The organism is uncultured Algimonas sp. (genome assembly GCF_947498175.1).
Lineage (GTDB): Bacteria > Pseudomonadota > Alphaproteobacteria > Caulobacterales > Maricaulaceae > Litorimonas.
The window spans coordinates 54,960-111,212 of record NZ_CANMJB010000003.1 but is presented as its reverse complement, the minus strand read 5'-3'; the positions used below and the strand labels follow the sequence as shown (position 1 = coordinate 111,212).

The window sequence follows — 56,253 nt, the reverse complement described above, 5'->3', positions numbered from 1 at the left end:
GCCGTCTGCTCACGGCGACGCAGGAAGGCTACATACTGCGCGTCGATCCCGACACCGAGACCGTGTCCGTTCTGGCGGAAACGAACGGCGTTCCCTTGGGATTGGAGATGGACCCGGCCACGAACCGGTTGATCGTGGCGGACGCCTATCGCGGATTGCTGTCGGTCGGAATGGACGGATCGGTCGAGACATTGACGGACAGCGTTGACGGGACGCCGATCCTCTACGCCGACGATCTGGACATTGCGGATGACGGCACGATCTATTTTTCCGACGCCTCCACCAAGTTCGGCGCGCAAGATGCCGGGTCGACCCTGGATGCGAGCCTGCTCGAAATCATGGAGTCCGCCGGGACGGGCCGCCTGCTTGCCTACGATCCGGCCACGCGAGAAACCCGTATGGTCGCGGACGGTTTCGTCTTCGCCAACGGCGTCGCCATGGCCCTGGACGGAGACGTGATGATGCTCGAAACGGGCCGCTACCGCCTGCTGAAGATCGACCCGGACGGCGGCGCTCGAACCGTCCTGATCGACAACCTTCCCGGTTTCCCGGACAATATCAATCGCGGCCCGGACGGCACTTACCTCATCGGCATCGTCAGCCCGCGCTCCGAGTGGCTGGACGCCAATGCGGGCAATGTCCTGATGCGCAAGATCGCCATGCGTCTGCCGGAATCCCTGCGGCCCAGCGCGCAGCCCTATGGATTGATCCTCCAGGTCGATGCGGATGGCGACGTCCTGCGCAGCTGGCACGATCTGGACGGACGATATCCCACCACGACCGGCGCCGTCGTCGTGGGCGACCGTATGTATGTCACCTCCCTGCTGTCGCCGACCCTCGGCTACCGCCCCTACCCTTAGAAGGACCCCGCATGTCTGATCGCTTCTACGAACTCGTCGTCTATGGCAGCACCGGCTATACGGGCCGCCTCGTCGCCGAATATCTGCACGCCGAATATGGCGACGATCTGCGCTGGGCGATGGCGGGCCGGTCCCAAGACAAGCTGGAAACCGTGCGGGCCGAGATGGGCCTGCCGGACAGTGTCGACCTCATCGTCGCGGACTCATCCGATCCCGACAGCCTCGCTGCGATGTGCGAGCGGACGCAAGCTGTCATCACCACGGTCGGCCCCTACCAGCTCTACGGCGAACCGCTGGTCAAGGCCTGCGTCGCGGCCGGGACGGACTATGTCGATCTGTCGGGCGAGCCGGCCTGGATGCGCGACATGATCGACCGCTACGACGACGCGGCCAAAGCGAGCGGGGCGCGCATCGTGCATAGTTGCGGTTTCGATTCCATCCCCTTCGACATGGGCGTCTATCTGTTGCAGCGCAAAGCCAAGGCGAAGCGGGGCGAGCCGTTTTCGCGCGTGCGCGGCCGCGTGCGCAAGATGGAAGGCAAGTTTTCCGGCGGCACGGCCGCCTCGCTCGGCCATACGCTGGTGCGCGCGAAGGAAGAGCCGCACATCCTCGACTGGCTGAAGGATCCGTTTTCGCTATCAGACGGCTTCACCGGACCGAAACAGCCGACCGGGCACAAACCCATGGAAGAACCGGACCTCGGCAGCTGGTCCGCGCCTTTCATCATGGCCGCGATCAACACCAAGAACATCCACCGCTCCAACGCGCTGATGAACCACGCTTACGGCGAAGATTTCACCTATGACGAAATGATGTTCACCGGCCCGGGCGATCAAGGCAGACAGACCGCCGAAATGGTCGCGTCGCAGGATCCCTTCGGCAAGACCCCGCCGAAACCGGGCGAAGGCCCGACCCAGGAAGAACGCGACAACGGCTTCTACGAGATCGCCTTCTATGGCGGAGACGGAAACGACGCCATGACCGCCGTCGTGACGGGCGACAAGGATCCGGGCTACGGCTCGACCTCGAAGATGATCGCCGAAGCCGCCCTCTGCCTCACGCGCGACGTGGACCGCGACGTCACGCCCGGCGGCGTCTACACGCCAGCGCCGGCGTTCGGCAACGCCCTGATCGAGCGGCTGGAGGCCCATGCGGGGCTGACGTTCCGCATGGAGGGATGATGCGCTGATGCGCCTCCTTCGAACGGCCTTGTCGAGTCTGGTCGTTCTTGGCGGCCTCCATCTTTTTTGAAACGCTGCTGCCGGGTCCCCGCGCGGTGCGGCACAGTTGGAAGACTGCCTGCTCGAATTCTGCGAGGCGCTCATGGGTGGCCCGGTCATGCTGCGATCCTGTCTGACATCCGACAGGGCCGAGCCGGAGCGTCAGGCATTGGCCAACAACATTCGCTCGAGCATGGAATCGTTTGCATCCCAGCCGCCCGGCCTGTGCGGGCCTGTCTGGAACCGGCATGCGGCCAAGGCGAAGGCCCGCCTCGACGACACACACGCCTGTGGCAGCACACTTGCGGCGCAGAGCGGACCGTTGGCGCGCGAACTGCTACGGCGATGTTCCTGGGACCAGCACCTGCTGGGCCTCACCTCCGACGGTCTTTCGATCGAAGCATCGTCATGCGCCCCGGGCGCCGCCCGCATTCCGGTCCTGCAGACCGCCGTTGTGCGCATGGAGAATGCGAGCTGGCTCGACCGGCTGAGCCGCGAGCAGATCGTGCGGTTCTACAGGTCCGACAAGACGCGCGAGGCGATCTACGTTCTCGTTCAGCATGCGGAAATGTTCCAAACGACGCAGCGATCCGTTCTCGATGCGCTCCTCGCCGCGCATGAAGCGGAGCCGGATCTGGGCCAGCCGATTGCGGCGCTTCACGACAGATTGCAGATCGCAAGCGATGGAACGCAGACCTACGGCACGCATACACACTGTCCTGCACCGGGTCCGGCCGTGCCGGGTTTTCCGATCGATCATCGCCCTGTCGCCGGGTTTCCGACGCGTGAAAGCCTGGGGCTTGCAGCGCTAGATGACTTTCTCGCCAAAAGATGCCGACCCTCCGAACAGGACGGGGAATAGCCGGAATCGATCAAGAAGCGACGCTGACCGTGTCGGGCAGGCCGTCGCGGATGATGGCGGCAACGCGCTTGGCGAGGATGCGGCGCGATGTGCTGCGCCGAACGGTCAGGTTGATGCGCCGCGCCGCGCCTTCGTCCTCCAGGGTGCGGTCCTGCAGGCCCAGCTCGTCCGACAGGCCGCCCATGGCGAGGGCCGGGACAAGCGTCACGCCCTGGCCTTGCGCGACGAGGTTGATGAGTGTCTCCAGCGAAGTGGCGCGCAAGGAGGCGGGCCGGGCGGGCGTGTCGCAGATGGCCAGGGCCTGATCGCGGAAACAGTGGCCTTCGGTCAGCAGCAGCACGTCGTCGCGGTCCACGTCGGCCATGCGCAGATGCGCGAGCGAGGACAGGTCGTGCCCGTCCGGGAAGACCAGGCGGAACGGCTCCGTATAGAGCGGGATGGCTTCGAGTGCGTCGGATTCGGGCGGCGTGGCCAGGATTGCGGCGTCGATCTCCCCGGCTTCCAGATCCTGCACCAACCGTTCCGTGATGTCCTCTCGGTAGATGACGGACAGCTCCGGCAGCGCGTCGCGCAGCCGCGCCACGAAACGCGGGATCAGATAGGGCGCGACCGTCGGGATCAGGCCCAGCCGGAATTCACCGGCGAACGGATCCTGCGCGGCTTGGGCGATCTGGCGGATTTCCCCGGCCGCGCGCAGGGCCAGCCGCGCCTGCTGCGCCACGGCGCGGCCCGCTTCGGTTGCGCGCGCGCCGCCGCGGCCCCGCTCGAACAGCAGGACGCCCAGCTCCTCTTCCAGTTTCTTGATCTGTCCCGACAGGGTCGGCTGGGACACGTGGCAACGCTCGGCGGCCTGTCCGAAATGGCCGGTCTCGGTGACGGCGAGGACATATTCCAGATCGCGCAGATTCATGGCCCGCCTATCGGGCCCGCCGCCGGGGCTTGCAAGGACCGCCGTCACACTGCGCCGCCGTCACGGAAAATCTTCAAAGGCCGACGACCCACCCCTCTTCGCGCATGACGGCCCGGCGCTCGGCCCCGGCGAGGCCGGGCGCGCTTAGCGCGTCCCGCATCCGGCCGCTGTCGTTCCATAGCTGGAAGTCGCGCAGGACGGCTTCGACCTGGCGGCGGTCCTTCACGTCCGGCCCGTCCGGCACGCAGTGCGCGGACGGGTAGATCTCGGCCATCACCACCGGGGCGGCGAGCGCATCGGCAAACCCGGTTTCGAACGGCCAAACGGCGATCCGGTCCGCATGGCGTCGCCGCAATCCTTCCAGCCGGGCGATGCCCAGCAGGGCCTGGCTGCCGACGCTGCCCGTATAGGCCAGCTTGAATACAGGCGAGGCGCTTGGCAGGCGGCGTTCCGCAGCGCGCAGATAGCCGAACGCGTACGGCCAATCGCCTTTCGTTCCATCGGGATAGCGCTTCGCGGAGAGCCCCTGCGGAAGGTCGCGTCCGACATGGCCCCAGAACGGGCCATCCGCGGAGCCGAGCACGCGATTGGCTCGGGCGGCGACCGCAAACCGGTTGGAGCGGTTGTCCGGTCCGTCCTCGACCCTGTCGTGCAACCATGCCCAGACGCCGTCCCAGCCGCTCAGGCCCAAGCCAGCGGCGAAACCGGCCGGATAGCCGAAAGCGAAGTCCCAGCCGATCAGAAGGCGCTCGCGCCGTATCCGCGAGGCTTCCATGACGGTTTCGACCGCAATCATGGCGGCGTCGCGCGTCGCCGGATTGAGGGTCAGGCCGTGACTGTCGGCGATCCAGATCGAATCCGCGCCAGTCTTGGGCGAATTGGCGGCCGACCAGTCCACGACGACGATGCGGTCGAACAAGGTTGCCGATGGAGAATCGGTCACAATTCCGCCCTTCCTAAATCGCCGTCGATGATTATCCTGACGCATGAACGGAGTTATCGCATGACCACGAACCCCTATCTACGCAATGCCGCAATCGCGGTCTTGGCGGCGTTCGCCCTGTCGGCCTGCGCGACGGCGCAGAACAATCCGACGGCGACGGACGATATCCGCACGGCGCAGGACCGCGCGCAAACGGACGCGCGAACCTATGAGCAATCCGAGATGGTCGCGGCGATCTCGACCCATCTGGGCGTCACGAGCGAGTCGGCGGCCACGGCCATCGAGCGGCTGTTCCGCGACCGCGGCAAGCCCGTCGGCTACATCACCGGGGAGGAAGGCGGCGGTGCCCTGACCATCGGCGCGCGCTTCGGCAAGGGCACGCTGTGGATGAAGGACGGGACCAGCCGCGAGATCTACTGGCAGGGTCCGACGATCGGGTTCGATGTAGGCGGCGAGGCCAGCAAGGTCTTCACGCTGGTCTATGACCTGCAGGACGTCGACGACATCTATCGCCGCTTTCCGGGCGTGGATGGGTCGGCCTTCCTGATCGGCGGCATGGCCGTGAACTATCAGAGCACGAACGGCATCACGCTGGCCCCCGTGCGGACCGGTGTCGGCGTGCGCCTTGGCGCCAATGTCGGCTACACGCGCTATACGAAAAAGCGCGCTTTGCCGTTCTAGCCGGTCCCGACCGCCTCTTCGAGGGTCGCGAAGCCGTCTGCGGCCAACCGCGCAGAGAGGTCTTCGCAGATCTCGCCCACGAGCTGCGGCCCGTGGAAGACCAGCGCGCTGTAGAGCTGGACCGCCTTCGCCCCGGCGCGGATCTTGGCATAGGCCTGGGCGCCGGAGCCGACCCCGCCGACGCCGATCAGGTTGATCCGGCCTTCGGTCGCATCGAAGAACTGGCCCAGCAGCCGGGTGGATTTCCCGAACAGGGGCTGGCCGGACAGGCCGCCCGCCTCGTCCTTCCACCGCGCGCCGATGCTGTCGGGCCGGTCGATGGTCGTGTTGGACACGATGATGGCGTCCAGCGCGTAGGTGCGGACCTGTTCGACCACGCGCGGCACGGCTCCCTCGTCCAGATCGGGCGCCACCTTCAGGAAGACGGGATAGTTAGGGCCGCCCGCGGCCAAGCCGCTCCGGGTCTGGGCGATCCGTTCCAGCAATTCGTCCATTTCGTCCGCGCCCTGCAGCTTGCGCAGGCCGGGCGTGTTGGGCGAGCTGATATTGATGGTGAAATAGTCGCACAGACCCCAGAGGCGCGTCAGCCCATCCACGTAATCGGCGATACGGTCGGGGCTGTCCTTGTTGGCTCCCAGATTGGCGCCGACGATGCCCGGCCGGTCCTGGCGGGCGCGCAAGCGACGGGCGAACGGGTCCAGCCCGTCATTGTTGAACCCCATCCGGTTGATGACGGCGTCGTGCTCGGACAGGCGGAACAGGCGCGGACGGGCGTTCCCGGCTTGTGCGCGCGGCGTGACTGTGCCGCACTCCACGAAGCCGAACCCGCTGGCCAGCATGGCGTCCGGCACGTCGGCATTCTTGTCGAACCCCGCCGCCAACCCCACCGGGTTGGGCAGATCGAGCCCACCGATGCGTGTTCGAAGCTCGGGCCGGTCGATGGCCGGGCCTTGGGGCCCGAACCCGGCCCGCAACAGCCTGACGGTGGTCGTATGGGCGGTTTCGGCCGGAAGACGGCGCAAAAAGGCTGTGCCGGTCTTGTAGAGCAGGCTCATGGAAAATTGTCCGATCCGGTCGTTGCGGCGATCGACCGGACCGATAGCGCCGCCACGCCTCGATGGCCAGGCCCGAGCCCAAGCCGTTTGGCATGATGCACCGATAGAGGTAGGAGAAGGCATGAGCCTGTCTCCGACAATACACAAAGGTTTTATCGGGATCGTGGCCGCAGGGTTGGTTACGGGAGCCTGTGCGGCATCGGACATCTCCCCCAAGGTTCTTTCCACACCCGCCGCAGTTGCCGAATATCTGAAAAGCAGTGAAGTCTCTCCCTTCGACTGCCTGGACGAGGAAGCCCGCTATTTCTTCGTCAACAGCCTCGTCTTCGGTGATCGCGGCCTGACAAGTTATGCTTACATCTACCTGTCGGATCTGAACCCGGAGGAGAGGCAAGCCTTGCTCGGCCTATTCGACGCGGAAGCCGATCCGGCGCGTCCCCATTGCCCCGTGCGCGAAAATGACCTGTCTCCGCCGAGCGAGCTGGCCGCCCGGCTCGTCTCGTTGCAAAAGACGGAGGCGGGCGATTTCGATGAAACCTCCCAGGATCGCGTGCGCGCGCGATTGGATTCGCATCTACCTCGCGAGCAATGGGAGGCTCTGTTGGGCGCAGCCGGGCCTTGGGCCATCCGGACGCTCATGCTCGAAGCCGGCCAGGCGGGCTACGGTCCGGAGACATTGGAGGGGCTGTTCCGCCGATTGGAGTCACGAGAACAGGCGCGTCCGGAAGATGCCCGCCGGCTGCACCGAGCCTATATCGACCGCCGTGACCTAGCCGCGGCGGAGCGCTTCTCCCAAGCTCGGCCACATTATGAACTCATCACGCCGAGCTGGCCGGAGCGGGTCGATCTGAAGCCCGGAGAACGACGTGTCCTGACCTTGGCGCGGGACGGGACGTTGCGGGAACGGGCCGTCGATTTGACCGATTACGGCCTATTGGTGTTGAGCAGCCCGTCCTGCGGCTTCTGCCATCGAGCCCGCGCCGCCATCACGCGGGACGACGCGTTGTTCGCGGCGATGTCACGGTCGTCCCTTTGGGTGTCCCCGCCATCGGAACTGCCCAGCGACGCTCCGCAAAGACGCTGGTCGGACGAGGAGCCCGAACTGGCGCATCATATCGCCTATGCGCGCGAGGACTGGCCCGAAGTCGAACTCTGGGCGACGCCGACTTTTCTGTTTCTGGAAGACGGAAAGGTCGTCGGCCGTCTGACGGGATGGCCGGAGGACGAAGCCATGTCCCGCTTGGCGGCTTTGCGCGGCCATCTATTGGACTGACGAAAGAAGCCGGGGCGTCACCCTATGGCGGACACGTCGTATCGTCCATCGGACCCAGGCCGTAAAATCCAGTGCCGCCGCAAAGCGGACCGAGGCAAGGAGCCGTAGAGATGCGGGAAAAGAGCTCCACCGCGCGACGACTCCCAGCATAACTCAGAACCATTCAGAGCTGTCCTGTCGATCTCGGCCAGAACGATCTGCGCGGCAGTCGCATAATGCCTGTCTAGCGTTCCCTGGAGCTGGCCGATTGTCGAAAAGTGGATGAAGCCGTCCGTCTGGTCGAGCACGCTGCCGTGCGTCAGACCATCACACTGGAAAGTCGCCCAATCCGCTGGGCTGAAGATCTTGTAGATGAAGGCAGGTTCCGATGGCGTGGGTGTCGGGTCAATCGGCATGTGGCCTCATGGCGAATGCACAGTGTCGGGGCAATAGGCGGCGGCGGACGCACAGATATTGCTCATCGCCCCTGCCGACCGACCCAAGACGAGAGGAAGGACTCGCTGGCCGATCGGATATCGTCTCCGGTCCACCGGTCTTGAGATGATCTGGAGGGACAGGCATGGGCGGAATTGGCGGACGCAACTGGATGAAGATGAGAGGGGCGGCCATCGCAGCGGGTTTGGCGCCTGCGCTGTTGCCCGGCATCGCCACGGCGCAGGACGCCGTCGTCGTGGTTGAGGCGGCCAATTCGACGCAATTCGTCTTCAATACGCTGCTGTTCCTGATCGGCGGCTTTCTCGTCATGTGGATGGCGGCGGGCTTCGCCATGTTGGAAGCCGGATTCGTGCGGACCAAGAACGTCTCCATGCAGTGCCTGAAGAACATTTCGCTCTATTCGGTGGCTGGGCTGGTCTTCTGGGCGATCGGCTACAACGTCATGTACGGCGTGGGCGAAGGCGGCTTCATGGGCGCACCCTTGCCTTACGCGTTCACCGACGACGATCTGGCGACGGGCTATTCGGCCTATTCAGACTGGTTCTTCCAGATGGTGTTCTGCGCCACGACGGCTTCGATCGTGTCGGGAACGGTCGCCGAACGGATCAAGTTCTGGCCGTTCATGATCTTTGTGGTCGTGCTGACGGGGCTCATCTATCCGATCGTCGGGGCGTGGGAATGGGGCGGCGGGATGCTGAATTCAGACGATTTCGTCGCCTTTGCGGGCTCGGAGTTTTCCGATTTCGCCGGGTCCACGCTGGTTCACAGCACGGGGGGCTGGGCGGCCTTGATGGGGGCGTGGATCCTCGGCCCGCGCCTGGGCAAATATGTCGGCGGCCGGACCGTGCCCATCGTGGGCAGTTCCATTCCGCTCGCCACGCTCGGCATGTTCATCCTGTGGCTCGGCTGGTTCGGCTTCAACGGTGCGTCCCAATTGGCCATGGGCACGATCAGTGACGCTGACGACGTCGCGCGCATCTTCGTCAACACCAATACGGCCGCCGCCGCCGGGGTCGTGGCCGCCGTGCTCTATACCCAGCTGCGCTACGGCAAGGTGGACGTCACGTTGGCCATCAACGGCGCGCTGGCCGGCCTCGTCGCCATCACGGCTGGCCCGCTTGACCCCAGCGTGCCGCAGAGCATCCTGATCGGCGCGGTCGGATCCTTGCTGGCTTGCCTCACCGTGCCGCTGCTCGACAGGCTGAAGATCGACGACGTTGTCGGCGCCATTCCGGTGCATCTGGTTGCGGGCATCTTCGGCACGCTGGTCGTGGCCTGGACCACGCCGGAGATCGCATTCCTGGCACAGCTGATCGGCGTGCTGACGGTCGGCCTGTTCGTCAGCCTCGTCTCCGCCGTAGTCTGGTTCGCCCTGAAAGCCACGATCGGCCTGCGCGTGTCGGAAGAGGACGAGATCATCGGCCTCGACCAAGCCGAAATCGGCGTTCCCGCCTATCCGGAGTTCGTCACGCCCTAGCGCGAAGCTGTTTCCCTCTGCTTTCCCCCTGCGACGCCTGGTCGGCCTCGCACACCTCTCCCCGTCCTGCCTGTGGCAGCGACGGGGGTTTTTTTGCAAAGGCGGTCCGCGTTGACAGCGTCGTCCGAGCCCGCAAAGGCTCGCGGATGAAAAGACTGAACGACAAGACCGCCATCATCACCGGCGCGGCGCGCGGGATTGGCGAAGGGATCGCCCGGGCCTTTGCGGCCGAAGGGGCGCGGGTCGTCCTGACCGACATCGACGAGGAGGGCGGCGAAGCGCTCGCGCGGGAGCTGGAGGCCGGTTTCATGCGTCTCGACGTCAGCGACGAAGCGGATTGGACCGCGCTGGCCGCCGCCTATCCGCAGATCGACATCCTAGTCAACAATGCCGGGATCACCGGATTCGAAGACGGTCCCGTGCCGCACGATCCGGAACATGCCTCGCTGGACGATTGGCGCGCGGTCCACGGCGTGAATACGGACGGCACGTTCCTGGGTTGCCGCTACGCCATCCGGGCGATGCGCGGGAAGGGCACAGGCGCGATCGTCAACATTTCGTCGCGCTCCGGCCTGGTCGGCATTCCCGCCGCCGCCGCCTACGCCGCGTCCAAGGCGGCGATCCGCAACCACACTAAGACGGTGGCGCTCTATTGCGCACAGCAAGGTCTGGATATCCGCTGCAACTCCGTCCATCCGGCCGCGATCCTGACCCCGATGTGGGAGCCGATGCTGGGTCCGGAAGACCAGAGCGACGAAGCGCGAGAAGCGGCCATGGCCGCGCTCGTCAGGGAGACGCCGATGCAGCGGTTCGGGACCGTCGAGGAAGTCGCAGCGCTGGTGGTGCTGCTGTCTTCCGACGAAGCCCGCTACATGACGGGCGCGGAGATGACGATCGATGGCGGATTGCTGGCCGGATCGGCGGCCACGCCGGAATAGTCCGGCGCTGCCGGCGAAAATTTTCCCTCACCCCGCTTGACGGCATAGGGATATCTTCCTAACGACCTTAACCTATGTTCTCCCATACCGATATCTGGAATGCGCTCGACCGGTTGGCGGGCGCGCTGTCCACCAGTCCGTCGGGTCTGGCGCGCCGGGCCGGGCTCGATCCCACCACCTTCAACAAGTCCAAGCGCTGCTCGCCGTCCGGCAAGAACCGTTGGCCGTCCACGGAAAGCCTGTCCAAAGTCCTCGGCACGGTGGAGATGACGTTCGAGGATTTCGCCCGCTTCGCCGACCAGTCCCATGCGCGCGGGCCCAGCGTGCCGCTGATCGGCCATGCCCAGGCCGGCGATAGCGGCTTCTTCGACGATAGCGGCTTTCCCATCGGCGGGGGTTGGGAAGATGTGCGCATTCCGGGCGTCAAGGACCCGGGCACCTATTGCCTGCAGATCGCGGGCGACAGCATGGCGCCCGTCATGCGCGCGGGCGACCGCGTCGTCGTCAGCCCGAACGAGCCCGTCCGCCGCGGCGACCGCGTGGTCGTCAAGACGATCGAGGGCGAGGTCATGGCCAAGGAACTGTTCCGCATGAGCGAAACGCAGATCGAACTGGTCTCCGTCAATCCGGAATATGACGACCGGGTGCTGCCGCGACGGCAAGTGGCGTGGATCGCGCGGATCGTCTGGATCGGGACGTGATCGACGGGAAATACCCGCCCCGAGCGGGTGTTTTCGCTGTGAGCACCCTTACAGATCGGTTCGAGGGCAATGCGCCCGCAACCACCCCGCCAGATCGTCCGTCACCGCATCCACCCAATCCGCCTGGCGCGCCGTGCCCGACGTGCGGTTGACCGACACGCCCCGGCCCCAATCCGCCTCCTCGCCGACCAGCACGGTCGTCATGCCCATCTGTTTCGGCACTTCCAGATTGCGCGGCGTATCCTCGAAGAAGATCGCCGTCGCCGGATCGACGTCGAACACGTCGAGGAAGGTCTCGTAGGCCGGGCGCTTGGGCTTGGGGATGTAATGCGCGTCCTCGATGGCGAACCCGCCTTCGAACAGATCCAGCAGGTCCAGATGGCCGGCCACGTTGCGGATGTGTCCGCGCGAGCCATTGGTGAAGATCAAACGCCGACCCGGCAGCGCGGCTATGGCGTGCCGCAAGGGCGGATTGGGTGCCAAGACCGACAGATCGACATCGTGGACGTAGTCCAGGAACTCGGCCGGATCCATGCCGTGAATGTCCATCATCCCCGACAGGGTCGCGCCGTAATCGTGAAAATATTCTTCCTGCAGCTGACGCGCCTGATCGGGCTGCAGCGCCAGATAGCGGGAGATGTAAGCCGTCATCTTCTCCCCGATATCGGCGAAGAAGCTCACATTCGCGCGGTAGAGCGTGTTGTCGAGATCGAAGATCCAGGTGCGGATGCCGGAGAGGTCGATGATCGGTTCGCCGCCCCCCGGCCTTGCCCGAACGGCGTCTGTCTGGGTCAACGCCGCAGCCCGCCGGGACGCCGTTCCGCGAAATCCGCATCCGTCAGGCGGACGCGGGCCCGGCCCTCTTCAGTGGGAAGCGGACGGAAGGATGCGACCGTGTAGCCCCGGTCCACGCACATATCGTTGCCCGGCGCATCGAAGCGGGATTCGGCGATGCAGAACTGCGCCGGGGTCGTGGCGACGGTGCGCAGCCACAGATCGGTATCGCCGTCGCTTTCCTGCAGGGCGAAGAAATGCGCGTCGGTGCCGATCAGGGAAATATCGAGCGGTTCGACACAGCTGTTCGGCGCCGTCCGCCACCATCCGCGCGAGCGCCACGCATCGTCCTCGCGCGTGGCCACGGCGGCCCAGACGGGGGCGGAGCTCTGATTGCAGATTTCCAGCCCGACCGTGGCCTGGGCGCGCTTGGCGGCGTCGACCAGGGCGCGCATCAGCGGCTCGCCGGTGACGGTTGCCGCGAGCCCATTATCGTCGCGGAAGGTGCGCAACAGGCGCGAGGTCCGGCGTCCCGCCACACCGTCGACGCGGCTGACGGCGTAGCCGGCGTCGCGCAACAGGCGCTGCTGGGCCGCGACCACGGCCCTTTCGCGGCCATAGTCGAGCGGTTCGACCAGCGTCGTGACGGGCTCGCCGGGCCGGACGGCGAAATAATCGCGCTCCGTCCGGTTGGCCAGGCGGCAATCCTGCGTCGCCGGGGCGGCGAAATCGGCCACATCGTCCACGCAAAGCGGGGTCGTGCCCTTCCACTCGCGGACGCCGCCCTGATAGGCGTCGATGCTTTCGGCGAACAGGAAGCGCGGCCCCATGACCGGCGTGGTCAGAGCGATGCAGCCGCCGGGCAGGATTTCGTTCCACCCCTTGGCCGTCATGCCCGCCCCGCGCGTGAACGCGCTGGCCGTGCGCAGAACGTAGGAGGTCTCGTTGCAGATCCGCCATTCCGTCGTCTGTCCGATAAGGGTGGGGTCGGGCGGCACGACCGTGATGTCGGACACCCCGTCGGTTTCCGCATTCCCTTGGGCGGCGGCGAAGGTCGCGGCCGCAAGCGCGACCCCGATACCGGACAGAAGGCGGATCAACGGCTCACGCATGGACCGAGCCTTACGCATGGATCAGCGTTCCCGCGCCTTCGTCGGTGAACAGTTCGACCAGCAGACCGTGCGCCTTGCGCCCGTCGAGGATGACGACGGCTTCGACGCCGTCCGTGACGGCGTCCATGGCCGTCTGCAGTTTCGGAATCATGCCGCCTTGCGCGGTGCCGTCGGCGATCAGAGCCTCCACGTCGACGCGCGACAGATCGGTCAGCAAGCGCTTGCGGGTGTCCAGCACGCCCTCGACATCGGTCATCAGCATCAGGCGTGTCGCCCCCAAGGCCGCCGCCAGCGTTCCGGCGGCCGTGTCGGCGTTGATGTTGAAGCCGTCTCCGGCGGCGTCCGCCGAAATGGGCGAGACGACGGGGATGAAGCCCGCATCCGTGAGGGTCGTGAGCACCTTTATGTCCGTCGCGACCGGGACGCCGGTGAAGCCCAGCCCTTCGCCCTTGGGCGCGGCCGTGATCAGATTGGCATCGCGGCCGGACAGGCCGACGGCCAATCCCCGTTTCTGGCCGCCGGCGCAATTGATGGCCGAGACGATCGCCTTGTTGATGGCGCCGGACAGCACCATCTCGGCGACGCCGACCGTTTCCATGTCGGAGACGCGCAACCCGTCCTTGAATTTCGTTTCGATATCGAGACGGCGCAGCATGGAGCCGATCTGCGGCCCGCCGCCATGCACCACGACGGGACGAACCCCGACCTGGCGGAGCAGGACGATGTCGCGGGCGAACTCGGCCGTCAGCTCCGGCGTGCCCATGGCGTGTCCGCCGAATTTCACCACGATGGTGGCGTCGGCATGACGCTGGATGAAGGGCAGGGCGCGCGACAGGGTGGCAGCGGAGGTCCAGCCGCCTTCGCCGGGACGGCGGGAAGCGTCGCTCATATCCAGACTATCCGTGGGAGCATCCATGGACGGCGTTATAGGGCGTCTTCGGACAGCGCCAAGTCGGCAATTTCAGCCCGCAGCTCCGGCAGGCCGGTGCCTTTTTCCGAACTGGTCACCGCCACGACCGGATAGGCGGCCGGGCGTTTGGCCAGCGCGGCCTGGGTCGCGCTCAGGACGCGCTCGCGCTGGCCCTTTTTGAGCTTGTCGATCTTGGTCAGCACGACCTGGTAGGTCACGGCCGTTTCGTCCAGCATGTCCATGAGGTCCAGATCGACGGGTTTCAGCCCGTGACGGCTGTCGACCAGCAGGAAGACGCGCCGCAGGGTCGCGCGGCCGCGCAGGAAGTCCCGCGTCAGCCGCGTCCAGGCCGCGACCTTGTGCTTGGGCGCCTTGGCGAAGCCGTAGCCCGGCAAGTCGACGATGAAAAGACGGTCCTGGGCGTTGAAATAGTTCAGCTCCTGCGTCCGGCCGGGCGTGTTGGACGCCCGCGCCAGACCCCCGTGCCCGGTCAGCGCATTGATCAGCGTCGACTTGCCGACATTTGATCGTCCGGCGAAGCAGACTTCCGGCGGACCCATGGGCGGCAACGTGTCCAGCGACACGGCCGATTTCACGAAATCGACGGGCCGCGCGAAAAGCAGACGCCCCGCCTCGATGCGGGAGGCGTCGACTTGCGGGTCTGACGGGCCGGGCTCCACCTCCTCAGATCCTCTTACTCGGCCGCATCCACAGGATCGGGCTTGCCGGTGATCTTGCGGAAGAAAGCGTCGATCGGCGTATCGACATTGTTGCGCTTGGTGACGAACCATTGCTGCATGAAGGACAGGACATTGTTCCAGCACCAGTACAGCAGCAGGCCGGCGGGGAAGCTGGCCAGGATGAACATGAACAGCCACGGCATGAACTTGAAGATCTTGGCCTGCATCGGATCGCCCGTCGGCGGGGTCAGCATGTACATCAGGCTCATCGACGCGCCGTAGAGGACCGCCAGCGGGCCCAGCGCGATGAAGGCCAGCAGCCCGCCGGGCCGCGGATCGTTGGGCAGGAAGCCGAAGCCGTTGAGGATCGAGACCGACTCCGGTGCCGACAGATCGTCGATATAGCCGATGAACGGCGCGTGGCGCAGGTCGATGTCGATGAACACGGCCTTGTAGAGCGCGAAGAAGACGAAGATGGTCGGGATGATCGGCAGGCAGCCGGCGGCCGGATTGACGCCTTCCTTCTTGTAGAGCCCCATCATTTCCTTTTGCAGCTTCATGCGGTCGTCCTTGTACCGCTCCTGCAGCTTCTTGGTCTGGGGCATGACCTTCTTCATCTTGGCCTGGCTCGCATACTGCTTGTTGAACAGCGGGAACATGAGCAGCTTGATGATGAAGGTCAGGGCCAGGATGCCGAGCCCGAAATTGCCAAGCGCATTGCCGAGCCAGGACAGCAGCCACATGATCGGCCGCACCAGCAGGCCCATCATGCCCCAGTCGATGGCGCGGCTCATCCCGACGATGCCGAGCTCGTCCTCATAGGCTTCCAGCACGGGCCGTTCCTTCGCCCCGGCATAGAGGTAGGCGGTGGAGTTCAGCGTGGCGCCGGGCGTCAGGGTCATCGCTTCGGTCGTGTAGGCCGAATCCCAGACCGCGTTGCCGTCGATCTGGCGGTGCGTGTAGTCGACGGTCGTCGTGCCGTCCTGAGGGGCGATGGCGGCATGCAGCCAATAGCGGTCCGTGATGCCTGCCCATCCGGCTGCGCCCGAATTGGACCAGTCTTCCTTGGCGGCCTTCTTGTAGGTGAAGTCGTGATAGCTGTCGTCCTGGACGGAAACCGGGCCTTCCTGGATGATGAAGAAGTTCAGCAGGCCTTCGGGCAGGTTGACCTGCCGCGCGACGCCGCGCCGGTTCAGCGTGACGGGCTGCGCGCCGTTATTGGTCAGGACGTCGTCGGCGGTGATCAGGAAATGGTCGTCCACGGTGAGCGTGCGGGTGATATCCACGCCGCCGACGGTTGTGCGCAGCACGACCGGGCTGTCGGGGCTGAGCGTCGTGCCGGACACGACGGCCCAGGGCGTGTTCAGCCCGAGCGTGTCGCCGGTCATGCCGGGCATGACCCAGTTGTCGGCCACCAGGCCGGACCGCACACTGCCTTCCGGGGACAGGAGCTCCACCTGGCCGTCGGCCGGATCGAGCGTCTTGTCATAGTCGTTAAGCGTGACGTCGTCGAGGCGCGCCCCCGTCGTCAGCAGGCTGCCGCGAATGCCGGGCGCGTCGATCCGGATCCGCTGGCCTGTCGCGACCAGGACCTCGCGCGGCTGAGGGGCTGGCGCGACCGTTTCGGCCACGGGCCGTTCGTTGGCCAGCCGCTCCATCTCGCGTTCGGCGTCCGCCTTGGCGGCCTGTTGCGTCGGCAGGACGAACAGGAACCAGTAGGCCATGAACACCACGGCGGACAGGGCCATGGCGGTGATGAATCTGCGCTGGTCGTCCATAGGGTCTTCGCTCAGATGAGAAACAAGGGGTCGTGACGCATGAAGGGCGCTACGGCTTTCGCGCGGGGCTTTGCCCCGGACCGGGTAGGGATTGCAAGGCCCGTCGCGCGTCGGACAGCAAACGATCCCAGTCGCAGGCCGGCGTCCGGTCGCGCGCAATCAGCACGTAATCATGGCCGGGGCGTCCCAGTTCGGGCAGAAGCGCCTTCGCGATCTCGCGCAGGCGGCGCTTGGCGCGGTTGCGGGTGACGGCATTGCCGATGCGTTTCGTGGCCGTCACGCCGTAGCGGACCGCGCCGTGCGCCGGATTGGCGCGGACTTGGACGACGACCGCGCCGCGCGCCGCGTAATCGCCGTCCCGCACATGCAAAAACTCGGAACGCTTCCTCAGCGTTCCGAGCTTTGCGGGATCGGATATGGTCATGGGCTTGCGCCCGAAGGTCAGCCTAGGCCGACAGGCACTTGCGGCCTTTGGCCCGGCGGCGCGCCAGGACCTTGCGGCCGTTCTTCGTCGCCATGCGGGCGCGGAAGCCGTGACGGCGGGCGCGAACGAGATTGGACGGCTGGAATGTACGTTTCATCGGACTACTCTAAGGATCAGGGACATGTCCGCGCAGTTCGCGCCGGGCCTGTCGAAATTACAGACGCGGGCATTATGAGCGCGGCCTGGGGAAGTCAAGCGGCGGCTTCAGGGACGGCCGGCCATGCCCGTGACCGCTCTCGAAACGCTCGCCAAATCCTCTCGCGGATGTGAAGGGACGTGTAAGGCGCACCCGCCGGGAACGCGCTAGCGGGCCGGGCAGTCAGTTCGAGGATTTTTTTCATGTTACGTTCCACCCTGATCGCGGCGTCGCTTGCGCTCATGCCGTTCACGGCGCCCGCAAACCCAGGATCGCCCTTCAAGGAGGTCTCCATGACCGAGGCGCCGTCACGACTGTCGCCCGTCTCGCAAGCCTATGCGGCGGTGCTGTCCCGGCACATGAGCCCGGGGCCGGACGGGGTGGCCCTGTTCGACTACGCCGCCGTGAAGGACGGCGGAGATCATGCTCACGTCAAGGCCTTCATCGCCGAACAGGCCGCGCGCACACCCTCCGCCATGAGCGCGCCGGAGGCGACCGCCTATTGGGCCAACCTCTACAACGCCGTGACGCTGGATGTGGTGCTGGACGATTATCCGGTCAAGTCGATCCGCTCGCTCGGGCCGTTCACGACCGGCCCGTGGAAGCGCGATGTCGTCACGGTGGAGGGCGAAAGTCTCAGCCTCGACAATATCGAACACGACATTCTGCGCGTGGATTACGCCACGCCCTACATCCACTACATGGTCAATTGCGCCTCGATCGGCTGTCCGAACCTGCGCGGCGAATTGTGGACCGCGGAGGGTCTGGAAGGCGATCAGCGCGCCGCCGCCGCCGCCTTCGTCAATGCCGACCGCGGCGTGCGGATCCGCGACGACGGCCGGATCGCCGTCTCCAAGATCTATCGATGGTTCTCGGAAGATTTCGGCGATACGGAAGCCGGTCTGCGCGCCCATCTGGCCGAACATGCCACAGGCGAACGGCTGCAAGCCCTGACGTCCGGCGCCAGCTTCAAGGGAAGCCATTACGACTGGACCCTCAACCGACCGAAATAGCGGGCCGGACGAGGCCTACGGAACGAAGATCGATGACAGAAACTCCCCTGACCGATGCGCCGCCGGCAGCGCCCAAACCCTTGTGGAAGCGCCTGCTGCCGCTCGGGATCATCGCTGCGGCCTTGGCCGCTTTCTTCGCGCTGGGGGGTCCCGGCTACGTCTCCATCGACGGCCTGCGGGACAATCGCGAGGCCCTGAGCGCGCTGGTCGCGGACAACTTCCTGCTCGTCTGGCTCGGTTTCATCGCCCTGTATGCCGTGCTGGTCGGGATCAGCTTTCCCGGGGCGAGCTTCCTGTCCATCTTCGGCGGCTTCCTGTTCGGCACCTGGGTCGGCGGCCTGGGCGTGGTGGTCGGCGCGACGCTCGGGGCGACCGCCATCTTCCTGGCCGCCCGCTATGCCTTCGGCGACGCCCTGGCCCGCAAGGCCGGACCCTACATGCAGAAGTTCGAGGCCGGGCTGAAGAAGAACGAACTGTCCTACCTATTCATCCTGCGCCTGATCCCGGCCTTCCCCTTCTTCATCGTCAACATCGTGCCCGCCCTGTTCGACGTGCACTGGCGCAACTACGTCCTTTCCACCTTTTTCGGCATCATTCCGGGATCTCTGGTCTATGCCAGTGTCGGCGCGGGCGTCGGCGCGATCTTCGACGCCGGCGAGGACGTGGAGCTTTCCGGCCTGATGCTCCAGCCGCAGATCATTCTGCCGATCCTCGGACTGATCGCGCTCTCCCTCCTTCCCATTCTCTACAAGACGATCAAAGGCGCGCCTGCGGGCGCGGCATAAAATCATGTCCAAAACAGTCCACACGGTCGATCTTTGCGTCATCGGCGCCGGATCGGCCGGTCTGTCCGTCGCCTACGGCGCCTCCCATCTCGGCCGCTCGGTCGTCTTGTTCGAACGCGAAGACATGGGCGGCGACTGCCTCAATACGGGCTGCGTGCCGTCCAAGGCGCTGATCAAGGCGGCGAAGGTCGCGCACGGCCGCCGCCACGGGTCCGAATACGGCATCGCGCCGAGCGAGCCCGGCATCGACTTCGAGGCGGTCAAGGCGCACATCCAGGGCGTGATCGACCAGATCGCCCCGGTCGATTCGGTCGAGCGCTATACGGGTTTCGGCGTCACCGTCATCAAGGAGGACGCCCGTTTCGCGGACGACCGGACCATCGTGTCGGACGGTCATGAAGTCCGGGCCAAGCGCATCGTCGTGGCCGCCGGGTCGCGCGCGGCCATCGTTCCGATCCCGGGGCTCGACACGGTCGACTATCTGACGAACGAATCCATCTTCCAGGTCGATCGCCTGCCGGATCACCTGATGATCGTCGGTTCCGGGCCCATCGGTCTGGAACTGGGGCAGAGCTTCCGGCGTCTGGGGTCCGAGGTGACGATCATCGACATCGCCGAACCCCTTGCCCGCAACGATCCGGATCACGCCAAGGGTCTGATCGAGCGGCTCAAGGCCGAAGGCGTCGCCTTCCGCGCGCCCGCCAGGACCGAACGCATCAGCCAGGCTTCCGGCGGCACGATCACGGTCGAGTTCGAGAACGGCGACCCGATCACCGGGTCGCATCTGCTCATGGCGGCCGGGCGCGCGCCCAACGTCGAAGGGCTGGACCTGGAAAAGGGCGGCGTGGCCTATGACCGCCACGGGATAGGCACGGACGACGCGCTGCGGACGTCGAACAGGCGCGTCTATGCCGCCGGCGACATTGCGGCGGGCAAGGGCGGCCTGACCCACGCGGCGGGTTTCCACGCGTCCGCGCTGATCAAGAACCTCTATTTCCTGCCGCCGGGCCTGGGCGGATTGTTCGCCAAGGCGACCACCGACCGCATGCCCGCCGTGATCTACACCCAGCCCGAACTCGGCACGATCGGCGCCAGCCACCGCGATGCCGCCAGGACGCTGCACTTCGCGTTCGACGAAAACGACCGCGCCATCGCCGAGCGGGACACGGACGGCGGCGTGAAGCTCTATTTGGACGCCAAGGGCAAGCTGATCGGCGCATCGGTCCTCGGCAGCCATGCGGGAGAGATCATCAACACGATCAGCCTGGCCATGGCGGGCGACCTCAAGCTCAGCCAGATCGCCGGCATGATCTCGCCCTATCCGACCCGCACCGAAGCGGTGAAACGCGCCGCCTCCTCGTACTTCACCGACGCCGTCTTCGGCCCCAAGGCCAAGGCCCTGTCGGGCTTCTGGACGAAATTTCAATAGACGCTGCATCCGCCATAAAACTTTAATGTTCGAACGGCTTGCCCGCGCTATAAGGCGGGGATGTCGAGCGCGCGTCCAGCCCTGTCCTACGCCTTCGCCCGTCAGCACGGGGTGATCGCCGTGCCGGACGAGGCGGGCGCGGTGACGTTGGCGCACAAATCGTCCACGCCGCGCGATGCGCTGATCGAGGCGCGCCGCGTGATCGGCCATCCGGTGCGGCGCGAAACCCTCAGCCCCGAAGCGTTCGAACAGCGCCTGTCCGGCCTCTACGCGCAAGCCGATCTGGCGGGCGCGTCCGAAGACGCGCTCGGCGCGCCCCAGGACCTCTCGGCGCTCGCGGACGGGCTGCCGCGCACGTCGGACCTGCTGGACAGCTCCGACGACGCGCCGATCATCCGCCTCATCAACGGCATCCTGCAGGAAGCGATCCGCTCGCGCGCGTCGGACATCCATATCGAACCCTATGAGGAACGGCTGGCCGTGCGGTTCCGCATCGACGGCCAACTGTCCGAAGCCCTGTCCCTGCCGGTGCGCCTCGCGCCCGCCCTGACATCCCGGGTCAAGGTCATGAGCCGTCTCGACATCGCCCAGAAACGCATTCCGCAGGACGGCCGCTTTTCGCTCAATCTCGGTGAACGCGCGATCGATCTGCGCGTCTCGACCCTGCCGTCGCGCCACGGCGAACGGGTTGTGATGAGGATCCTGGAAAAGGACAATCAGCGCATGGCGCTGGAAGAACTCGGCATGGACCCGGACGTGCAGCAGGCGTTCGCCGCCGCGCTGGCCCGGCCCAACGGCATCATCCTCGTCACGGGACCGACCGGGTCGGGCAAGACGACCTCGCTCTACGCCGCCCTGTCACGCCTCAATGACGGGTCGCGCAACATCCTAACGGTCGAGGACCCGGTCGAATACGCGCTGGACGGAATCGGCCAGACGCAGGTCAACAACGCGGTGGGCATGAGCTTCGCGGCCGGCCTGCGCGCCATCCTGCGCCAAGACCCGGACGTGGTCATGGTCGGCGAGATCCGCGATCCCGAAACGGCCGAAATCGCGGTGCAGGCCTCGCTGACGGGACACCTCGTGCTCTCCACGGTCCACACCAATTCCGCCCTCGCCTCGGTTGCGCGGCTGCGCGACATGGGGGTGGAGCCGTTCCTGCTATCCTCCACCCTGACCGCGCTGGTCGCGCAGCGGCTGGTGCGCCGCCTCTGCGACAGCTGCAAGGAAAGCTATACGCCCAGCGCGGCGGAACTGGCCGAGCTGGGCCTGACAGGGAGCGGATACACGTTCTACAAGCCGGTCGGGTGCCCGCACTGTTCCGGCGTGGGTTATTCGGGCCGTCTGGGCCTCTACGAGATCGTGCCGATGGACGAGACGCTGCGCGCCATGATCCACGAAGGCGCGACCGAAGGCGACATGGCCGCCCATGCGTTCGCGACGCGCCGGACGCTGCTGGCCGACGGGGCGGAAACGGTCGCCGCCGGGCAGACGAGTTCCGACGAGGTGCTGCGCGTCTGCCGCCGGGACGAGGTCTGAGCCTTGGAAGCCTTCGACTACAACGCCCTCGACGCCAGCGGAACCCGCCGCAAGGGGACGCTGATGGCGGCATCGGCGCGGGCGGCGCGGGACCAGTTGCGGTCGCGTCGGCTGACCCCGGTCGAGATCAGGCCCTCGCGCACCAAACGCGCCGCCAACGATGCGCAGGCGCCCTCCAAAGGGTCGCGCATCAAGCGCAGCCACATCACCCGCGCCGCGCGGCAGCTCGCCATCCTGATTTCCGCCTCCACCCCGGTGGAGGAAGCGCTGCGCATCACCGCATTGCAGTTCGAGAAGTCGCGCATGCGCGGCGTCTTGCTGGATGCGCGTGCCCGCGTGGTGGAAGGGGCGCGCTTGAGCGAAGCGCTGGCCGCCCACCCGGCCGTGTTCGACGCGCTGACCACGGCCATGGTGGCGGCGGGCGAGACGGCCGGGCAGCTCGGCCCGGTGCTGGAACGCCGCGCCGACGATCTGGAAGCCGCCGACGCGGTGCGGCGCAAGGTGCTGGGCGCGACCGTCTATCCGCTATTGCTGCTCGCGATCGCGCTGATCGTCACGGTCATCCTGCTGACGCTGGTCGTGCCCAAGGTGGCCGAGCAGTTCACCGTGCTGGGCGAGGAATTGCCGCCTCTGACCCGCGCGACAATCGCGGCGTCCGAATTCCTGCAATCCAACTGGTGGGCCGTGTTGATCGTCATCGGCGGGACCTGGCTGCTGTTTTCGCTATGGAAGCGGTCGGTGGGCGGCCGGCGCCGGTGGGATGCGACGAAACTGCGCCTGCCCGTCATCGGGCGCATCATCCGCAATCTGGAAGCCGCGCGCTTTTCGCGCACCATTGCCGGGCTGATCTCGGCCGGGACGCCTGCGCTCGCCGCCATGGAAACGGCGCGCCACACGCTGCGCAACACGGTCATGCGCGCGGCCGTGGGCGATGCGACCGCGCGCGTGCGCGAAGGCGCGCCCGTCAGCGCCGCGCTGAAACAGACCGGGGTCTTTCCGCCGATCGTCGTGCAGATGGTGCTGGGCGGCGAAGCGTCGGGGCAGACCGGCGCCATGTTCGCCAAATCGGCCGACTATCTGGAATCGGAATTCGATGCGGCGACGCAGGTCTTTCTCAGCTTGCTGGAACCGCTCATCATCATCGTGCTGGGCGGGATCGTGCTGCTGATCGCCGCCGCCATCTTCCTGCCCATCCTGCAGCTCAACACGCTGTCCTTCTAGGAGTGTTTCACGTGAAACAGAACGAGAACACCGACGACCGCCCCCGCACGGGCGAAGACGGCTTCACCCTGACCGAAGTCCTCGTCACCATGGCCATCATCGGCCTGCTGGCGACCGGTGTGGTGCTGGCCGTGCTGCCGCGGCTGGGCGATGCGTCCGTCACCAAGGCGCAAGCCGACATCGCGTCCTACGAAACCGCGCTGGAGTTCTTCCGGCTGGACCATTTCCGCTATCCGGACGAACAGGCCGGATTGGCCGCGCTGGTCGAAGCGCCGCCCGGCGTGGACGCCGCCAAATATCCTCCCGAAGGCTATATCCAGAGATTGCGCGACGATCCTTGGGGCAATCCCTACATCTACCGCAATCCGGGCGAATTCGGTCCGATCGACATTCTGAGCTACGGCGCCGACGGTGTGGAAGGCGGGGAAGGGGCCGATGCCGATATCGGAAACTGGCAATAGGCGCACCCGCGAAGCCGGGTTCAGCCTCGTCGAGTTGCTGGCGGTCCTGGCGATCCTGTCGCTGATGGTGGGCGCGGTCGTGATGAACCTGCCGCAGCCCCGGGCCGACGCCGACAGGGCGTCGGAGACCCTGACGGTGCGGTTGAACGCTTTCCTGGACGAGGGCGCCATCGCCGGGGAAATGCGTGCGCTCGGCGTCGATGCCGACGGGTTGGTCCTGTTCCGACATGACGGACTGGCCTGGCAGCGCGCCGAAACGATGCCCTGGCCCGAAAACCTGTCGGTCCGGATCGACGTCGCGGGTGAACCGCTGACCCCGGGCGAGGCGGCGGAACCGGCCCTGCTGTTCGAACCTTACGGCCTGGTGCCCGATTTCGCTTTGACGCTGCGCGGGTCTGAGGCGCGCTATGTGCTGAGCGCCGATGAGCGCGGACGTGTCCAGCGTGTGGCGGACCGATGAGGGCGCGGGCGGCGGATGAAGGTTTCACCCTGGTCGAAGTGCTGGTCAGCCTGGCCATCTTCAGCCTGGCCATCGTCGGGCTGAACCGGGCGGCGACGCTGGCCGTGTCCGGCACGGCCGACCTGCAGGTGAAGACCCATGCCGGCTTCGTCGCCGACAATGCCGTCGTGCTGTCGCGACTGGACCCGGTGGAGACCGGAACCGAGCGGTCCGAAGCGGAGTCCGGCGGCCTGGACTTCGACGTGGTCGTCGAGACAGCCGCCACGCAGCAGGCGGATTTCTACGAAGTCGTCGTGCGCGTCAGCCGACGCGACGGAGACCGCGTCTTGACGCAACGCCGGGCCTTCCGCTACGATCCGCCCGATCGTCCCGCCGCACCGGGCTCCACGCCGGACCCCGCATCCGATCCTGCGCCCGATCCTGCGCCCGACCCCGCCCCCGATCCGACACCGCCGTCGGACGGAGCGGACGAATGACCGCGCGCGACGCCGGGTTCACGCTCGTGGAGGTGCTCGTCTCCATGTTCGTCTTCTCGCTGATCAGCGTGGGCGCGCTGATCGCGCTCACCGCGACGCTGGATGCGCGCGAGCGGTCCGAAGCGCGGATCGAGCAGGTCGAACAGCTCGCCGCCGCCCGCCGGATCATGGCGGACGATTTCGCCCATATGGTGCGGCGGCAGAACCGGGACGGGCTGGGCGGAATTGTGAACGAATCCATGAGTGCTGCGCTGACGGATGGGTTCGAGCTGACGCGTCGGGGTCGCCCAAACCCGGAGGGTATATATCCGAGAGGAGACTTGTTGCGGGTCGGATGGCGGGTCGAAGAGGGGCGATTGATCCGCGCGTTTCTACCTCATGAAAATCCGGCCTTCGTCGAACCGCCATTGGATCGGACTGTGTTGGACGACGTCGAAGCAATGAAAGTCATGCCCATGATTGGCCAAACTTCATTCAATAGCATCATGATTCCATTAGATCGCGCAGAAGCGGTCTCCATCGACCTGGTTCATGCAGACGGCACCACGACGCGCCATGTGTTCGAGATCCCCGATGTGTAGCCGCTCTGCTCCACCTAGCCGCGAAGACGGCACCGTCCTGCTGAGCACCTTGCTGGTGCTCAGCCTGATGAGCGCGGTCGCGCTGGCGTTGCTTGCGACCTTGCGGAGTTCCGTCACGCGCACGGCGGAACTGGACGCCGCCGCGCAGGCCGACCTCTATGCGCGCGGGGCGGCGGATTTCGTGCGGAGCCAGATCGACGCGGTTTCGCAGGTGGACGGTGCGGCGCTCGGCGCCCGGCTGGCCGTGACGGAGCCGGTCATCCTGCCGTTCGAAAACGGTTTGATTTCCGTGGCCGTGTCGGACGGCAGCCATTGCTTCCGCCTGTCGGGGCTGGTCGATAGTTCCGGGGTGGGATCGGATACGGCGCGGCAGCAATTCGAAGCCCTCATGCTGGCCCTCGGGACGGATCCGGTACAAGCAGCCCGCGTGGCGGGGGCGGCCGTGGACTGGATCGACGCGGACAGCCAGCTCAGCGCGAATGGCGCGGAAGACGGGATCTACATGTCCCGCACGGACCTGCCGCACCGCACGGCCAACGTGCCGATGCAGTCCGTGACCGAACTCCGGGCATTGGAAGGCATGGGCGAGATCCTGTTCCGCACCCTCCTGCCGCATGTCTGCATCGGCGAGGACGGCGTGCCGACCCGGTTCAACATCGACACGGCCGAACCCCGGCATGCACCGGTCCTGGCGGTCATTCTGGGCGGCGGTCGCGAGGCGGAACGCGTCGCACTGGAATTGATCCAGTCGCGCCCGTCCGGCGGCTACGGCTCCCGGGACGCGCTGAATGCGGCGCCCGTCCTGGACGGTTACGAAAACAAGGCAGCGCGGTTGGGCGACATCGTCTACACGCCGCAGCGCATCGTCGCGGAAACGACCGTGCGCTTCGGCCCGGTCGAACGGGCGCAGCTTCTGGCCTATGAAGGGCTGGACAAGCCGCCGCCCCGTCTCACATACCGCGCCTGGGGCCGGGAAGAGTTTCCGTCCCTCATCCGGGCGGACCAGCCCGCCGAGGAGCCGCCGCGGTGACCGAAACGCTGCTCATATTGCCCGGCACGACCGGAGGCGAAGCCATTCTGGCGCGCCGCGAACGCGGGACGGTCGAGACGGTGCGCGGCGGTGTCGATGCGCTTTCGCCCCCCACGGCCGTCCCCGACATCGTCGTCCTGCCGGGCCAGCATGTGCGCGCCTTCGTGACCGATATTCCGGACAAGGTGCGCGGGGCGGACCGCCTCAACGTGGCGCGCTTCGCCCATGAAGACCGGATCGCCACGGACCTGCAGGACCTGCACGTCGTTCTGGGGCCGGACAGTCCGGCCCCGACCCTGATGGTGGCCGACACCGTCATGACCCGCCTGCTCGACCGCTTCGACGCGCCGCAGATCGTCGCCGATTTCGATGCGCTGGCCGGTCTGGGTCCCGATCCCGTCCGCCTGCTCGACCGCGTGGTGACGCCGGGCCTGGACGGCGATGCGGTCGATGCCGACTGGTCGGAGACCGGCGGCCGGGTGCATGACGACGGGACGGTCGCGCGCGCCATCTTCGCGCGCCTCGACGATGGCGGCGCGCTGAACCTGCGCAGCGGGCGCCATCGCCGCCGCATCCGCATCCAGGCCGGATCCTGGGCGCGCGTCGCGGCCGCCGCGCTGGTCTGCGGCCTGTTCGGCTTCGGGCTGTCGCTGGCGGAAGCCCGCGCCACGGCGGCGCAGGCGGACCGGCTGCAGGAAACCGCGCGCGCCCTCTACACGCAGGCGACCGGCCAGCCCGCGCCGCCCGACCTGGCTCGCGCCGTGCGCGCCGCCCAACCGTCCCAGAGCGATCCGACGGCGTTCCTGGACCTGTCCGATCGCCTGTTTGGCGCCTTGGCCGCCCATCCGGACATTTCGGTCGAACGGCTGTCCTTCGACACGCAGGAAAACAGCCTTCGCCTGCGCCTGGTTTATCCGGGGTTCGAGGCGGCCGGAGCGCTGGAACAAACGGTCGCGACGATGGGGGCGGATTTCGTCACGGGCGGCGTGCGCGAACAGAACGGCCGTTTCGTCGGCGATGCCGCGTTCAGCCTGGGAGACCCGTCATGATGTCCGGTCTGCCGAATTGGTGGATGGCGCGCGAGCCGCGCGAACAGCTGCTGCTGGGCATTCTGGCCGGCCTCGCCGCGGTCTTCCTGCTGGTTTTCATCCTGATCCTGCCGGTCCAAGCGGCCGGCACGTCCGCGCGGGCGGATTTCGACCGGGCGAAATCGGATCTGGCGCTGGTCTCCCGTCTTCCGCAGACGGGCAGTGGCTCCGCCTCGCGCGCCCCCTTCGACCGCGCCGCACTCGTGGCGGTGGCGAATGCGCAATCGGTCAAGCTCACCCAGGTGCAGCCGAGCGGCGACGGCGCTTTTTCGGTCTGGATCGACGATGCGGAAACGCGGCGGCTCTACGGGTTTTTCGAAACGCTGTTGGGCGACTATGCGGCGACGCTGGAGCGGGTCGTGGTCAGCGCGGACGCGAACGGGCGGCTGTCGGCGCAATTCACGGTGCGGTGAGCGTTTCCGATATCCGGCCTGGGGCCCGCATACAGCGAACCGCCGCGAGCGAGAGTGAGCGAACGCGCGCTTTGCACGCTCTGCCCGGCGGCAGTGACGCAAATGCCACGACAGCCCCTTCGCCAGCGGCTACGGAGCGGATGTTCCCGTCAGTTTACGCGTATTTCTCGCCCAGATAGACCCGGCGCACATCCTTGTTGGCGCGGATTTCTTCGGGGGTGCCTTCGAACAGGGCTTCGCCCTGGAACAGGATGCTCGCCCGGTCCACGATATCGAGCGTTTCGCGCACCCGGTGGTCGGTGATGAGGATGCCGATCCCGCGCTGCTTCAGATACAGAACCAGTTCGGAAATGTCGGCGATGGCGATCGGATCGATGCCGGTGAACGGCTCGTCCAGCAGGATGAAGGAGGGGCGGGACGCCAGCGCGCGGGCGATCTCGACCCGGCGGCGCTCCCCGCCGGACAGGGCCAGCGCGGGCGATTTGCGGATATGGCCGATATTGAGTTCGTCGAGCAGCGCATCGACATTGTCGTCCCACTTGCTCTTGTCGCGTTCGGTCAGTTGCACCACCGCCTTGATGTTCTCCTCGACCGACAGGCCGCGGAAGATGCTCTGCTCCTGCGGCAGATAGCCGACGCCCAGGCGCGCGCGCTGATACATGGGCAGGCCGGTAATGTCCTGTCCGTCCAGGGTGATGGTGCCGCGATCGGCCTCGATCAGGCCCATGATCATGTAGAAGCTGGTCGTCTTGCCCGCCCCGTTCGGGCCCATCAGGGCGACGACCTCGCCGCGTTGCACGGTCAGGGTGATGTCCTTGACCACGACGCGGCCGCGATAAGCCTTGCCGATGCTGTTGGCGGCCAGGCCGGTGGCGGGCACGCGGACCGGCTGCGCCGGTTCGTGCGGCAAGGTCCGGTCGGTCGGGTGCGGGCTGATGTCCATCGGGGCGCTGTCCAAACTGTCTGTCATGCCAGAGCGACGCCGGGCTAGCTGCCCGCGGCCTCCGCTTCGGACCCGGCCGGCGTTCCGGTCTCGGCTCCGGCCTGCGACGTGTCGCGGATCAGGATGGCGACGCGCTCCTGGGTCGGGCAGCGCCGTCCCTGGCAATCGGTGACGACCCGGGCTTTCTGCGTATTCAATTCGTAGATCAGGCGCGTGCCGCGCACGACGCTGTCTTCCTGCGTCAGGATGACGTCGCCCGTGACGACGAACGTGTCGTCGGCTGCCGTGTAGACGCCCTGGTTGCCGCGCACTTCCTGTTCCGGGGTGATGTAGAAGAAGTTGCCGGTCGCGATGACCCGGTCGATATCGTCGGCGACCGTGCCGACCGACGGGCCTGCGCTCGCGCCGCCGTCCTGGCGGCTATGAATGACGATTTCGTCGGCCAGGATGCGCACGTCGCCCTGTCGCACGTCCGCCTGCCCGGTCAGCGTGATGACGCCGTCGACCGATTCCACATCGTCGGCATAGAGCAGCGTGTCGCCGCCGGCCCGGGCGAACTGCGCGTTCGCCGTCTGCGCCCCGCCGATCAGGATCACGAAGAGGCCTGCCAGCGCGCGTTTCATCCGATTGTCCATAAGTCCCACCCTGTTGGCGTTCCGGCCTATTCGCTTCCCGGAATGACGATCCGGGTGCGGCCGTCCGGCCCGCAATCGCGGCCCTGGCACTGGCCGGAAAACCGAACCGTCTCCGTCACTGTGTCATAGACGAGGCGATTGGTCGAGACCGTGTTGCCGTCCGGCTGGACGACTCTGACATCGCCCGTCACGGTCAGGGTGGACGTATCGCGCTCATACACGCCGGTGTCGCCGCGCACGTCGTTCTCGTCCGAGACGTAGCGGAAATCCCCCGTGGCGATGATGTCGCGCACCGCGCCCAACTGGATCGACCCGGCGGCGGCATTCGTCGCCTTGTCGCGCAGGATCTTCATTTCGTTCGAATAGATGGTGGAATCGTCCTGTTCGACCACGACGCTTCCCAGCAGGTCCGTCGTGCCGCCATTGTAGGTCGCCGTGTCGGCCTTGACCGCGATGGGGCCGTCCCCGTCGAAGCCGAAGATCGGGCGGGGCGCGTCCGCTTCGTCTTCGGGCGCGGCGCGAAGGCCCGTCGCCGCCTCGTCGTCGCGGTTGATGATCCCGTCCATGCCGTCCTTGAACACGAAGGTGCGGTAATTGTCGGTGATTTCGTAGGCTTGGCCGCCGACCACGCCGAAATTGCCCGTGCAACGGATCGGCGCGTCGCCGACGATGCGTTTCTCGCGCGGATAGATGCGGGCGTGAGCCGTGACGCAGCGATAGCCGTCATCCGTCTCCAACACGACGTTCTGCCGCTCCGTCTGCGGCAGGCTCATGTCGGCGCGCAGATCCAGGATCTTGTTGATGTCGTCATATGTGCCCAGATCGGCCTGGACGGAGCTGCTTTCCGCCCCTTCCGCCCGGATGAATTCCAGCACGGGCTCGGCCAGGGCGACTTCCGTGCGGTTCTCCAGATCGCGGGTCGCCGTCTCGGACGTCAGGTAGAAAGGCAGGCTGTCCGACGTGCGCCCGCTATAGCGCGGTTTGATCATGTGGACCGACGTGTCGGGATCGTCCTTGATCACCATCTCCCCGCCTTGCGTGGCGAAATAATAGGCCAGCAGCGCGACCAGCGCGGCGGATGCCCCGATCAGCATGCGCCGGATGAAGATGATGCGTTCCGTATGCTTGCGCGCCGCCGCCAGGGTCAGGGTCCGCTTGGGCTCCCACAGGCCCAGCGCATCGCCATGGGCGCGCGAACGGCCCATCGCGCCAGGCGATGCCGCCGGATTGGTCTGCAGGGGCATATCGGTCATCTCCGCGCCGCTATAGCGGCGGCTTGGCGGCTTGGGTAGGGGCAGGCTGCGCGGATGAGAACATTGTAAGGCGGCCGGTTATCCGAAGCCGGCAGAAAGCCTCTCTTTCGCCTTCATGGCGAAAGGCACGCTGTGCCGGCGAGGTCTGAGACCCGGTGCCGGATGACCCCAAGGCCTGGAGCGCGACCAAGACATCCGTGAGTTTGAAAGAGGTCTAGCGCTTCCAGGTGAACGACAGCGCAGCCGCGTCTTCGTTGAAGCTGACCCCTTCGGCCTGGGCTTCGCGGCGCAGGTAGGAGAGGGAGACGTCGGCGTCGCCGATGCGGTAGCCGACGCCGGCCTGGGCGTCGCCGACGATGATGCGGTCCTGCAGGTGGAAACGGCCCGAGGAGAGGCGGTCCATGCTGTCGGGGGCGTAGGTCAGCGCTTCGGCATCGGCGCCGGCGAACAGATACCACGTATCGGTCTTGTAGTCGGAGCCGCGGCGCAGGTCCTCGCCGATTTCGACCACGGCGCCGACCAGCGCGGAGCTGCTATGGTCGTCGAAGCGGAAGCTGGCGCGGGGTCTCAGCACCAGATCGATGCCGTCATCCTTCTTGGCCGTGATGTATTCCGACACACCGAGCGAAAGACGCTCGGACCGGCGCTCGCACCGGTCCGCGCCGGTCAGGCAGGTGGGATCGGACAGATCCAGCTTGAACAGGGTGGAGCCGACTGCATCGACCGGCAGGTCGAGCGGGGCGATGGAGAACGAATCCAGCCCGTCCAGATCGGTGACGGATCTGAAGGCCGGATCGGACAGGTTGAGCGAAAGCGGCGGCATTTCCGCGACCGGATCCGCATTCTGCGCATGAGCGGGAGCGGCCAGGGCAAGCAGGACAGGCACGGCAAGAGCAGCCGTCGCGGCGCGTCGCACCCCGGAACGGATCCGGCGAGCGGGTCCGGCATTCCTCGAGGGATCGTTGGACATGGCCAACATCGTCAATCCTCTACCCTTCGCGTCCGGGCGGCGAACATGCCGGGCCGGTACAGTGTCCCTAAGCCTCCGGAACGCGGAACGGTTCCCGCGAAAGGACACATTCCATAGTCCGGAGAAACATCGTGTTTTGCAACTGCAAGAGTCATTCCAGCCGTTACCTGCGCGCAGTTTGCCATCCGATTGTGGCAATCTTGTCACGGTTTGCCTACCGGAACGCGACAATCCGGTCCAAAGCAAAAGGCCCGGATGGTTAATCCGGGCCTTCATATCCGCTAACCCTGTGCGGGCGCTACTGGCAGGCCAGGCACTCGTCGTAATCGGTCGGAGCGGCCGCTTCCATGGCCTGCTCCATCTCGGATTTCTCCGCCGTCTTGTCCGCCTGGCCGGCGAAGCCCGCGCGTTGCACCGATTTGGAGCGGCAGTAATAGAGCGATTTGACGCCCTTTTCCCAGGCCTGCCAGTGCAGCATGTGCAAGTCCCACTTGTCGATGTTTCCCGGCAGGAAGATGTTGAGCGACTGCGCCTGGCAGATCAGCGGCGCGCGGTCGGCGGCGTGTTCGATGACCCAGCGCTGGTCGATCTCGAACGCGGTCTTGAAGACGTCGCGTTCGTGATCCTCCAGGAAGTCGAGATGGGCGACCGACCCTTCGGCCTCCAGGATCGACGCCCAGATGCCGTCCGTGTTCTTGCCGTGGCGCTCCAGCACGTCTTCCAGGAACTTGTTGCGCACGGTGAACGACCCGGACAGCGTCTTGTGGGTGTAGATGTTGGCCGGGATCGGCTCGATGCCCGCGCTGGTCCCGCCGCAGATGATGGAGATGGATGCGGTCGGCGCCACAGCCATCTTGTGGGAGAAGCGTTCCATCTTGCCCGCGTCAGCCGCATCGGGGCAGGCCCCGCGCTCTTCGGCGAGCTTTCGGCTCGCCGCGTCCGCGCCGGAGCGGATATGGTTGAACAGGCGCATGTTGAGCGACTTGGCCATGCCGCTCTCGAACGCCACGCCCTTTTTCTGCAACAGCGAGTGGAAGCCCATCAGGCCGAGCCCGACGGAGCGTTCGCGCATCGCCGAATAGACGGCGTCGGCCATGCCGTCGGGCGCGCGGTCGATGAAATCCTGCAGGACGTTGTCCAGCATGCGCATGATGTCCTCGATGAAGCCGGGCTCGTCCTTCCAGGCGTCGTACATTTCCGCGTTGATCGAGGACAGGCAGCAGACGGCCGTGCGATCGCGGCCGAACTGGTCCTGGCCGGTGGCCAGCATGATCTCGGCGCACAGATTGGATTGCTGCACCTTCAGGCCGACGTCGCGCTGATGTTCGGCCAGCTGGCGGTTCACCGTGTCGGAGAAGATGAGATAGGGCTCGCCCGTCTGCAGGCGCATCTCGATGATCTTCTGCCACAGGGCGCGGGCCGGAACGGTCTTGATGACCTCCTGCGTCGCCGGGCTGCGCAGGGCGAAGTCCTCGCCGTCGCGCACGGCCTCCATGAACTCGTCCGTGATGTTCAGCCCGTGATGCAGGTTCAGGGACTTGCGGTTGAAATCGCCGGTCGGCTTGCGGATCTCCAGGAACTCCTCGATCTCCGGATGGTGGATGTCGAGATAGACGGCCGCCGAACCGCGGCGCAGCGAGCCCTGGGAAATGGCCAGCGTCAGGCTGTCCATGACGCGGATGAAGGGGATGATGCCGGACGTCTTGCCGGCGCGGCCGATCTTCTCGCCGATGGAGCGAACGCCGCCCCAATAGGTGCCGATGCCGCCGCCGTTCGACGCCAGCCAGACATTCTCGTTCCACGTGCCGACGATCGATTCGAGGCTGTCGTCCACGCTGTTGAGGAAGCAGGAAATCGGCAGGCCGCGCCCCGCCCCGCCATTGGACAGCACGGGCGTGGCGGGCATGAACCAAAGCCGGGACATGTAGTCGTAGAGGCGCTGGGCGTGGGCGTCGTCATCGGCGTAGACGGTCGCGACGCGGCTGAACATGTCTTGGTAGGACTCTTCGGGCAGCAGGTAGCGGTCCACCAGCGTCTTCTTGCCGAAATCGGTCAGCAGCGCGTCGCGCGACCGGTCCTGTTTGGGCGGACGGACATTGCGCACATTCGTCGACGGCTTGGGTTTCTGGCGGGCGCGGGCGGGCGCGGACGGGCTCGCCGTCATGCGGGCGATCGCCTCTCCGGCCATATCGGCGGCCAAGTCGGCAGCCTGTTCCAGTTCCGCCGTGTCCAGATCCTTGCCGAATTCGTCTTCACTCATGATCACGCGCTCTTTCTCCCGTTTTCGGGCCTGATGGATCGGACACTGAACCTGCCCGGTTCCGCAAGGGACCGGACGATCGCCCTTCAAGCCGCGGCGGCGACGATAGGGCTATGTCCGACTACATATAGTGTTCGAAGCCCTGAACACGTCAACACCTTGTAGGGTTCCCCGTGAGAGAACAAGCCTAACAAGTGCTTAATGCTTTGGATTCGCGACGAAGATTTCGCGCAGGCGTCATGTGGATGTCACGAAACCGAAACGGCGCGTCCGGCTAACCGCCTGACTCCATTGATGGAATCGAAACCGGAACGAAACGCGTCGCGTGCCGCGCCATTGTGGACGGGGCTGTATAACTGTTCCGGGTCGGAAACGATGTCGCACCCTGCGGCGATATGGCCGCGCGCGGATCGGTATCGGCAGGCAAGCATCCGCGCTTCTGCGCCCGGGCCGGCGGCTTTGTCTGCAGGCAAGAAAAAGCCCTTCCCGTGAGGGAAGGGCTCGATCGGACGCTATCGCCGCAATCTTGTCCCGACCTAGAAGGTCGCATTCACACCGACGAAGAAGAAGCGGCCGCGCGGGCCGACCGGCCACGCGGTCTGGGTCGCGAACGGCTTCTCGTCGGCGATATTGTTGACCCCGCCATAGATGCGGTAGCGATCGTTCAGCTGATAGCTGGCATTCGCGTCGAAGATGAAGGTCTCGTCGAAGAAGGCATTGTCGCCGTAATTGGTGGTCGACAGGACCGGGTCTCCGATCACCGGCTGGCTGATGACCGTAATGGAGTCCACGCTCTGTTTGGACTGATAGCTCGTCTGGAACTGTGCCGACAGGGGACCGCGCGCCCAGCTCAGTGTGACGTTTCCGCTATATTGCGGCAATCTGATCTCGCGGATGTCGGGATTGACCTCCGAGAAGTTGAGCGGGTTGAAGAAGCGGTCCAGCTTGTCCTGATAGCTCCCGACGAGCGCGATGCCGAAATCGTTGTCGCGCCAGTCGAACCCGTAATTCGCCGAGACGTCGATGCCCGAGGCTTCGAGGCGGGCGAAATTGAGTTCGCCGCTCTGAAGATCCGCAAGACCGCCATCGCCACGACGCTCGAATTGGCCGCAGAACGGCACATTCGGAAAACTCGCGGAATCGAAACACCCTTCCAGAATGACCTGAGAACTGATCGAGCTGATCGCATTGTCAATGTCGATGTCCCAGAAGTCGACCGTCAGGGCGAAGTTTTCGACGAAGCGCGGCTGGAGCACGAAGCCCATGGTGAACGTGTCCGCCGTCTCGACTTCGAGATCGGGATTGCCCCCGGATGTGCCGGTGAAACGCCCTGTCAATGGATTGACCCAGACATATTGCCCATCACCATTCAGGATCTGCGATTGCGGAACGCCGGCAGCCTGCAGTGCGGCAATGCAATTGGCTCGGCGATTGGCCGTGCCGGTATCGACGCGGTTGGGATCGCAAGGATCCTGCGTCGCCGAAATCTGGATCGGCAATTGCGGGTCGAACAGTTCCGACGTGTTCGGCGCCCGGACCGCTTCGGACAAGGTCGCCCGGAAGGCGAGACCGCCGAACGGCGAATATTTGCCGCCGACCGACCAGGTCGTCGTCGAGCCGAGCGTGGAATAGTCGGCATACCGTATGGCGCTGTCCAATGAGAGCTCCTTGAAGACGGGCCTGTCGATCAATATCGGAATGCGCAGTTCGCCGTAAACCTCCCTGACGTTGTAGGACCCGCTGGTGTTGAACTGTTCGTCATTGTCGATGCTGGTGACGGAATTGACGACGCCGTTCGTCACGGCCGTGATGTCGGCTCCGGCATTGGGAGACCCGGCCGGCAAGATACCCAGAACGATCGGATCCAATGTCTGATCGCTCGTTTCGCGGCGATATTCGAAGCCTGTCGCAAAGCCGACCTGGTCGGGCAGAAGGAAGTCGAACAAACCCGTTCGTCCGACGACGCTGGCCGAAAGAACGGTTTGCGTTTGTTCAAATTCGTCCTCGTTGGCGACGTTGATGAAGGACCGGGCCGCATCACTGACGCTGTTCGTGCCGAACGGATTGAGCGGCTGGCACTGACCGTCACCGGGCGTGAACGTGTAGAACCCCGGCGCAAACCCGTTCCTGCCGGAAAAGAAGTCCACGCCGTAGAGCGCCGTCGGATCCACGCTGGAGCGGCAGACGATCTCTCCGTTGGGCCCGCGGACGGCGTCGAACGCTGCGAACTGGCGGTCCAGCAATGTCCGGTTCAACCTGTCGGTCCGTTTGAAGCGGCCATGATTGACCGAGAGGTCGAAAATGCTTCCGCTTTCGTTCTCCCAAGTCAGTCCGCCGACCAGGCGGATCGTTTCGCGTTCGTATTCGATGCCCGTATCGTCGAAATCGACGGGATCCTGTGTCAGCAGGAGCCCGCCCGTCGCATCCGCCACCGGTTGCAGCTGGGCCGGGATGAAGGGGTTGTCCGGTTGGATGAAAAGCGTGTCGTAGAACGTATCCAGTTCGTTGAAGACGAATGTGTTGGCCTGGACGTATTTGCTTTCGAAATAGGCCGTCAAACCCGGCGAAAGTTCGTAGCGTCCGTTCAGGTTCGCAGAGAACGTGTCCGTCTCCGGCAACAATGTATCCCGGTCGCGCGTCACCACGCCGCCGTCTCCACCGGACCCCCATTGACCTCCCGTGACGATCAGGCCGTCTTCGAACAGTCGGACCGAGCCGTCCGGATTGGTGACCCAGCACCCGGCCAGATTGCCGTTCCGCCCCACGAAGGATTCCTGGCAGTCGGCGATGCCGTTATTGTTGAGATCGACATAGGTCACGGCGCGCGCGGCGCCGCCAAATTGACCCGGCGCGATGGATCCGGCCTGCGACGTCAGCCAGAATGTGGGGCGGTCCGTCACCGCCAACCGGCTCGCCTGGCCAGCCCTGTCGATCAGGGCGCGCTCCCGGGCGGTCAGGTCCAGACCGGCCAGGCGAGGATCGCCCGCGGCGGGGATCGCTCCGCCGTAGAACCCGAACAAGGTGTTGAAATTCGGAGTGTCCGCTCCGAGTTCGCCCGGCTGGAACCGCAGCAAGGCGTTTCCTGGAGGTTCGGAGGACGAGATGCCGTTATTGCGCGACCAGTCGCGGTCTCCGGCCCGCAGGATGGAGTCCTCGGTATAGGACAGGGCAAGGGTGACATTGCCGCGGTCATTGTCGAAATTGCGGCCGAAGATACCATCCAGCGTGAAGTTCTCGGCGTCGCCTTCACCCGAAATGCCGGCCCGCGCGTCGAATTCCATCCCATCGAAATCGTCCATGAGAACGAAGTTGACGACACCGGTCACGGCATCCGCGCCGTAGATCGCGGAAGCGCCGCCGGTCGAGACTTCGACGCTTTCGATCAGGGCGCGCGGAATGGATCCCACATCGACGGAGGACGAGCCGCGCACACCCGATACATGGCGGCGGCCATTGACGAGCGTCAGCGTCCGCTCCCCGCCAAGACCGCGCAGATTGAGCGTGCTTTGACCGGTCAGGGAATTCTCGCCGGACAGGGAAGACACCAGGGCGGGAATGTCGTTGACGATTTCCGCGACATTGATCTCCCCGGAGAGACGAAAGGCTTCTTCATCGAGCGCTTGAACCGGTACGGCGCCGATGATGTTCGGATCCTGCGGGATCCGCGAGCCGGTCACGATGACGACGTCTTCTTCGTCGTTGACCTGGGCATGGGCAGGCAGGGCGATAAGCGCGGCGGTGCTGGAAGCGAGTAAGAGAGCTCTGATTGACATGACATCCCCTCGAATGTGTCGGACTTATAAACCTCCCACTCTTGACATTAAACTTGTGTAAGCAAGTCCTTTTCTCGCCATAGCCACTTCGGCAAAAGATTTTGGCGCAAACCTCCATATTATGATCGATCTAGGGTTGAAACTATGCGTTGTTGCACAATCCTTGTGCTGCATGAAGTCTGGCGTGCGACCGGGTGACAGGGACCCGTTCATGCCATAAGCCGGAACCGAACCCGGCGATCCGCCATGGCGGCGCCTGTGCAAGAGGCTGTCCGTGCTGTGAAGATCCTGCTCGTGACCGATGCGTGGCATCCGCAGATGAACGGCGTGGTGCGCACGCTGGACAAGACGGTGACGATCCTGCGTCAGCGCGGACACGAGGTGGAGGTGATCGCCCCGTCCGACGGTTACTGGACCATGCCGCTGCCGACCTATCCGGACATCCGCCTGGCGCCGTTCGCCAAAGGGGACGTGGAGCGGCGCATGGTGGGATTCGCGCCCGAAGCCGTGCATATCGCGACCGAAGGGCCGCTGGGCCAGGCGGCGCGGTCGCTCTGCCTGCGCTGGGGCATGCCGTTCACGACCAGCTACCACACCAAATTCCCCGAATATATCAAGGCGCGCCTGCCGGTCCTGCCCATGGCGGCGACCTACAAATTCGTGCGCGACTTCCATAATAGCGGCGGGCGCACCATGGTGACGACGCCTTCCATGGCCGAATTTCTGGAAAGCAAGGGCTTCACCGGCCTCGGCGTCTGGGCGCGCGGGGTGGAGACGGACCTGTTCCATCCGGACAAGCGGTCCGAACCGGGCAGCGAGACCGATGTGTTCGAGGATCTGCCGCGGCCCGTCTTCGTCAATGTCGGGCGCGTGGCGGTGGAGAAGAACATCGAAGCCTTCCTGGAGCTCGACCTGCCGGGCTCCAAGGTCGTCGTCGGGGACGGGCCGCAGCTGGACGAGCTGAAAAGGCGCTACCCGGGCGTCACCTTCACCGGCGCGAAGTTCGGGGAGGACCTGGCGCGCCACTTCGCGGATGCCGACGTTTTCGTCTTCCCCAGCAAGACCGACACGTTCGGCCTGGTCATCATCGAGGCGATGGCAACCGGCACGCCGGTGGCCGCCTATCCGGTCAGCGGGCCGATCGACATCATTCCGGGATCGAATGCGGGCGTATTGGACGAAGATCTGAAGACCGCCTGCCTCGCCGCGCTGGCGCTGTCGCGGGCCGATGCGCGCGCCCATGCGGAACAGTATAGCTGGGACGCGGCCGCCGACATTTTCTTCGGCCATCTGACCCCGGAATACGAACCCGTCGCGCGCAAGCGCTGGCGGCGCATCCGGCGCCTGGGCAAGATCGCCGGCTCGCCCGCCCATGTCGCCCGCCGCGAAAGCCGCAAGCTCTGGCGGCTGGTCCGCGGCAAGAGCGTGCCGCATTGACCGACAGGACGCTCGGCCAACTCTTCCGCGCCTACCGCCTGAGACCCCGCGTCTTCGCCCTGCCGCTCTCGGCCTTCGCCGCGCTGATCCTGACCAGCCTGCTCGCGCCGGGGCCGTTCCTGGGGGCGGCGACGGCGCTCAACACGGCCATCCTGAACGTTTTCAGCCACGGCTTCACGGTCGCGGCCTTCCTCTTCCTGATGACCTGCGCCTGGGCGGCGCTGTCGCCGCTGGGCCGGGTGCGCATCGGCGGGGCGAAGGCGACGCCGATCCTGTCGCGCTGGAACTGGGCGGCGATCACGCTGACCACGACCGTCGCCATCGGCATCCTGTTCTGGGCGACGGCCGAACCGATCTATCACTTGAGCGAGCCGGGCGGGCTGGACGTCGCGCCTGGCAGCGCGGCGGCGGCCGACTTCGCCCTGTCCTCGCTCTATCTGCATTGGTCGTTCACGCCCTATGCCATCTACACCGTGCCGGGCCTCGCCTTCGCGCTCGCCTATCACAATCTGCGCCTGCCCTTTTCGCTCGCCAGTCCGATTCAGGCTGCGACCGGGCGCGGCCTTCCGGACGGTGTTCGCGACGCGCTCGACGGTTTCGCCCTGCTGGCCCTGCTGTTCGGACTGGCGGCCAGCCTCGGCGCGGGCATCCTGTCGCTGTCCGGCGGGCTGGACCGCATTGCGGGCACCGGCACCGGGCCGGTCGCGACCTTCACGGTCGCGCTGGCCGTCGTCGGCGGGTTCGCGGCCAGTTCGGCCAGCGGGCTGCACCGCGGCATCCGCGTGCTTTCCGACATCAATACGCGTCTGTTCATCGTCGTGCTTGTGTTCGTGTTCGTCGCCGGGCCGACGGGGCGGATCGTGACGACGAGCCTTGAGGCACTGACCAGCTACGCCGGATCCTTCATCCAGCGCTCCCTGCTCCTGCCGCCGCACGACGACATGGATTGGGCCAAGGCCTGGACCGTCTTCTACTGGGCGAACTGGCTGGCCTGGGCGCCGCTCTCGGCCATGTTCCTGGGGCGGATTTCGCGCGGCTACACGGTCCGGGCCTATGTGCTGGTCAACTTGGTGCTGCCGGCGCTGTTTTCCATCGTCTGGATGAGCGTGTTCGGCGGGGTCGCCTTGTCGATCGAGGCGGAACAGGCGGGCCTGCTGTCGGAGCTGCTGCGAGCGGGCGGACCGGAACATCTGCTCTACGAGGTGCTGGGCCAGCTCTGGCTCGGCGGCGTCCTCGTTCTGGCTGTCCTGCTGCTGACCTATCTGTCCTATGTCACGGCCGCCGACTCCAACACCAGCGTGCTGGCGGAGCTGAGCGCGGCACATGAGGACCTCGCCCCCGACGCGCCGCAGCCGCGCCGGCCGGTCGTGAAGATCGTCTATGCGGCCGCCGTCGGCCTGGCGGCCTGGTCGATGGTGAGCCTGTCCGGAATCGACGGCGTCCGCATGCTCTCCAACCTCGGCGGCCTGCCGGCCCTGTTCATCGTCGGAGCGTTCAATCTGGCGCTGATCCGGATGGGAACGAAAGGCTTGAACGCCTTGCGGGAGGCTTGAGCGTCACGTCTCCCGTTTCGGGCGGGCCTGCCCCCATGGCTCCTAGCGCGGGCGTTTCAGATAGAAGATCGTCGGCAGGGTGTTGCCGTTGACGGCGTAGCATTCCCATCCATCCAGTCCGAGCCGGTTGAGGATGTCGGTGCTGGCGTCGCGGATGCTCGCGCCGCTCATGCCCTTGCCGCCTTCGACGATCCTGTATTCCCATCGTTGTTTCATTCCTCGTCTCCATCACCGTTGTCGTTTGGTTTCAGCCGACCGCTCTTTCTCAACGCGTCGCGCAGGACATATTCGATCTGTGCATTGAGCGAGCGCAGCTCGTCGTCGGACCAGCGCCGCATCGCGTCGAGCACGGGGGCGCTGATCCGTAGGGGATATGACTTCTTGTCGGCCACGTCCCGCTAGTAGAGGCTGCCCGTATTCACGACCGGCTGGGTCGCCTTGTCCGAACAGAGCACGACGAGCAGGTTGGACACCATCGTCGCGCGGCGTTCCGCATCAAGATCGATGATGTTCTTGGACTTCAGTTCCGCGAGCGCGTCCTCGACCATGCCGACCGCGCCTTCGACGATCTTCTTGCGCGCGGCGATGATGGCCCCGGCCTGCTGGCGCTGCAACATGGCCCCGGCGATTTCGGGGCTGTAGGCCAAGTGCGAGATGCGGCTCTCGATCACATGGATCCCGGCTTTGGCCAGACGGTCTTGGATTTCGACGCGCAAGCGCTCGGAAATCTCGTCCGGATGGGAGCGCAGGCTGATCTGCCCGTCCTCGTGTTGGTCGTAAGGGTAGCTCGTCGCCATGGCACGGATGGCGGCTTCGCTCTGGATCTGCACGAAGGACTCGTAATTATCGACATTGAAGACGGCTTCGGCCGAATCCGACACTTCCCAGACCACGATGGCCGCGATCTCGATCGGCGAACCGTCCAGCTCATTGACCTTCAGCTTGCCGGACTCGAAGTTGCGCACGCGCTTGGAAACCTTCTTCTTGGTGTAGAAGATGTTGTTCCAGCGCAGGCCCTGCTCATCGACTGTCCCGACATATTTGCCGAACAGGGACAGCACGGCCGACTGGTTCGGCGCGACCGTGTAAAGGCCGGCCAACAGCGTCGCCGCCAGAGCGACGAAGGCGAAGCCCGCGATGATGAGGATGAGCGCATCGTCGCCGATGCCTATAGCGATTTGATAGAGGCCCGCCGCGACCAGAACGAGCAACACAAGCACCATCGGTATGCCTGAAATCGATTTCGTATCCTTTTCCCTTATCTCGACCATATCGTCATTTCCTTTCCTAAACTATGATATCAATATGATATCTTTTTATGGATTGTCGAGATAGTCGAGGTCATTGGCGACATAGCGAATTGATTGATTTGAGAATTTTGGTGACGGCCCTCACGGATTCAGCAGGCAGATGTTCTACTCGCCATGCCCCGAACGCCGGTCAGACAACGATGGCCCAGTATGGGGTCGGCCCTCAGCCCCATCCGTGAAATTCCCCTCATCCCGGATCAGGCCGGTATGAGGACAGGGGATGGATCGTGCCTTCAGTCGCCCAACACCTCTTCCAGGAAGTCTGCCTGGACGCGCTCGTACCAAAGCCGGTTGGACAGCTTGCGCCAGCCATGGCCTTCATCGGGAATGAGAACATAGTCGGCCCGAATGCCGTTGTCGCGAAGCGCACGGACCATCACTTCGGTCTCGTGCTTGTCGATGCGCGGATCCATCGCCCCATGGCTGTAGAGGACCGGCACGCGGATATTGCCGGCCTTGGCTATGGGCGAAATCTCTTCGTAGAAGCGACGCCATTCCGGATCGGCGATGTCGCCATATTCGATCAGGTCGCTGGCCTTGAGAGCGGGGCTGGCCACTTCCAGCGCCGTGACCCAGTCGCCCACGCCGAACAGCGCCACGCCCGCATCGAAGGCGTCGGGATAGTCGGCCAGCACGGCATTGACCATGTAGCCGCCATAGGACCCACCCTGCACGGCGGCGCGCGATGTATCGACGCGCCCGTCCGCGTCCAGCCAGTCCAGCATGTCGACCAGGTCGCGCACACTGTCGAGGCGCTTGCGCTGGTCATCCAGCGTCACATAGGTCCGGCCGAACCCGGTCGAGCCGCGCACGTTGGGCTGGAACACGGCGATGCCGCGCGAGAGCAGATACTGGACCGTGGCGTTGTAGGACGGCCGTGACTGCGCCGTCGGCCCGCCATGGACCATGAAGACCACGGGCGGTTGTCCGGCGACGCCGTCTGGCAGGTAGAGCAATCCCTGCAGCTCGACGCCGTCGCGCGCCGGGATACGCACGGATTGGGGCAAGATCAGCGAGGCCGGATCGAGATCGTCATAGTCGGAGGCGAAAACACGACGCGGCGTCAGACTGTCGAAATCGACGGCGTAGAGATCGCCCGGAATGTTCGACGCGGAAATGCGGACCAGCAAGGTCTCGTCCGTGCAGTCGATCGAATAGACGCCCTGCGGCAGGCCGTCGACATTCTGCTCCACGCCGCCCTGGATGAAGAGCTCCGAAAACCCGTCTCGGTTGAGCGTGTAGGCAATATGGTCGTCGCAAACCTCCAGGCCGTCCACATCGGCGTCGCGTGCGACCAGCTTGCTGGACGATCCGTCGGGCTCCAACGTTTCGATGGCCGCATGTTTACCGCTGCGATTGGTCGCCAGCACGATACGGTCGGTCGTCAGATAATGCACGCCCGCATCGGTGTGGTTGGCCCGCGGGTCCGGATCGGACAGCACGGTGCGCTCGCCCGTTTCCAGATCGAGGACGAACAGCCTGTCGCTGTCCTCGCCGACCGTTTCGCTGATGATGGCGGTGGATCCGTCCGGCGCGACGGCTTGGACGAAATTGCCGTAACGGCCTTCGAACACGAGCGCCGTCTCACCCGTCGCTACATCGGCGGTATGGATATCGTAGTCGAGCCCGTTGCGCTCCGTCGAACTATAGACGACCGTGCCGCCATCGGCCGTGAACCCGCCAAAGGACCGGAAGCCCTGATCGGTCGCGGGCAGGAGCAGGCGCGGCTTCGTCCAACCGTCCCCGTCCGGTTCGACCAGCCAGTAATTCTCCCGTTCGTCGCCATTATTGTCCGCGCCGTAGATCAAGGCTCCCGTCGGCGAGAATTCGAAAAAGGTGATCCCGGAGCCTTCGGAGATCTGTAGCAGCGTCGTTTTCGGATCGTCGGCGGTCGCGTCCATCACGTAGAGCTGGCGCGTGCCGGTCAAAGAGAGGCGCGTGGCGATGGTGCGCCCGTCCGGCGAGAGACGCGACGGCCCGGCTCCGCGCGCCAGGACATAGGGCGCGACATCGCTGTCGAGATCCGCGTCCGACGGTGATGGCTCCATATGGGACAGCGCGGTCGGTTCCGCCGCAACGGCGGCGTCCGGCTTGTCCTGCATGTCCGCGCCGCTCTCCGGCGGCGCCTCCGCGGTGCACGCGGCGGCGAAAAGAGAGGCGCAAAGCAGGGTCCGTATCTTCATGACCCTCTTGCAGCATGCGGAAGGCAGCCATGCAAGGGCGGGACGGCCACAAGGCTTGCCGCGACCGATGGCCGCGACTATGGGGCCGCGCATGTCCGCCTGGTTCGACATGGCCGTTTTCGCGTCCGCCTTTGCGACGCTGTTCGTGATCATCGATCCGCCCGGCTGCGCGCCGATCTTCGCGACACTGACGCAAGGCACGTCGAAGGCGCACCGCCGCGCCATGGCCTACAAGTCGGTCGGCGTCGCGGCCATCATCCTGTTCGGTTTCGCCTTCGTCGGCGAATGGCTGTTCGGCAAGCTGGGCATCAGCCTGGACGCGTTGCGCATCGCCGGCGGGGTCATGCTGTTCATCATCGGGCTGAACATGGTCTTCGAAAAACGCACCGAAAAGCGCGAGGACCGGGCCGAAGACCTGCTGGAAGACATCGGGGATCCCGAAGACATCAGCGTCTTTCCCATGGGAATCCCGATGATCGCCGGACCGGGCACGATGGCGTCCCTGCTGTTGCTGATGAAGGGCGACGATGTCGGTCCGGCCGGCGAGATTTCGGTTCTGGTCGCGCTCTTGACGGTGCTGTTGATCACGCTGGTGAGCTTCCTGCTGGCGGGTGGGTTGATAAAGCTGATGGGCAAGACGTTCACCAATGTGCTGACGCGCGTGCTGGGCGTTCTTCTGGCCACGCTGGCGGCGCAATTCGTGCTCGACGGCATTCAGGGCGCCTTGTTCTAGCTTTTTAACTCCCGACTCCGAATCCGGGCGATGACGACTTGTCGCTGCAACCCTTCGCAGGGGCTTTCCGTTATCCTTTCAACCGGCCGTGCCAGGCCGACAGACAAGGAGACGACAATGACCCCCAACCGCATCGCACCCGATGAACAGACGGCCTATTCGGCCGCCCTGCCCGACAATCCGACGAGTGATTGCGCCGACGGATCCTGCGCCATGCCGCGCAGCCTGTCCAAGGAACTGGGCGATTACGCCGAAGGCGACTATGCGGTCGCGGCCAAAACCAAGGACGCCCCGTCGATGCAGGACAGCCAGTTCAACGCGATCGTCCGGGACGGAATCGCCTAGACCGGCATTACAGGCTTGCAGGACGTGGCAGTCATTTGACCTGCCGCCCGCCTGCCCCCAAGCGGGCGCCATGCGCCCGTTTCTCACTGCTCTCGCCGCCCTCTCGATCGCGGCCTGTACCGCCGCGCCGGACCGCGGCCCCGTCCTGAACGCGCCGCAAGGCCCGGTGCAGGGCATCGTCTCGCCCGGCAATTCCGCCAACGTCAGCTATCAAGGCCTTCCTTACGCCGCCCCACCCGTCGGCAATCTGCGCTGGGCGCCGCCCGCGCCCGCCGCGCATTGGACCGAGATCCGCGACGCGAGCCGGTTCGGGACGCGCTGCATGCAGGCGACCGACGTGGAAGGGGACTTCTTCGACCGGTTGATCGACGGGCACGGCCTGTCCTGGATCAAGAGCGTCGCCATCAAGCGCGTCGTGGCCGCCATGGACCCGCCCCCGGTCAGCGAGGATTGCCTCTATCTGAACGTCCGCGCACCCAAGAAGGCCGAAGACTTGCCGGTCATGGTCTGGATCCATGGCGGCGGGCACCAGTTCGGCTCCGGCGATTTCGACTATTACCAGGCGGACGGCCTGCCGGAGCGCGGGGTGGTTCTGGTCACGATCAATTACCGCCTCGGCGCGTTCGGCTATTTCGCCCACCCGGCCCTATCTGAAGCCGATCCGCGCGGCGTATCGGGCAATTACGGTACGCTGGACCAGATCGCGGCATTGGAATGGGTGCGAGACAATATCGAAGCCTATGGCGGCGACCCGGACCGCGTCACGATCTTCGGCGAAAGCGCAGGCGCCTGGTCCGTCACCGAGTTGATGAGCACACCGATGGCCGACGGCCTATTCCACCGCGCGATCCTGCAATCGGGTGCATCCACCTATCACATGAGCCAGCTGGACGATGACGGTCTGGCAGCAGAGACGGGCTGGCCGTCCGGTCACGCGACGGGCGTCAAGGTCGCGGACGCGCTGGGACTGGACGATCCGACGGCGGCGGAGCTGCGCGCCGTTCCGGCCGACGACATCCAGGCCGTCATCACCGAAGAGATGGCCGACGGCTTTCACCATGTGCGCGACGGCGTGGTCTTCCCGCTCAATGTCGGGAAGGTCTTCGATCAGGGCCGCATCAATGCCGTGCCGATGTTGGCGGGCTATAACGCCGACGAAGGCACACTCTTCTTTCCGAACGATCCGCAGCCGACCGTCTGGCTCGAAACCGTCATACCGGAAGACGCGGACGATACTGCAGACGCGCTGGTCGCAAAGTTCAAGGACGTCTTTCCGACAGGCGCGGAGTCGCTCGTTACCATGTATGGCTTCAACATCGATTTCGAAGAGGCCGGCACGCAGATGATGGGCGACGAGATCTTTGGCGTGAATGTCCGTTTCGCGGCGCGCAAGGTGGCAGACACGGGCGCACCGAGCTGGACCTATTTCTTCTCCCGCGTGCCGCCATCGGAGGACCAGACCGTCGGCGCGTTCCACGCCGCCGAAATCCCCTTCGTGTTCGACAGCCACGAAGCGGTGCTGGGTCTTTCGGAGGATGACGAAGCGCTGACGGAGTTGATGGCGGATTATTGGGCCAGCTTCGCGAAAGACGGCGACCCCAACGGTCCGGGCCTGCCGGACTGGCCGCAGCATGCCGGGGAAAACTGGATGCACTTTTCCGCCAATACGGACCGCCCGGTTGCCGAGGTCGAAACCGACATTCGCGGGAAAAAACTGGATGCGCTTTATGAAGGCTTGCGGATCAAGCTGGATGCGCTGGCGCCCATGACGCCCGCGCAGGACAGTCAGGCCACGACCGAAGCCGTGGCGGAAGAATAGCGCCTAGCTGTCGTAGACGCTGTCCTTGCCGAATTCCTTGGTCAGCAGATAATAGACCACGGCGCGGTATTTGGTCCGCGACTTCTCGGCATACATGTCCATGACCTTCTTCAGGCGGCGGTCCAGATCGTCGCTGTCGTCCAGGCCGAGCTTGCCCATCAGGAAGTTGCGCTTGACGGTTTCGACTTCCTTGGGATCGCTGGCCGCGACGCGCGAGGCGTCGGCATTGTGGATGGACGGGCCTAAGCCCTCGGCCACCTTGCGGATCAGGTCCACGTCGGGCTCCAGGCCCAGCGTGCCTCTGACTTCGTCGATATACTGACCGACCTTTTCGTCGAGCTTGCTCATGATCGTCCTTTCGGGTTTGCGGAAGCGTCCTGACTCCGGACTAGGGATTTCTTAACGCGGCGCAACATCAATCGGTGCCGTCGTCGAACCGTGCAAGGCTCTGGCGGGTGCGGTCCACATGCAGACGGGTTACGTCGGGCCGGGAGTAATGGCCGCTGGGATCGAAGTTCTGGCGTTCCTCGCGCACGCGTGCCGCGTCGATCTCAACCGTCTTCACGCCAGTCCCGTCCTTGCCAGTCCCGTCCTTGCCGACCCAGGGTTCCAGCAGGAACGACCCGTCAGGCGCGCAGACGCAAGACCCGCCATCGGCCGACATGTCTCCGACAGCCTCCCGCACGAAGTCCGCCTCCGGCATGTCGTCGCGCACGTCGTCGCGCCGCATCACGCCGCAGACGCTGACCACGAAGGACCGACCTTCCTTGGCCAGGACCGGTGTCAGGTCTTCGGTGTTGCGGCGATTGCCGGGCCAGCCCGCCACGTGCAGATCCTCACCCTGCGCGTAGAGGGCGGCGCGCGTCAGCGGCATCCAGTTCTCCCAGCAGTTCAGCCCGCCCGTCGTGAAGGCGCCGATCCGATGCGTGACCAGCCCGTGTCCGTCCCCGGGGCTCCAGACCAGCCGCTCCTCATAGGTCGGCTGCAGTTTGCGGTGGACGGAGCGGACCCGGCCCTCAGCGTCGATATGGACATAGGAGCAATAGAGCGAATGGCCCGACCGGTCGCGCGGCCGCTCCACGATGCCCAACCACGCCGCCATGTCCGCTTCGCGCAAGGCGTCGCAGATCGGGTCCAGATGGCCGTCCTCGATCGTCACGGCCTGATCGGCATAATGGGCGAAGAGACGCTTGTTGCGATCGTCGTCGAACCGCGCGCCGTGGCCGTCCGACAGCCAGAACGGATAGCCGGGCAGGTAGGCCTCGGGAAAACAGATCAGATCCGCGCCCTGCGATTTGCCATCTGCAATGGCGGACAGGACGCGCTCCATCCCGGCCCGCCGGTCGAGCATGACGGTGGCCAGCTGTGCCACGGCGACACGGAGCTTGTCGGGGGAAGAGGGCATCGGATCGGTCATGGATCATTCATAGCCTCTTGCGTGCCGCTGCCCAGTCAAAACGCCGTGACGGGCCGATTGTCTGGCGGCGGATGGCCAGCCCGGCTAAGCGGGCCGTCATGGGGTTCTACAGCACGACCATCCTGCCGCGCCTGCTCGACTTGGCTTGCGGCACCAAGCCGATCGCCCGGCAGCGCGCGAAGATCGTGCCGCAGGCCCGGGGCGAGGTGGTCGAGATCGGCATCGGATCGGGTCTGAACCTGCCATTCTACGACGCGTCGACCGTTACGCGCGTCACGGGCATCGATCCGGACGATGCGATCTGGGCCAAGGCGGCGGCGCGCCGCCGCCTGCGATTTTCCGGTCGACCGGCTCGGCCTGTCCGGCGAAGCGCTGCCGCTCGGCGACGCCAGCGCCGATACGGTCGTCGTCACCTACGCGCTCTGCACCATTGCCGACCCGGTCGCGGCCTTGCGCGAAATGGCGCGTGTGTTGCGCCCCGGCGGCGAAATCCTGTTCACCGAACATGGCCGCGCGCCGGATCCGGGCGTGGCGCGCTGGCAACGGCGCATCGACCCGCTCTGGACGCGCATCGCCGGCGGTTGCCATTCGGGCCGCGACATTCCGGCCCTGTTCGCCCATGCGGGCCTGAGCCTTGCAAGACTGGAACAGATGTATGTGCCGGGACCCAAGGTGCTGAGTTACAATTACTGGGGCGCGGCGACGCGCGGGGAGTGAAAATGCCGATACCGAAGACGATTCGCGGGGCGATCATCGGGCTGGTTGCCGGGCTGGGGCTGACTGTTCTGGCGGCCTGCAACGGGTCGGTCGGACCGGACCAGGACGGGCTGATCGGCACCTGGGTGCAGGACGGTGCGGCGCAGACCGACGCGGCACTGGTCGTCGAAAACGCCGTCGTGACCTACGCGCCTGATGGCCTGTCTGATTTCGAAGCGGACATGACCCTGACCCAGCCGGGCACTGCACCGCAGACTTTCGGCATCGCGGCCGACGTCACCTGGACGCTGGAAGAAACCGTGTTGACCCGTACCTTGCGCGACGTCCGGGTCAGTCCGAAGACGGCGACGCCGGAGAGCGAGGCGGTCGCCCGCGCTCTGGAAGAGGCCTACCGTGCCAGCCCGCCCGGGCGGCTGATCGTGGAAGACCTGGACGAGACGCACCTCACCCTGTTGGACGCCGATACGGGCGCGACGCTCCGCTATACGCGCCGGTGACTCAATTGCGCTTGGGCAGGTCGGCGAACGTCCCGTCGCGCTTCTCGCCCTTGGCGGCCATGGCTTCCATCATCTCCGAGGGGATGAGCATGGACATGTTCCAGACCGCGATCCGGTCCAGCGTGTCTTGCGTGCCGTGGTTGCGCGAATAGGTGATGATGCGTTTGCAGCCATAGACGGCGAGCGGCGGCTTGGTCGCAATGTCGCGCGCCATCGCCATGGCGGCATCCATCAGCTCGGCTTCGGTCGCGTAGGTCGCGTTGAATAGTCCGCGCCGTTCGCACTCCTCCGCCCCCATGCGCCGCCCCGTATAGGCCAGCTCGCGCACCACGCCTTCGGGCATGTGGTTGAGGATGCGTGGGAACGTGCCGACATCGGCCGTCATGCCGACATTGATTTCGTAGATGGTTATGAACGCATCGGTCGAGCCGAGCCGGATGTCGCACGCCGTGATCAGGTCCACGCCCCCGCCGATGCACCCGCCATGGATGGCGGCGATGACCGGAATGCGGCACTCTTCCAAGGCGCTGAAACTATCCTGCAGACGCCGGACGTTCTGATAGAAGCCGGCCCCGTAGCCGGGCGCGTTCTTGTCGTGACCCGCCACACCGCCGGAAGCGAACATGGAGACGTCGATCCCGGCGGAGAAGATGGGCTTCTCATCCGTCGTGTCGGCCGAGATGACAATGACGCGCGCCTTGGCGGTATCGTCGATATCGCGCACGATCTTCGGCAGGTCCGCCCAGAAGCTCTCGCTCATGGCGTTGCGCTTTTCCGGGCGGGAAAGACGGATATGGGCGATCCGGTCCTCGATCGAGATGTCGAAACATTCATAGGACATGGAAGTTACCCTTTCAGGGTGAAGAGCGAGGCCCGGCGGGGATCGACCGCGCCCTCCAGCAGGTCGCGATAGGCTGCCATCATCGCATCCGCCCTGCGCGGCGCGCCGACCTCCATCCATTGGGCCGCATCGTTCAGGAAGGGAATCCAGCGCTCCGACAGGCGTTCGGTGAAGCCTGCCATGCCCCATTCGGCGATGCGCGACTTGGCATAGTCGGGCGCGAAGAACATCGTCATCGGAGCGCCCCCACTCTTCTCGATGGCGGATCTGGGCGCGGCGTCGCCGTCATGATGAGACTTGCCGACCGCGCAGCCATATTTCACATTGCCGCGCAAATGCGCGTAGAGGCGCGACAGCAGCGCGCCGTTCCCGGCCATGTCCACGATCACGGTCGGCACCTTGTCCAGCCCTTCGATCATTTCGTAGGTCACGACCGTGTCGTAATATCCGGTGCCGGCCACGAAGTCCCGGTTGCGCGCCGACGTCAGGCCCAGCACTTCGACGCTGGCTCTTTGTTTCAGGCAATAGGCCGTCCCCAATGCCGTCTTTGACGACGCGCTTGTCAGCACGACGCGCTGCGCGTCGAAAAAGGATCCGGATGCGAGGAAGTCGTCGATCAGGAAGCTGGTCAGAAACAGCGGGCGCAGGACCGGCTGGATGTCCTTCTGCACCGCGTAGGACGGATCCGTCGCCGTATAGCTGTAGCTGTTATAGACGGGATGGAGCGCCACGCGGTGATCGGCCACGTCCTGGAATCCCTGAGGCGTGATTTTGCCGGGCCGAACGGTCAGTTCGTCCGCAACCGGGAAGAAGCCGTACACTTCCGTCCCGGACGGCACGGCTTCGCAGCGCGATTCACTCACGGTCGCAAACCCCCAGACCGGCATGCGGCCCTGATGATCTTCGCCGAACCCATAGGCTTTCGGGTCGAAATAGCGCCAATAGCCGATCTGGTCGCCGAAGATCATGTAGGTGACGTTGTTGGCGGTCAGCGCGAAACTGTCGAGGCTCAGCCGGACCTCGCCCTCATCCAACGGCGGTGCGTCCTGCGTGACGAGGCTGACGTCGGAGGGATCGGATCGATTGACGAGGAGGGTCTGCATGTTGTCGCCTCTATCATGACCGCGCGTCCCTCGTCAGCCCGCGGCCTCGAATAGCGCATATGCGTCGCGCCGCTACGCCCCGCGGTGGATGCCGAGGCGGGCGACCGTGCCGTGCCGTTCCCCGCGCGAGCCCGGCCGCCACCAGGCCGGATCGCCGGCCCAGAGCTTGGCCGTCGTCGCCGAGAACAAAAACCAGCTGAAGCTGTTCTGTTGCAGGATCGCGGATTCGGACAGGGAGAAGAGCAGGAAGAAGAACAGGCTCAGCACAAGCCAATAGGTTTCCACCCCGCCCGTCTTGATGCGGACCAGGCTTTTGATCGCCGTGATCGCCGTCATCAGCGCGAACAGGCCCACGATGACCACCCCGCCCGACAGCCAGACGTCCAGCCAGCCATTATGCGCGGTCGGCACGTTCCATTGCAGCACGGTCCGGGTCTCGTAGCTCGGACCCAACGGATCGCCCCAGAAGGTGCCGTAGCCGTAGCCGAGCCAGTAACGCTGTTCGATCGCCCGGAACAGCAACGCCCAGATATCCGTCCGTCCGGTCAGGGTCGGGTCACGCCCGATCAGCGACAGCGCCCATTCCAGCCCTACGGTCAGCAGCAACGACAACCCGACCAAGCCCGCCACGACCGCCCAGATCAGCGGCAGGCGCAGCACGGGATGACGGCGGAACAGGCGCACCAGCAGGAACAGGCCGAAACAGCCAATCGCCGCCAACAGCGCGGTCTTGGATGTCGAAAGCAGCATGATGACGACGCATAGCCCCCCGGTCGGGAGCCAGAGCCAACCCCGCCCCGGACGCATGGCGAAGGCGCAGAGGCAGATCGCAAACCCTTTGGCCATCAGCCCGCCGAGATAGTTCTTCTCCACCCATGGCCCGCGCCAGGCGCCCGGATGGATGTCCTGCATGATGCCGCGCGCCGGGTTGAGCAGGACGACGGCCACGGTGATCAGGCAGAGGATCAGCACGGCGACGCCCAGACGCTGTATCATCTCGCCCCAGTCGTAACGCGCGGCGAACGCGATTCCGGCCAGCGTCGTCATCATCAGCGCGACCGACCGGCGCAAGGTCACACCGGGATCGACCGACCAGAAAAACGTGATTCCCATCCACAGCACGCACAGGACCAGCAACGGGTTGCGCGACACCAGCCGAAGCAGATGGGGCAGGCGCATCACGGCAAACCCCGCCACGATCAGATAGACCGGATACCAGAGCATCCGCGCAAACGGGCTTTCGCCCGCATCCATCGCTTCGGCCGAAGCGAAGGTCAGGCCGATGACGGCCCCGGAAAAGAATAGGATGACCAACACCCAGACGGCCGTCTCCAGCGCGCGGCCGAGACCGCGCAGCGCGAGGTCGCGCTGCTGCAACTGGGCGGGGCTGTAGCCCGAAGCGTAGGAAGCGGTCGCCATGGCCCGCTTTCGCCGCAAAAGGGTTAGAGCCGCGTTAACCATGCGTGGACCGGGCGGGGCGCTTCCGTTCCTGCCGGGTTCATGCCATCGGACGCCGCATGATCCAGCGCCGCACGACCGATCTCGTCATTTTCGATTGTGACGGCGTGCTGGTCGATTCCGAGCCGATATCCAATGCGGTGATGGCCGAGCACATCACCCGGCTGGGCTGGCCGATGAAGGGCGCGGAATCGGTCCGCCGCTTCAAGGGACGGACCATGGCGCAGGTCCACGCCGTGATCGAATGCAGGCTGGGACGCGCGGTCGATCCGGCCTGGCGAGCGGCTTTTCACCGCGAGCAGGAAGACCGGATGCGCACCGAATTGCGGCCCGTGCCGGGCATAAAAGCTCTGATCGGACGCGTCCACGCCGCCGGTCTGGACAGTTGCGTCGCCTCTCAAGGCCGGCACGAAAAAATGGCGATCAGCCTCGGTGCGACCGGTCTGTTGGAGGTGTTCGCAGGCCGGATCTTTTCCGCGGTCGATGTGGCGCGTCCCAAGCCGCATCCGGACCTGTTCCTGCACGCGGCCCGCCAGATGCAGGCCGACCCGTCCCATTGCGTGGTGATCGAGGACAGCCCGACCGGGATCGAAGGCGCCCTGGCGGCCGGGATGCACGTGATCGGATATGATCCGGACCGCACCGGCTTGCTGGATGCGGACGGCGTCACCGTCGTAAAGGCGATGGACGGCATCCGGATCAGCTGACATCGTCCGCCCCGCATGCCTCTGGCGACGCCTGGATACCAAACCTTGCATCTCGGTCGCCGCGGCGGAAGCGTTCCTGTAGCCGGTCGTGCATGCCGCGCCCGAGACCGACAGGACCCTACGGCTTCGCCTCCAATGCGCGCCTCACGAGCGCACTTACATCACCGGCGATGTCCATCACCGCTCCGTCCGGCAGGGCGCAGGTGAAACCGTCCGCGTGCGCTGCGATCTTCCACGCCTCCAGCGACTGGCAGGCCGAAAGGATCGCAGGATAGGGGCGGTCCGGTTTCGGGACGAGGAAACGTTCCGGGTTCGTGAGCGCCGCCCGGCATTCGGCGAGGACGCGATCCACATCGGGTTCGTTCCCGAACAGATCCACCTCCTCTGCGATCACGCGCGGCACGGCGCGCAGCAGATCCGTCATCGCGCTTTGCGGATCGGCCGCGGCAAGCCCCAGAAGGTATTCGTAGATCTCCAGGCCCAGCGCCGATGCATGACCGCTCTGTTCGTCGTCGTCCAGACGGCCGGAGCCGCGCAGCAGGCTGTCGGCCAGCGCCAGCCGCAGCCCGTCGCCGCGTTCGTCCATCTGTTCCAAGGCGCGCACGCGTTTGGCGAATGACTTGCTATCGGGCTTGTCCGGGTCGCCGACCAGCACGAACCGCGCATCGCGCTGGCCGCGACCGACCCGGCCGCGCAACTGATGCAGCTGCGCCAATCCGAAACGGTGCGGGTCGAAAACCAGCATGGTGTTGGCCGACGGCACGTCGATCCCGGTCTCAAGCATGGATGTCGCGAACAGCATGTCCACCGCGCCCGTCCGGAAATCTTGCAGGGCCGCGCGGTTGCGCTTGGCCTTGCGGCGGCCATGGACGGTCGCCGCCGACGCGTCCGGAAACAGGGCGCGCAGGCGCCGCCGCACCGGTTTCAAGTCCTTGATCCGGCTGCACAGCACGATGAGCTGCCCTCCGCGGGACAGTTCCGCATCGACGGTCTCGCGGACCGCCGAATCGCTGCCGTCGCAGCTCCGCGTTTCTGTCGCGCCCCGCCCCGAAGGATAGGTCTCGATCAGCGATATATCGGCCAGTCCGACCCGGGCTTCGGCCAGGGTGCGCGGGATCGGCGTGGCGGACAGGCGCAGCCGACGGCCCGGCCCGTCCGTGGCCGCCTTGAGCTTCGCGCCGAATTTCTGTTCCTCGTCGATGATCGTCAGGGCAAAGGCGGACGCATCGAACCCGTCCGACAACAGGCCGTGCGTGCCGACCAGCACATCGATCTGCCCGGCGTCGAAGCGCGCTTTCGCGTCCGCTTTCTGCGCGTCGGTCAGGTCGCCCGACCAAAGCGCGCAGCGCAGGCCCAGCGCTTCGGTGCGCGGCGCCACCGTCTCGAAGTGCTGCCGGGCGAGAACGCGGGTCGGCGCCACAAAACGCACGGCCTGCCCGGACAAGGCCACGATCAAGGCGGCGCGCACCGCGACTTCCGTCTTGCCGCAACCCACATCGCCGACGATGATGCGGTTCATGGCCGTCGCCGCACCCATTTCTTCCAGCACATCGTCCAGAGCCGACAGCTGATCCGGGGTCAGCGGGTGGGCGAACCCTTCACCCGCCCGCTCGCGCAGGGCGGCATCCACAGGGATGGCGCCTACGGGACTGTCCAGCCGCGCCCGGCGTTTTTGCAGGATGGCGGACAGGCTGCGGCCGAGTTCGGCCATGCGTTCGTCCTGGCGCTCGCTCCAGTCCTTGGAGCCGATGGGATCGAGCCCGCTCTTGGGCAGGCTCGCCCCGTAGGCCCAGATCCGGACGGCGTCGCTCAACGGCACATTGAGCGTATCGCCGCCGCGAAACCGCAGCTCGACCGTGTCGAGCGCGCCGTCCGACAGCTCCACCCGGCGGTGCGGCCCCAAACGGCACAGGCCGTAATCCAGATGCACGACCGTCTCGCCGCGCCGAGGCGGACGGGATCGCAAGGCGGGCGGCAGATCGGTCTGGGTCATGATGGTCCTTCGGGCGGGTACGGCGCCGACCCTCGCCATCAACGGTTCTTGCTGCAGCCCGGTTCCCCTTGCGCTTTCGCTGAGCCGGAGAGCCTGCTAGGCGCGCCTGAAGACATCATGTCCCCGACGGGGGCCGCTTTCCAAAGGACCCCGCCATGAAAATGAACGGCAACGAGATCAAGCCCGGCAACATCATCAAGCACCAGGACGGCCTCTGGGTCGCGGTGAAGACGTCCCATGTCAAACCCGGCAAGGGCGGGGCGTTCAACCAGGTGGAGCTGAAGAACCTGATGGACGGGCGAAAGCTCAACGAACGGTTCCGCGCCGCCGAGACGGTGGAGCGCGTCCGGCTGGACCAGAAACCGCACACCTACCTGTATGACGAGGGCGACATGGCGGTTTTCATGAATTCGGAGAGCTACGAGCAGATCATGCTGGAGCGCGATTTCATCGGCGAGCGCGCCGTCTATCTGTCCGACGGCATGGAAGTGAATGTGGAGTTCTTCGAGGACAAGGCCATCGGCGTCTCCCTGCCCGACCAGGTCACGCTGGAAGTCGCCGAGACCGAACCCGTGGTGAAG

Annotated in this window: 56 protein-coding genes (2 of these 56 running past the window's edge); 29 read left to right on the top strand and 27 right to left on the bottom strand. The window is 65.5% G+C overall.

Annotated features, from left to right (window positions below; genetic code table 11):
• The 3 genes from Q0718_RS05370 to Q0718_RS05360 form a co-directional block, all read left to right on the top strand.
• Positions 1-860, top strand: the 3' portion of a protein-coding gene (locus tag Q0718_RS05370) for an SMP-30/gluconolactonase/LRE family protein (RefSeq protein WP_298914604.1). It extends 214 nt beyond the left edge of the window; 860 of the gene's 1,074 nt are visible here — the last part of the coding sequence; the start codon falls outside the window, past its left edge; the stop codon is at positions 858-860.
• 11 nt (positions 861-871) lie between these two features.
• Complete coding sequence (locus tag Q0718_RS05365) at positions 872-2,041, top strand: saccharopine dehydrogenase NADP-binding domain-containing protein (protein WP_298914602.1); 1,170 nt, start codon at positions 872-874, stop codon at positions 2,039-2,041.
• 157 nt (positions 2,042-2,198) lie between these two features.
• Positions 2,199-2,942: a hypothetical protein gene (locus tag Q0718_RS05360; protein WP_298914599.1), complete on the top strand. Its 744-nt coding sequence runs from the start codon at positions 2,199-2,201 to the stop codon at positions 2,940-2,942.
• A 10-nt stretch (positions 2,943-2,952) separates the two neighbouring features.
• Here the strand turns inward: Q0718_RS05360 and Q0718_RS05355 are convergent, their stop codons facing one another.
• Both Q0718_RS05355 and Q0718_RS05350 read right to left on the bottom strand, forming a co-directional pair.
• Positions 2,953-3,852 carry a LysR substrate-binding domain-containing protein gene (locus Q0718_RS05355; protein ID WP_298914596.1) on the bottom strand — a complete coding sequence of 300 codons (900 nt, stop codon included), beginning with the start codon at positions 3,850-3,852 and terminating at the stop codon, positions 2,953-2,955.
• A 73-nt stretch (positions 3,853-3,925) separates the two neighbouring features.
• Positions 3,926-4,795 carry a hypothetical protein gene (locus tag Q0718_RS05350; protein WP_298914593.1) on the bottom strand — a complete coding sequence of 290 codons (870 nt, stop codon included), beginning with the start codon at positions 4,793-4,795 and terminating at the stop codon, positions 3,926-3,928.
• 60 nt (positions 4,796-4,855) lie between these two features.
• Here Q0718_RS05350 and Q0718_RS05345 point away from each other — a divergent pair, with 60 nt between their 5' ends.
• Complete coding sequence (locus Q0718_RS05345) at positions 4,856-5,476, top strand: EipA family protein (RefSeq protein ID WP_298914590.1); 621 nt, start codon at positions 4,856-4,858, stop codon at positions 5,474-5,476.
• Here the strand turns inward: Q0718_RS05345 and Q0718_RS05340 are convergent.
• Complete coding sequence (locus Q0718_RS05340) at positions 5,473-6,531, bottom strand: quinone-dependent dihydroorotate dehydrogenase (protein WP_298914587.1); 1,059 nt, start codon at positions 6,529-6,531, stop codon at positions 5,473-5,475. The two genes, Q0718_RS05345 and Q0718_RS05340, sit on opposite strands and share 4 nt — an antisense overlap.
• 121 nt (positions 6,532-6,652) lie before the next feature.
• Between Q0718_RS05340 and Q0718_RS05335 the strand changes: the two genes are divergently transcribed.
• Entirely contained in the window at positions 6,653-7,804 is a 1,152-nt protein-coding gene (locus Q0718_RS05335) for a hypothetical protein (protein ID WP_298914584.1), read from the top strand.
• Between the two features lie 17 nt (positions 7,805-7,821).
• Here Q0718_RS05335 and Q0718_RS13665 read toward each other — a convergent pair whose 3' ends face one another.
• A complete protein-coding gene (locus Q0718_RS13665) occupies positions 7,822-8,199 on the bottom strand; it encodes a DUF952 domain-containing protein (protein ID WP_366523827.1) in 378 nt (125 codons plus the stop codon).
• A gap of 164 nt (positions 8,200-8,363) precedes the next feature.
• Here Q0718_RS13665 and Q0718_RS05330 point away from each other — a divergent pair, with 164 nt between their 5' ends.
• The 3 genes from Q0718_RS05330 (at position 8,364) to Q0718_RS05320 (ending at position 11,355) form a co-directional block, all read left to right on the top strand.
• A complete protein-coding gene (locus tag Q0718_RS05330; RefSeq protein ID WP_298914581.1) occupies positions 8,364-9,716 on the top strand; it encodes an ammonium transporter in 1,353 nt (450 codons plus the stop codon).
• A gap of 146 nt (positions 9,717-9,862) precedes the next feature.
• Positions 9,863-10,654 carry an SDR family oxidoreductase gene (locus tag Q0718_RS05325; protein WP_298914578.1) on the top strand — a complete coding sequence of 264 codons (792 nt, stop codon included), beginning with the start codon at positions 9,863-9,865 and terminating at the stop codon, positions 10,652-10,654.
• 74 nt (positions 10,655-10,728) lie between these two features.
• Positions 10,729-11,355 (top strand): helix-turn-helix transcriptional regulator, encoded by a 627-nt coding sequence (locus tag Q0718_RS05320; protein WP_298914575.1) that lies wholly within the window; start codon positions 10,729-10,731, stop codon positions 11,353-11,355.
• A gap of 48 nt (positions 11,356-11,403) precedes the next feature.
• Here Q0718_RS05320 and Q0718_RS05315 read toward each other — a convergent pair whose 3' ends face one another.
• From Q0718_RS05315 to rpmH, 7 genes are read right to left on the bottom strand one after another with little or no spacing between them, the layout of a single operon-like run.
• Positions 11,404-12,150, bottom strand: coding sequence for a pyrimidine 5'-nucleotidase (locus tag Q0718_RS05315; protein WP_298914573.1), 747 nt, complete (start codon positions 12,148-12,150; stop codon positions 11,404-11,406).
• Positions 12,147-13,241, bottom strand: coding sequence for a DUF1036 domain-containing protein (locus Q0718_RS05310; protein ID WP_298914571.1), 1,095 nt, complete (start codon positions 13,239-13,241; stop codon positions 12,147-12,149). Before Q0718_RS05310 ends, Q0718_RS05315 begins: the two co-directional genes overlap by 4 nt.
• Before the next feature lie 10 nt (positions 13,242-13,251).
• On the bottom strand, positions 13,252-14,130 hold the full coding sequence (gene argB, locus Q0718_RS05305) for an acetylglutamate kinase (protein ID WP_298914568.1): 879 nt from the start codon (positions 14,128-14,130) through the stop codon (positions 13,252-13,254).
• Between the two features lie 35 nt (positions 14,131-14,165).
• Positions 14,166-14,831: a ribosome biogenesis GTP-binding protein YihA/YsxC gene (gene yihA, locus Q0718_RS05300; protein ID WP_298914566.1), complete on the bottom strand. Its 666-nt coding sequence runs from the start codon at positions 14,829-14,831 to the stop codon at positions 14,166-14,168.
• Between the two features lie 14 nt (positions 14,832-14,845).
• On the bottom strand, positions 14,846-16,609 hold the full coding sequence (gene yidC, locus Q0718_RS05295; RefSeq protein ID WP_298914563.1) for a membrane protein insertase YidC: 1,764 nt from the start codon (positions 16,607-16,609) through the stop codon (positions 14,846-14,848).
• Between the two features lie 49 nt (positions 16,610-16,658).
• Positions 16,659-17,033 (bottom strand): ribonuclease P protein component, encoded by a 375-nt coding sequence (gene rnpA / locus Q0718_RS05290; RefSeq protein ID WP_298914560.1) that lies wholly within the window; start codon positions 17,031-17,033, stop codon positions 16,659-16,661.
• Positions 17,034-17,055: 22 nt separating this feature from the next.
• Positions 17,056-17,190: a 50S ribosomal protein L34 gene (gene rpmH, locus Q0718_RS05285; protein ID WP_298914558.1), complete on the bottom strand. Its 135-nt coding sequence runs from the start codon at positions 17,188-17,190 to the stop codon at positions 17,056-17,058.
• Between the two features lie 242 nt (positions 17,191-17,432).
• On the opposite strand from rpmH, the gene Q0718_RS05280 reads away from it, so the two are divergent.
• Genes Q0718_RS05280 through gspM form a run of 12 tightly spaced genes read left to right on the top strand, consistent with a single transcriptional unit; the run spans position 17,433 to position 27,725 of the window.
• Complete coding sequence (locus Q0718_RS05280; protein WP_298914556.1) at positions 17,433-18,242, top strand: DUF547 domain-containing protein; 810 nt, start codon at positions 17,433-17,435, stop codon at positions 18,240-18,242.
• A 32-nt stretch (positions 18,243-18,274) separates the two neighbouring features.
• Positions 18,275-19,027: a VTT domain-containing protein gene (locus tag Q0718_RS05275; RefSeq protein WP_298914553.1), complete on the top strand. Its 753-nt coding sequence runs from the start codon at positions 18,275-18,277 to the stop codon at positions 19,025-19,027.
• A gap of 4 nt (positions 19,028-19,031) precedes the next feature.
• The gene (locus Q0718_RS05270; protein WP_298914551.1) at positions 19,032-20,456 is read left to right on the top strand and encodes an FAD-dependent oxidoreductase; all 1,425 of its coding nucleotides are present in this window, start codon (positions 19,032-19,034) and stop codon (positions 20,454-20,456) included.
• A 60-nt stretch (positions 20,457-20,516) separates the two neighbouring features.
• Positions 20,517-21,995, top strand: a complete 1,479-nt coding sequence (gspE, locus tag Q0718_RS05265; protein ID WP_298914548.1) for a type II secretion system ATPase GspE — start codon at positions 20,517-20,519, stop codon at positions 21,993-21,995.
• A gap of 3 nt (positions 21,996-21,998) precedes the next feature.
• The gene (locus Q0718_RS05260; RefSeq protein WP_298914545.1) at positions 21,999-23,216 is read left to right on the top strand and encodes a type II secretion system F family protein; all 1,218 of its coding nucleotides are present in this window, start codon (positions 21,999-22,001) and stop codon (positions 23,214-23,216) included.
• Positions 23,217-23,227: 11 nt separating this feature from the next.
• The gene (gene gspG, locus Q0718_RS05255) at positions 23,228-23,677 is read left to right on the top strand and encodes a type II secretion system major pseudopilin GspG (RefSeq protein WP_298914542.1); all 450 of its coding nucleotides are present in this window, start codon (positions 23,228-23,230) and stop codon (positions 23,675-23,677) included.
• On the top strand, positions 23,652-24,137 hold the full coding sequence (locus Q0718_RS05250) for a prepilin-type N-terminal cleavage/methylation domain-containing protein (RefSeq protein ID WP_298914539.1): 486 nt from the start codon (positions 23,652-23,654) through the stop codon (positions 24,135-24,137). The genes gspG and Q0718_RS05250 overlap by 26 nt, the downstream gene beginning before the upstream one ends.
• Entirely contained in the window at positions 24,134-24,613 is a 480-nt protein-coding gene (gspI, locus tag Q0718_RS05245) for a type II secretion system minor pseudopilin GspI (RefSeq protein WP_298914534.1), read from the top strand. Before Q0718_RS05250 ends, gspI begins: the two co-directional genes overlap by 4 nt.
• Positions 24,610-25,194: a type II secretion system minor pseudopilin GspJ gene (gspJ, locus tag Q0718_RS05240; RefSeq protein WP_298914531.1), complete on the top strand. Its 585-nt coding sequence runs from the start codon at positions 24,610-24,612 to the stop codon at positions 25,192-25,194. Before gspI ends, gspJ begins: the two co-directional genes overlap by 4 nt.
• Entirely contained in the window at positions 25,187-26,224 is a 1,038-nt protein-coding gene (gene gspK, locus Q0718_RS05235) for a type II secretion system minor pseudopilin GspK (protein WP_298914529.1), read from the top strand. The genes gspJ and gspK overlap by 8 nt, the downstream gene beginning before the upstream one ends.
• Positions 26,221-27,273: a type II secretion system protein GspL gene (gspL, locus tag Q0718_RS05230; RefSeq protein ID WP_298914526.1), complete on the top strand. Its 1,053-nt coding sequence runs from the start codon at positions 26,221-26,223 to the stop codon at positions 27,271-27,273. The genes gspK and gspL overlap by 4 nt, the downstream gene beginning before the upstream one ends.
• Entirely contained in the window at positions 27,270-27,725 is a 456-nt protein-coding gene (gspM, locus tag Q0718_RS05225) for a type II secretion system protein GspM (protein ID WP_298914524.1), read from the top strand. The genes gspL and gspM overlap by 4 nt, the downstream gene beginning before the upstream one ends.
• A 154-nt stretch (positions 27,726-27,879) precedes the next feature.
• Here gspM and lptB read toward each other — a convergent pair whose 3' ends face one another.
• The 6 genes from lptB to Q0718_RS05195 all read right to left on the bottom strand — a co-directional run bounded on the left by lptB (position 27,880) and on the right by Q0718_RS05195 (position 37,559).
• Positions 27,880-28,695, bottom strand: coding sequence for an LPS export ABC transporter ATP-binding protein (gene lptB / locus Q0718_RS05220; RefSeq protein ID WP_298914522.1), 816 nt, complete (start codon positions 28,693-28,695; stop codon positions 27,880-27,882).
• A gap of 17 nt (positions 28,696-28,712) precedes the next feature.
• Positions 28,713-29,291 carry an LptA/OstA family protein gene (locus Q0718_RS05215; protein WP_298914519.1) on the bottom strand — a complete coding sequence of 193 codons (579 nt, stop codon included), beginning with the start codon at positions 29,289-29,291 and terminating at the stop codon, positions 28,713-28,715.
• Positions 29,292-29,329: 38 nt separating this feature from the next.
• Positions 29,330-30,556, bottom strand: coding sequence for an LPS export ABC transporter periplasmic protein LptC (lptC, locus tag Q0718_RS05210; protein WP_298914517.1), 1,227 nt, complete (start codon positions 30,554-30,556; stop codon positions 29,330-29,332).
• Between the two features lie 214 nt (positions 30,557-30,770).
• Entirely contained in the window at positions 30,771-31,526 is a 756-nt protein-coding gene (locus Q0718_RS05205; protein ID WP_298914514.1) for a hypothetical protein, read from the bottom strand.
• Positions 31,527-31,824: 298 nt separating this feature from the next.
• On the bottom strand, positions 31,825-33,690 hold the full coding sequence (locus Q0718_RS05200) for a ribonucleoside-diphosphate reductase subunit alpha (protein WP_366523833.1): 1,866 nt from the start codon (positions 33,688-33,690) through the stop codon (positions 31,825-31,827).
• Between the two features lie 632 nt (positions 33,691-34,322).
• Positions 34,323-37,559: a TonB-dependent receptor gene (locus Q0718_RS05195; protein ID WP_298914509.1), complete on the bottom strand. Its 3,237-nt coding sequence runs from the start codon at positions 37,557-37,559 to the stop codon at positions 34,323-34,325.
• Between the two features lie 279 nt (positions 37,560-37,838).
• Between Q0718_RS05195 and Q0718_RS05190 the strand changes: the two genes are divergently transcribed.
• Together Q0718_RS05190 and Q0718_RS05185 are read left to right on the top strand one after the other, a co-directional pair.
• Positions 37,839-38,996: a glycosyltransferase family 1 protein gene (locus tag Q0718_RS05190; RefSeq protein WP_298914506.1), complete on the top strand. Its 1,158-nt coding sequence runs from the start codon at positions 37,839-37,841 to the stop codon at positions 38,994-38,996.
• Positions 38,993-40,549 carry a BCCT family transporter gene (locus Q0718_RS05185; protein ID WP_298914503.1) on the top strand — a complete coding sequence of 519 codons (1,557 nt, stop codon included), beginning with the start codon at positions 38,993-38,995 and terminating at the stop codon, positions 40,547-40,549. The genes Q0718_RS05190 and Q0718_RS05185 overlap by 4 nt, the downstream gene beginning before the upstream one ends.
• Positions 40,550-40,591: 42 nt before the next feature.
• Here Q0718_RS05185 and Q0718_RS05180 read toward each other — a convergent pair whose 3' ends face one another.
• The 4 genes from Q0718_RS05180 to Q0718_RS05165 all read right to left on the bottom strand — a co-directional run bounded on the left by Q0718_RS05180 (position 40,592) and on the right by Q0718_RS05165 (position 44,042).
• Positions 40,592-40,765 (bottom strand): DUF4177 domain-containing protein, encoded by a 174-nt coding sequence (locus Q0718_RS05180; protein ID WP_298914501.1) that lies wholly within the window; start codon positions 40,763-40,765, stop codon positions 40,592-40,594.
• A complete protein-coding gene (locus Q0718_RS05175) occupies positions 40,762-40,941 on the bottom strand; it encodes a DNA-binding protein (protein WP_298914499.1) in 180 nt (59 codons plus the stop codon). The genes Q0718_RS05180 and Q0718_RS05175 overlap by 4 nt, the downstream gene beginning before the upstream one ends.
• Before the next feature lie 6 nt (positions 40,942-40,947).
• A complete protein-coding gene (locus tag Q0718_RS05170) occupies positions 40,948-41,811 on the bottom strand; it encodes an SPFH domain-containing protein (protein WP_366523832.1) in 864 nt (287 codons plus the stop codon).
• Between the two features lie 281 nt (positions 41,812-42,092).
• A complete protein-coding gene (locus Q0718_RS05165) occupies positions 42,093-44,042 on the bottom strand; it encodes a S9 family peptidase (RefSeq protein WP_298914492.1) in 1,950 nt (649 codons plus the stop codon).
• A gap of 91 nt (positions 44,043-44,133) precedes the next feature.
• On the opposite strand from Q0718_RS05165, the gene Q0718_RS05160 reads away from it, so the two are divergent.
• The 3 genes from Q0718_RS05160 to Q0718_RS05150 all read left to right on the top strand — a co-directional run bounded on the left by Q0718_RS05160 (position 44,134) and on the right by Q0718_RS05150 (position 46,939).
• Positions 44,134-44,775, top strand: coding sequence for a MarC family protein (locus Q0718_RS05160; RefSeq protein WP_298914489.1), 642 nt, complete (start codon positions 44,134-44,136; stop codon positions 44,773-44,775).
• Positions 44,776-44,892: 117 nt separating this feature from the next.
• Positions 44,893-45,120, top strand: a complete 228-nt coding sequence (locus tag Q0718_RS05155) for a hypothetical protein (protein ID WP_298914486.1) — start codon at positions 44,893-44,895, stop codon at positions 45,118-45,120.
• 70 nt (positions 45,121-45,190) lie between these two features.
• On the top strand, positions 45,191-46,939 hold the full coding sequence (locus Q0718_RS05150; protein ID WP_298914483.1) for a carboxylesterase family protein: 1,749 nt from the start codon (positions 45,191-45,193) through the stop codon (positions 46,937-46,939).
• A 3-nt stretch (positions 46,940-46,942) separates the two neighbouring features.
• On the opposite strand, the gene Q0718_RS05145 is transcribed toward Q0718_RS05150, so the two are convergent.
• Together Q0718_RS05145 and Q0718_RS05140 are read right to left on the bottom strand one after the other, a co-directional pair.
• On the bottom strand, positions 46,943-47,287 hold the full coding sequence (locus Q0718_RS05145) for a DUF2853 family protein (RefSeq protein ID WP_298914481.1): 345 nt from the start codon (positions 47,285-47,287) through the stop codon (positions 46,943-46,945).
• 67 nt (positions 47,288-47,354) lie between these two features.
• Positions 47,355-48,356, bottom strand: a complete 1,002-nt coding sequence (locus Q0718_RS05140) for a carbon-nitrogen hydrolase family protein (RefSeq protein ID WP_298914478.1) — start codon at positions 48,354-48,356, stop codon at positions 47,355-47,357.
• A 294-nt stretch (positions 48,357-48,650) separates the two neighbouring features.
• Here Q0718_RS05140 and Q0718_RS05135 point away from each other — a divergent pair, with 294 nt between their 5' ends.
• Positions 48,651-49,073, top strand: coding sequence for a class I SAM-dependent methyltransferase (locus Q0718_RS05135; protein ID WP_298914475.1), 423 nt, complete (start codon positions 48,651-48,653; stop codon positions 49,071-49,073).
• A 2-nt stretch (positions 49,074-49,075) separates the two neighbouring features.
• Positions 49,076-49,570 (top strand): hypothetical protein, encoded by a 495-nt coding sequence (locus Q0718_RS05130; protein WP_298914472.1) that lies wholly within the window; start codon positions 49,076-49,078, stop codon positions 49,568-49,570.
• 1 nt (position 49,571) lies between these two features.
• Here the strand turns inward: Q0718_RS05130 and Q0718_RS05125 are convergent, their stop codons facing one another.
• The 3 genes from Q0718_RS05125 to Q0718_RS05115 form a co-directional block, all read right to left on the bottom strand.
• The gene (locus Q0718_RS05125) at positions 49,572-50,411 is read right to left on the bottom strand and encodes an enoyl-CoA hydratase-related protein (protein ID WP_298914469.1); all 840 of its coding nucleotides are present in this window, start codon (positions 50,409-50,411) and stop codon (positions 49,572-49,574) included.
• A 5-nt stretch (positions 50,412-50,416) separates the two neighbouring features.
• Positions 50,417-51,514, bottom strand: a complete 1,098-nt coding sequence (locus Q0718_RS05120; RefSeq protein WP_298914466.1) for a DUF2855 family protein — start codon at positions 51,512-51,514, stop codon at positions 50,417-50,419.
• A gap of 72 nt (positions 51,515-51,586) precedes the next feature.
• A complete protein-coding gene (locus tag Q0718_RS05115) occupies positions 51,587-52,933 on the bottom strand; it encodes an O-antigen ligase (protein WP_298914464.1) in 1,347 nt (448 codons plus the stop codon).
• Between the two features lie 98 nt (positions 52,934-53,031).
• On the opposite strand from Q0718_RS05115, the gene Q0718_RS05110 reads away from it, so the two are divergent.
• Entirely contained in the window at positions 53,032-53,679 is a 648-nt protein-coding gene (locus Q0718_RS05110) for an HAD family hydrolase (protein ID WP_298914461.1), read from the top strand.
• A gap of 118 nt (positions 53,680-53,797) precedes the next feature.
• On the opposite strand, the gene Q0718_RS05105 is transcribed toward Q0718_RS05110, so the two are convergent.
• Positions 53,798-55,672: a helicase-related protein gene (locus tag Q0718_RS05105; RefSeq protein ID WP_298914458.1), complete on the bottom strand. Its 1,875-nt coding sequence runs from the start codon at positions 55,670-55,672 to the stop codon at positions 53,798-53,800.
• Positions 55,673-55,827: 155 nt separating this feature from the next.
• Between Q0718_RS05105 and efp the strand changes: the two genes are divergently transcribed.
• A protein-coding gene (gene efp, locus Q0718_RS05100) for an elongation factor P (protein WP_298914455.1) crosses the window boundary here: on the top strand, positions 55,828-56,253 show its 5' portion. Its footprint extends 141 nt past the window's final position; the window shows 426 of its 567 coding nt (coding positions 1-426); its start codon is at positions 55,828-55,830; its stop codon lies beyond the right edge, outside the window.

Coding starts and splice junctions, on each gene's coding strand:
- Q0718_RS05125 (WP_298914469.1), bottom strand. CDS start 50,411: ATGTCCTATGAATGTTTCGACATCTCGATCGAGGACCGGATCGCCCAT.
- Q0718_RS05115 (WP_298914464.1), bottom strand. CDS start 52,933: ATGGCGACCGCTTCCTACGCTTCGGGCTACAGCCCCGCCCAGTTGCAG.
- yidC (WP_298914563.1), bottom strand. CDS start 16,609: ATGGACGACCAGCGCAGATTCATCACCGCCATGGCCCTGTCCGCCGTG.
- Q0718_RS05145 (WP_298914481.1), bottom strand. CDS start 47,287: ATGAGCAAGCTCGACGAAAAGGTCGGTCAGTATATCGACGAAGTCAGA.
- Q0718_RS05280 (WP_298914556.1), top strand. CDS start 17,433: ATGTTACGTTCCACCCTGATCGCGGCGTCGCTTGCGCTCATGCCGTTC.
- Q0718_RS05340 (WP_298914587.1), bottom strand. CDS start 6,531: ATGAGCCTGCTCTACAAGACCGGCACAGCCTTTTTGCGCCGTCTTCCG.
- Q0718_RS05365 (WP_298914602.1), top strand. CDS start 872: ATGTCTGATCGCTTCTACGAACTCGTCGTCTATGGCAGCACCGGCTAT.
- Q0718_RS05165 (WP_298914492.1), bottom strand. CDS start 44,042: ATGAAGATACGGACCCTGCTTTGCGCCTCTCTTTTCGCCGCCGCGTGC.
- Q0718_RS05360 (WP_298914599.1), top strand. CDS start 2,199: ATGCTGCGATCCTGTCTGACATCCGACAGGGCCGAGCCGGAGCGTCAG.
- Q0718_RS13665 (WP_366523827.1), bottom strand. CDS start 8,199: ATGCCGATTGACCCGACACCCACGCCATCGGAACCTGCCTTCATCTAC.
- Q0718_RS05110 (WP_298914461.1), top strand. CDS start 53,032: ATGATCCAGCGCCGCACGACCGATCTCGTCATTTTCGATTGTGACGGC.
- Q0718_RS05270 (WP_298914551.1), top strand. CDS start 19,032: ATGTCCAAAACAGTCCACACGGTCGATCTTTGCGTCATCGGCGCCGGA.
- Q0718_RS05195 (WP_298914509.1), bottom strand. CDS start 37,559: ATGTCAATCAGAGCTCTCTTACTCGCTTCCAGCACCGCCGCGCTTATC.
- argB (WP_298914568.1), bottom strand. CDS start 14,130: ATGAGCGACGCTTCCCGCCGTCCCGGCGAAGGCGGCTGGACCTCCGCT.
- gspE (WP_298914548.1), top strand. CDS start 20,517: ATGTCGAGCGCGCGTCCAGCCCTGTCCTACGCCTTCGCCCGTCAGCAC.
- rnpA (WP_298914560.1), bottom strand. CDS start 17,033: ATGACCATATCCGATCCCGCAAAGCTCGGAACGCTGAGGAAGCGTTCC.
- Q0718_RS05105 (WP_298914458.1), bottom strand. CDS start 55,672: ATGACCCAGACCGATCTGCCGCCCGCCTTGCGATCCCGTCCGCCTCGG.
- gspK (WP_298914529.1), top strand. CDS start 25,187: ATGTGTAGCCGCTCTGCTCCACCTAGCCGCGAAGACGGCACCGTCCTG.
- Q0718_RS05275 (WP_298914553.1), top strand. CDS start 18,275: ATGACAGAAACTCCCCTGACCGATGCGCCGCCGGCAGCGCCCAAACCC.
- Q0718_RS05250 (WP_298914539.1), top strand. CDS start 23,652: ATGCCGATATCGGAAACTGGCAATAGGCGCACCCGCGAAGCCGGGTTC.
- Q0718_RS05330 (WP_298914581.1), top strand. CDS start 8,364: ATGGGCGGAATTGGCGGACGCAACTGGATGAAGATGAGAGGGGCGGCC.
- lptC (WP_298914517.1), bottom strand. CDS start 30,556: ATGACCGATATGCCCCTGCAGACCAATCCGGCGGCATCGCCTGGCGCG.
- rpmH (WP_298914558.1), bottom strand. CDS start 17,190: ATGAAACGTACATTCCAGCCGTCCAATCTCGTTCGCGCCCGCCGTCAC.
- Q0718_RS05215 (WP_298914519.1), bottom strand. CDS start 29,291: ATGAAACGCGCGCTGGCAGGCCTCTTCGTGATCCTGATCGGCGGGGCG.
- Q0718_RS05160 (WP_298914489.1), top strand. CDS start 44,134: ATGTCCGCCTGGTTCGACATGGCCGTTTTCGCGTCCGCCTTTGCGACG.
- Q0718_RS05120 (WP_298914466.1), bottom strand. CDS start 51,514: ATGCAGACCCTCCTCGTCAATCGATCCGATCCCTCCGACGTCAGCCTC.
- lptB (WP_298914522.1), bottom strand. CDS start 28,695: ATGACAGACAGTTTGGACAGCGCCCCGATGGACATCAGCCCGCACCCG.
- Q0718_RS05320 (WP_298914575.1), top strand. CDS start 10,729: ATGTTCTCCCATACCGATATCTGGAATGCGCTCGACCGGTTGGCGGGC.
- Q0718_RS05205 (WP_298914514.1), bottom strand. CDS start 31,526: ATGTCCAACGATCCCTCGAGGAATGCCGGACCCGCTCGCCGGATCCGT.
- Q0718_RS05180 (WP_298914501.1), bottom strand. CDS start 40,765: ATGAAACAACGATGGGAATACAGGATCGTCGAAGGCGGCAAGGGCATG.
- Q0718_RS05355 (WP_298914596.1), bottom strand. CDS start 3,852: ATGAATCTGCGCGATCTGGAATATGTCCTCGCCGTCACCGAGACCGGC.
- Q0718_RS05150 (WP_298914483.1), top strand. CDS start 45,191: ATGCGCCCGTTTCTCACTGCTCTCGCCGCCCTCTCGATCGCGGCCTGT.
- gspM (WP_298914524.1), top strand. CDS start 27,270: ATGATGTCCGGTCTGCCGAATTGGTGGATGGCGCGCGAGCCGCGCGAA.
- Q0718_RS05200 (WP_366523833.1), bottom strand. CDS start 33,690: ATGACGGCGAGCCCGTCCGCGCCCGCCCGCGCCCGCCAGAAACCCAAG.
- Q0718_RS05155 (WP_298914486.1), top strand. CDS start 44,893: ATGACCCCCAACCGCATCGCACCCGATGAACAGACGGCCTATTCGGCC.
- Q0718_RS05345 (WP_298914590.1), top strand. CDS start 4,856: ATGACCACGAACCCCTATCTACGCAATGCCGCAATCGCGGTCTTGGCG.
- Q0718_RS05335 (WP_298914584.1), top strand. CDS start 6,653: ATGAGCCTGTCTCCGACAATACACAAAGGTTTTATCGGGATCGTGGCC.
- Q0718_RS05310 (WP_298914571.1), bottom strand. CDS start 13,241: ATGCGTGAGCCGTTGATCCGCCTTCTGTCCGGTATCGGGGTCGCGCTT.
- gspI (WP_298914534.1), top strand. CDS start 24,134: ATGAGGGCGCGGGCGGCGGATGAAGGTTTCACCCTGGTCGAAGTGCTG.
- Q0718_RS05135 (WP_298914475.1), top strand. CDS start 48,651: ATGCGATCTGGGCCAAGGCGGCGGCGCGCCGCCGCCTGCGATTTTCCG.
- Q0718_RS05140 (WP_298914478.1), bottom strand. CDS start 48,356: ATGACCGATCCGATGCCCTCTTCCCCCGACAAGCTCCGTGTCGCCGTG.
- gspJ (WP_298914531.1), top strand. CDS start 24,610: ATGACCGCGCGCGACGCCGGGTTCACGCTCGTGGAGGTGCTCGTCTCC.
- Q0718_RS05130 (WP_298914472.1), top strand. CDS start 49,076: ATGCCGATACCGAAGACGATTCGCGGGGCGATCATCGGGCTGGTTGCC.
- Q0718_RS05325 (WP_298914578.1), top strand. CDS start 9,863: ATGAAAAGACTGAACGACAAGACCGCCATCATCACCGGCGCGGCGCGC.